The 57671-nt window shown below is 40.9% G+C and carries 49 protein-coding genes and 4 tRNA genes (2 of these 53 cut by a window edge); 28 read left to right on the top strand and 25 right to left on the bottom strand.

Annotated features, from left to right (window positions below):
• The 4 genes from sucD to thiD all read right to left on the bottom strand — a co-directional run.
• A protein-coding gene (sucD, locus tag Bovatus_RS04080) for a succinate--CoA ligase subunit alpha (protein WP_004295868.1) crosses the window boundary here: on the bottom strand, window positions 1–417 show its 5' end (the start). 444 nt of this gene lie to the left of the window's left edge; only the first 417 of its 861 coding nucleotides appear in the window; its start codon is at window positions 415–417; the stop codon falls past the left edge of the window.
• A 33-nt stretch (window positions 418–450) separates the two neighbouring features.
• The gene (gene sucC, locus Bovatus_RS04075) at window positions 451–1581 is read right to left on the bottom strand and encodes an ADP-forming succinate--CoA ligase subunit beta (RefSeq protein ID WP_004295869.1); all 1131 of its coding nucleotides are present in this window, start codon (window positions 1579–1581) and stop codon (window positions 451–453) included.
• Window positions 1582–1780: 199 nt separating this feature from the next.
• Window positions 1781–2668: an ACP S-malonyltransferase gene (fabD, locus tag Bovatus_RS04070; protein WP_004295871.1), complete on the bottom strand. Its 888-nt coding sequence runs from the start codon at window positions 2666–2668 to the stop codon at window positions 1781–1783.
• Between the two features lie 50 nt (window positions 2669–2718).
• Complete coding sequence (gene thiD / locus Bovatus_RS04065) at window positions 2719–3555, bottom strand: bifunctional hydroxymethylpyrimidine kinase/phosphomethylpyrimidine kinase (protein WP_004295872.1); 837 nt, start codon at window positions 3553–3555, stop codon at window positions 2719–2721.
• A 340-nt stretch (window positions 3556–3895) separates the two neighbouring features.
• Between thiD and Bovatus_RS04060 the strand changes: the two genes are divergently transcribed.
• The 4 genes from Bovatus_RS04060 to xylE all read left to right on the top strand — a co-directional run bounded on the left by Bovatus_RS04060 (window position 3896) and on the right by xylE (window position 9213).
• Window positions 3896–4627 (top strand): NUDIX hydrolase, encoded by a 732-nt coding sequence (locus tag Bovatus_RS04060; protein ID WP_004295874.1) that lies wholly within the window; start codon window positions 3896–3898, stop codon window positions 4625–4627.
• Between the two features lie 111 nt (window positions 4628–4738).
• Window positions 4739–6262: a xylulokinase gene (locus tag Bovatus_RS04055; protein WP_004295875.1), complete on the top strand. Its 1524-nt coding sequence runs from the start codon at window positions 4739–4741 to the stop codon at window positions 6260–6262.
• A gap of 41 nt (window positions 6263–6303) precedes the next feature.
• Window positions 6304–7620, top strand: coding sequence for a xylose isomerase (gene xylA, locus Bovatus_RS04050; RefSeq protein WP_004295876.1), 1317 nt, complete (start codon window positions 6304–6306; stop codon window positions 7618–7620).
• A 138-nt stretch (window positions 7621–7758) separates the two neighbouring features.
• Window positions 7759–9213 carry a D-xylose transporter XylE gene (gene xylE, locus Bovatus_RS04045; RefSeq protein WP_004295877.1) on the top strand — a complete coding sequence of 485 codons (1455 nt, stop codon included), beginning with the start codon at window positions 7759–7761 and terminating at the stop codon, window positions 9211–9213.
• Window positions 9214–10285: 1072 nt separating this feature from the next.
• Here xylE and Bovatus_RS04040 read toward each other — a convergent pair.
• Window positions 10286–10762, bottom strand: a complete 477-nt coding sequence (locus Bovatus_RS04040) for a hypothetical protein (protein WP_004295879.1) — start codon at window positions 10760–10762, stop codon at window positions 10286–10288.
• 401 nt (window positions 10763–11163) lie between these two features.
• Between Bovatus_RS04040 and Bovatus_RS04035 the strand changes: the two genes are divergently transcribed.
• The gene (locus Bovatus_RS04035) at window positions 11164–12702 is read left to right on the top strand and encodes a carbon-nitrogen hydrolase family protein (protein ID WP_004295880.1); all 1539 of its coding nucleotides are present in this window, start codon (window positions 11164–11166) and stop codon (window positions 12700–12702) included.
• 98 nt (window positions 12703–12800) lie between these two features.
• On the opposite strand, the gene Bovatus_RS04030 is transcribed toward Bovatus_RS04035, so the two are convergent.
• Window positions 12801–13850, bottom strand: a complete 1050-nt coding sequence (locus Bovatus_RS04030; protein WP_004295881.1) for a DUF2776 domain-containing protein — start codon at window positions 13848–13850, stop codon at window positions 12801–12803.
• Between the two features lie 210 nt (window positions 13851–14060).
• Here Bovatus_RS04030 and ileS point away from each other — a divergent pair, with 210 nt between their 5' ends.
• From ileS to Bovatus_RS04005, 5 genes are all read left to right on the top strand, one after another.
• Entirely contained in the window at window positions 14061–17549 is a 3489-nt protein-coding gene (gene ileS, locus Bovatus_RS04025; RefSeq protein ID WP_004295882.1) for an isoleucine--tRNA ligase, read from the top strand.
• A 35-nt stretch (window positions 17550–17584) separates the two neighbouring features.
• Window positions 17585–17965, top strand: a complete 381-nt coding sequence (locus tag Bovatus_RS04020) for a TraR/DksA family transcriptional regulator (protein ID WP_004295883.1) — start codon at window positions 17585–17587, stop codon at window positions 17963–17965.
• 97 nt (window positions 17966–18062) lie between these two features.
• A complete protein-coding gene (locus Bovatus_RS04015) occupies window positions 18063–18719 on the top strand; it encodes a lipoprotein signal peptidase (RefSeq protein WP_004295884.1) in 657 nt (218 codons plus the stop codon).
• The gene (locus tag Bovatus_RS04010) at window positions 18709–19785 is read left to right on the top strand and encodes a DUF4296 domain-containing protein (protein ID WP_004295885.1); all 1077 of its coding nucleotides are present in this window, start codon (window positions 18709–18711) and stop codon (window positions 19783–19785) included. Before Bovatus_RS04015 ends, Bovatus_RS04010 begins: the two co-directional genes overlap by 11 nt.
• Before the next feature lie 5 nt (window positions 19786–19790).
• On the top strand, window positions 19791–20183 hold the full coding sequence (locus Bovatus_RS04005; protein ID WP_004295886.1) for a hypothetical protein: 393 nt from the start codon (window positions 19791–19793) through the stop codon (window positions 20181–20183).
• Here Bovatus_RS04005 and Bovatus_RS04000 read toward each other — a convergent pair.
• Window positions 20134–20898, bottom strand: coding sequence for a TrmH family RNA methyltransferase (locus Bovatus_RS04000; protein ID WP_004295887.1), 765 nt, complete (start codon window positions 20896–20898; stop codon window positions 20134–20136). The genes Bovatus_RS04005 and Bovatus_RS04000 overlap by 50 nt on opposite strands.
• A gap of 142 nt (window positions 20899–21040) precedes the next feature.
• On the opposite strand from Bovatus_RS04000, the gene tamL reads away from it, so the two are divergent.
• Entirely contained in the window at window positions 21041–23350 is a 2310-nt protein-coding gene (gene tamL / locus Bovatus_RS03995) for a translocation and assembly module lipoprotein TamL (protein WP_004295889.1), read from the top strand.
• Here tamL and Bovatus_RS03990 read toward each other — a convergent pair.
• The 4 genes from Bovatus_RS03990 to Bovatus_RS03975 all read right to left on the bottom strand — a co-directional run bounded on the left by Bovatus_RS03990 (window position 23304) and on the right by Bovatus_RS03975 (window position 25469).
• Window positions 23304–23756: a hypothetical protein gene (locus tag Bovatus_RS03990; RefSeq protein ID WP_004295890.1), complete on the bottom strand. Its 453-nt coding sequence runs from the start codon at window positions 23754–23756 to the stop codon at window positions 23304–23306. The genes tamL and Bovatus_RS03990 overlap by 47 nt on opposite strands.
• A gap of 93 nt (window positions 23757–23849) precedes the next feature.
• Complete coding sequence (locus Bovatus_RS03985; RefSeq protein ID WP_004295891.1) at window positions 23850–24401, bottom strand: DUF3332 domain-containing protein; 552 nt, start codon at window positions 24399–24401, stop codon at window positions 23850–23852.
• A 93-nt stretch (window positions 24402–24494) separates the two neighbouring features.
• Entirely contained in the window at window positions 24495–24944 is a 450-nt protein-coding gene (locus tag Bovatus_RS03980) for a DoxX family protein (protein ID WP_004295892.1), read from the bottom strand.
• A gap of 90 nt (window positions 24945–25034) precedes the next feature.
• Complete coding sequence (locus Bovatus_RS03975) at window positions 25035–25469, bottom strand: copper resistance protein NlpE (protein WP_004295893.1); 435 nt, start codon at window positions 25467–25469, stop codon at window positions 25035–25037.
• 144 nt (window positions 25470–25613) lie between these two features.
• On the opposite strand from Bovatus_RS03975, the gene Bovatus_RS03970 reads away from it, so the two are divergent.
• On the top strand, window positions 25614–25862 hold the full coding sequence (locus Bovatus_RS03970; RefSeq protein ID WP_004295894.1) for a DUF6965 family protein: 249 nt from the start codon (window positions 25614–25616) through the stop codon (window positions 25860–25862).
• A 112-nt stretch (window positions 25863–25974) separates the two neighbouring features.
• Here Bovatus_RS03970 and Bovatus_RS03965 read toward each other — a convergent pair whose 3' ends face one another.
• Window positions 25975–26397 (bottom strand): BT0820 family HAD-type phosphatase, encoded by a 423-nt coding sequence (locus Bovatus_RS03965; protein WP_004295895.1) that lies wholly within the window; start codon window positions 26395–26397, stop codon window positions 25975–25977.
• Between the two features lie 96 nt (window positions 26398–26493).
• On the opposite strand from Bovatus_RS03965, the gene Bovatus_RS03960 reads away from it, so the two are divergent.
• The 4 genes from Bovatus_RS03960 (at window position 26494) to Bovatus_RS03945 (ending at window position 29034) form a co-directional block, all read left to right on the top strand.
• A complete protein-coding gene (locus Bovatus_RS03960; RefSeq protein WP_004295896.1) occupies window positions 26494–27882 on the top strand; it encodes a peptide MFS transporter in 1389 nt (462 codons plus the stop codon).
• A gap of 82 nt (window positions 27883–27964) precedes the next feature.
• Entirely contained in the window at window positions 27965–28768 is an 804-nt protein-coding gene (locus tag Bovatus_RS03955; RefSeq protein WP_004295897.1) for an MBL fold metallo-hydrolase, read from the top strand.
• Window positions 28769–28856: 88 nt separating this feature from the next.
• A tRNA-Lys gene (locus Bovatus_RS03950) sits at window positions 28857–28929 on the top strand.
• A 32-nt stretch (window positions 28930–28961) separates the two neighbouring features.
• A tRNA-Lys gene (locus Bovatus_RS03945) sits at window positions 28962–29034 on the top strand.
• Between the two features lie 152 nt (window positions 29035–29186).
• Here Bovatus_RS03945 and uxaC read toward each other — a convergent pair.
• Window positions 29187–30593 (bottom strand): glucuronate isomerase, encoded by a 1407-nt coding sequence (gene uxaC / locus Bovatus_RS03940; protein WP_004295898.1) that lies wholly within the window; start codon window positions 30591–30593, stop codon window positions 29187–29189.
• Window positions 30594–30791: 198 nt separating this feature from the next.
• On the opposite strand from uxaC, the gene Bovatus_RS03935 reads away from it, so the two are divergent.
• Window positions 30792–31859 carry a LacI family DNA-binding transcriptional regulator gene (locus Bovatus_RS03935; protein WP_004295899.1) on the top strand — a complete coding sequence of 356 codons (1068 nt, stop codon included), beginning with the start codon at window positions 30792–30794 and terminating at the stop codon, window positions 31857–31859.
• 26 nt (window positions 31860–31885) lie between these two features.
• Window positions 31886–33325 carry a tagaturonate reductase gene (locus Bovatus_RS03930; RefSeq protein WP_004295900.1) on the top strand — a complete coding sequence of 480 codons (1440 nt, stop codon included), beginning with the start codon at window positions 31886–31888 and terminating at the stop codon, window positions 33323–33325.
• Window positions 33326–33399: 74 nt separating this feature from the next.
• Here Bovatus_RS03930 and Bovatus_RS03925 read toward each other — a convergent pair whose 3' ends face one another.
• Complete coding sequence (locus Bovatus_RS03925; RefSeq protein WP_004295901.1) at window positions 33400–33933, bottom strand: FHA domain-containing protein; 534 nt, start codon at window positions 33931–33933, stop codon at window positions 33400–33402.
• A gap of 18 nt (window positions 33934–33951) precedes the next feature.
• Window positions 33952–35037, bottom strand: a complete 1086-nt coding sequence (locus Bovatus_RS03920; RefSeq protein WP_004295902.1) for an HU domain-containing protein — start codon at window positions 35035–35037, stop codon at window positions 33952–33954.
• A gap of 90 nt (window positions 35038–35127) precedes the next feature.
• Here Bovatus_RS03920 and rfbC point away from each other — a divergent pair, with 90 nt between their 5' ends.
• The 3 genes from rfbC to Bovatus_RS03905 are packed head-to-tail and all read left to right on the top strand — an operon-like array spanning window position 35128 to window position 37850.
• Window positions 35128–35676, top strand: a complete 549-nt coding sequence (rfbC, locus tag Bovatus_RS03915; RefSeq protein ID WP_004295903.1) for a dTDP-4-dehydrorhamnose 3,5-epimerase — start codon at window positions 35128–35130, stop codon at window positions 35674–35676.
• 26 nt (window positions 35677–35702) lie between these two features.
• The gene (locus Bovatus_RS03910; RefSeq protein ID WP_004295904.1) at window positions 35703–37016 is read left to right on the top strand and encodes a UDP-glucose dehydrogenase family protein; all 1314 of its coding nucleotides are present in this window, start codon (window positions 35703–35705) and stop codon (window positions 37014–37016) included.
• A gap of 36 nt (window positions 37017–37052) precedes the next feature.
• Window positions 37053–37850: a DUF4738 domain-containing protein gene (locus Bovatus_RS03905; protein ID WP_004295905.1), complete on the top strand. Its 798-nt coding sequence runs from the start codon at window positions 37053–37055 to the stop codon at window positions 37848–37850.
• Window positions 37851–37901: 51 nt separating this feature from the next.
• Here Bovatus_RS03905 and Bovatus_RS03900 read toward each other — a convergent pair whose 3' ends face one another.
• Window positions 37902–39170, bottom strand: a complete 1269-nt coding sequence (locus Bovatus_RS03900) for a DEAD/DEAH box helicase (RefSeq protein WP_004295906.1) — start codon at window positions 39168–39170, stop codon at window positions 37902–37904.
• 46 nt (window positions 39171–39216) lie between these two features.
• Window positions 39217–40446 carry a phosphoserine phosphatase SerB gene (gene serB, locus Bovatus_RS03895; RefSeq protein WP_004295907.1) on the bottom strand — a complete coding sequence of 410 codons (1230 nt, stop codon included), beginning with the start codon at window positions 40444–40446 and terminating at the stop codon, window positions 39217–39219.
• Between the two features lie 266 nt (window positions 40447–40712).
• On the opposite strand from serB, the gene Bovatus_RS03890 reads away from it, so the two are divergent.
• Window positions 40713–41216, top strand: coding sequence for a thioredoxin-like domain-containing protein (locus Bovatus_RS03890; protein WP_004295908.1), 504 nt, complete (start codon window positions 40713–40715; stop codon window positions 41214–41216).
• 232 nt (window positions 41217–41448) lie between these two features.
• On the opposite strand, the gene Bovatus_RS03885 is transcribed toward Bovatus_RS03890, so the two are convergent.
• Genes Bovatus_RS03885 through lon form a run of 3 tightly spaced genes read right to left on the bottom strand, consistent with a single transcriptional unit; the run spans window position 41449 to window position 46142 of the window.
• A complete protein-coding gene (locus Bovatus_RS03885; RefSeq protein WP_004295909.1) occupies window positions 41449–42546 on the bottom strand; it encodes an LptF/LptG family permease in 1098 nt (365 codons plus the stop codon).
• 3 nt (window positions 42547–42549) lie between these two features.
• Window positions 42550–43680 (bottom strand): tRNA guanosine(34) transglycosylase Tgt, encoded by a 1131-nt coding sequence (gene tgt / locus Bovatus_RS03880; protein ID WP_004295910.1) that lies wholly within the window; start codon window positions 43678–43680, stop codon window positions 42550–42552.
• Window positions 43677–46142 carry an endopeptidase La gene (lon, locus tag Bovatus_RS03875; protein ID WP_004295911.1) on the bottom strand — a complete coding sequence of 822 codons (2466 nt, stop codon included), beginning with the start codon at window positions 46140–46142 and terminating at the stop codon, window positions 43677–43679. The genes tgt and lon overlap by 4 nt, the downstream gene beginning before the upstream one ends.
• Before the next feature lie 215 nt (window positions 46143–46357).
• On the opposite strand from lon, the gene Bovatus_RS03870 reads away from it, so the two are divergent.
• The gene (locus tag Bovatus_RS03870) at window positions 46358–47068 is read left to right on the top strand and encodes a tRNA1(Val) (adenine(37)-N6)-methyltransferase (RefSeq protein ID WP_004295912.1); all 711 of its coding nucleotides are present in this window, start codon (window positions 46358–46360) and stop codon (window positions 47066–47068) included.
• Window positions 47069–47350: 282 nt separating this feature from the next.
• Here Bovatus_RS03870 and Bovatus_RS03865 read toward each other — a convergent pair whose 3' ends face one another.
• The 3 genes from Bovatus_RS03865 to Bovatus_RS03850 all read right to left on the bottom strand — a co-directional run bounded on the left by Bovatus_RS03865 (window position 47351) and on the right by Bovatus_RS03850 (window position 48581).
• Window positions 47351–47860: a hypothetical protein gene (locus Bovatus_RS03865; protein WP_004295913.1), complete on the bottom strand. Its 510-nt coding sequence runs from the start codon at window positions 47858–47860 to the stop codon at window positions 47351–47353.
• A gap of 536 nt (window positions 47861–48396) precedes the next feature.
• Window positions 48397–48471: transfer RNA gene (locus tag Bovatus_RS03855), tRNA-Pro, on the bottom strand.
• A gap of 35 nt (window positions 48472–48506) precedes the next feature.
• A tRNA-Pro gene (locus Bovatus_RS03850) sits at window positions 48507–48581 on the bottom strand.
• A gap of 734 nt (window positions 48582–49315) precedes the next feature.
• On the opposite strand from Bovatus_RS03850, the gene Bovatus_RS03845 reads away from it, so the two are divergent.
• Window positions 49316–49510 (top strand): hypothetical protein, encoded by a 195-nt coding sequence (locus Bovatus_RS03845; RefSeq protein ID WP_004303066.1) that lies wholly within the window; start codon window positions 49316–49318, stop codon window positions 49508–49510.
• Window positions 49511–49573: 63 nt separating this feature from the next.
• Here the strand turns inward: Bovatus_RS03845 and Bovatus_RS03840 are convergent, their stop codons facing one another.
• Together Bovatus_RS03840 and Bovatus_RS03835 are read right to left on the bottom strand one after the other, a co-directional pair.
• On the bottom strand, window positions 49574–50845 hold the full coding sequence (locus Bovatus_RS03840) for a sensor histidine kinase (RefSeq protein ID WP_004295918.1): 1272 nt from the start codon (window positions 50843–50845) through the stop codon (window positions 49574–49576).
• Window positions 50842–52218: a sigma-54-dependent transcriptional regulator gene (locus Bovatus_RS03835; protein ID WP_004318225.1), complete on the bottom strand. Its 1377-nt coding sequence runs from the start codon at window positions 52216–52218 to the stop codon at window positions 50842–50844. Before Bovatus_RS03835 ends, Bovatus_RS03840 begins: the two co-directional genes overlap by 4 nt.
• Window positions 52219–52409: 191 nt before the next feature.
• On the opposite strand from Bovatus_RS03835, the gene Bovatus_RS03830 reads away from it, so the two are divergent.
• The 4 genes from Bovatus_RS03830 to Bovatus_RS03815 all read left to right on the top strand — a co-directional run.
• Complete coding sequence (locus tag Bovatus_RS03830; protein ID WP_004318226.1) at window positions 52410–53882, top strand: TolC family protein; 1473 nt, start codon at window positions 52410–52412, stop codon at window positions 53880–53882.
• Between the two features lie 75 nt (window positions 53883–53957).
• Window positions 53958–55208: an efflux RND transporter periplasmic adaptor subunit gene (locus Bovatus_RS03825; protein ID WP_004295921.1), complete on the top strand. Its 1251-nt coding sequence runs from the start codon at window positions 53958–53960 to the stop codon at window positions 55206–55208.
• Window positions 55209–55233: 25 nt separating this feature from the next.
• A complete protein-coding gene (locus tag Bovatus_RS03820) occupies window positions 55234–57612 on the top strand; it encodes an ABC transporter permease (RefSeq protein WP_004295922.1) in 2379 nt (792 codons plus the stop codon).
• A 12-nt stretch (window positions 57613–57624) separates the two neighbouring features.
• Window positions 57625–57671 carry the 5' end (the start) of an ABC transporter permease gene (locus Bovatus_RS03815; RefSeq protein ID WP_004295923.1) on the top strand. Its footprint extends 2350 nt past the window's final position, so 47 of the gene's 2397 nt are visible here — the first part of the coding sequence; its start codon is at window positions 57625–57627; its stop codon lies beyond the right edge, outside the window.

Raw genomic sequence — 57671 nt, 5'->3', positions numbered from 1 at the left:
CGGTAAAATGCCTACCATGCTTTTTCCCGGAGAGATCAGTCCCGGACAGTTGGGGCCGATCAGCATAGCACCTTTTTGTTCGACAAACTGGTGCGCCTTAATTACATCCAGCGTGGGGATTCCTTCCGCAATACAGACAATTAACCGGATGCCCGCATCTGCTGCCTCCATAATGGCATCTGCCGCAAAACGTGCCGGAACAAAAATGATAGAAGTATTGGCTTTCGTTTGTTCAACCGCGTCATACATAGTATTGAATACGGGGATGCCGTCTACATCTGTTCCTCCTTTGCCCGGAGAAGTTCCTCCAACAACATGGGTTCCGTATTCTTTCATCTTCTTGGCGTGGAAAAGCCCGTCTCTCCCGGTGATTCCCTGTACAATCAGGCGGGTGGATTTATCTATTAATATGCTCATAATTGCTTTATTTATTAATGATTTGGGTACTTATTATGCTTTCAGAGCCATAAGAGCAGCTTCTTTCATCGTTGTGGCTATTTGGAAACGGCTGTAATTCCGTAACAGTTCCCGTCCGATATGCTCATTAGTGCCTGTAAGCCGTACGATAACAGGTATATTACTGTTTATCTGCTCGAATGCCTGAAGAAGCCCCATTGCTACATCATCACAGCGGGTGATTCCTCCAAAAATATTAATCAGGACCACTTTCACTTTTTCATCCTGCAATAAAAGTTTCATGGCTTCAATTACCTTGACAGGATTGGAACTACCACCAATGTCGAGAAAATTGGCTGGCTGACCTCCATAAAGTTTAATCATGTCCATAGTAGCCATAGCGAGTCCGGCACCATTTACCATACAACCGATGTTACCATCCATGTGGACATAACTGAATCCTTTATCTTTAGCGTCTGCTTCTATTCTTTCTTCCTCCGTCGGATCAAATAAAGCATGTACCTCCGGATGGCGATAGAGCGCATTGTCATCAAAAACAATCTTTGCGTCAATAGCCATCAACGTACCTTTCTTGGTTAGTGCCAGCGGATTTACTTCCACTAATGATGCATCATTTTCCATGAAGATCTTATAAAGTTCCTGAAGGATGGCCGCCATTTTACCCGCCTGCTCCATTTGAGGAAAGAGGGAGAAAGCAAAACGCCTTGCCAGATAGTCGGGAAGACCAATAAATGGATTGATTGAATATCGGATGATTTTCTCCGGTGTTTGACGGGCTACTTCTTCGATATCCATACCGCCGGATGCACTCATCATCAGAACGACAGAACGTGTATTTCGGTCGATGGTGTAACTGACATAATATTCGGCAGCAATATCTACCGCCTCACTAACCAGTACTTGATTGACCGGAAGTCCTTTAATACTCATTCCGAGAATATTTTTAGCTTCCTGATAAGCATCTTCCGTATTGTTTACCAGTTTCACTCCTCCGGCTTTTCCCCGGCCTCCGGTTAATACCTGTGCTTTTATAACCACCCTGTCTGTTCCCATCCTCCGGTAAGCGGCTATGACACCTGCGGCTGTACGGCATAAAGTGTGCCTCTCGACAGGTATTCCGTACTTGGAGAAAATCTCTTTCGCTTGATATTCATGTATTTTCATGGCTCATAAATTTGAGTAAATGATTCCTGTAATAAAAACAATAGCAAGATACGGAAAGTTTGCCGGAAAAGAAAAGTAATGGGGTGTTATACAACATGTTAATCCGTATGCTATGAATAGGCTTAATATAAAAAAGCGTGTTGGCAATAGTTACCAACACGCTTCATATATTTAAAGATAAAGTCTTTCTTACGGATGCTTATGCAATACCGTGAGCGTTGACAGTACCGTCAATTTTCTTAATCAGTCCTTGAAGTACTGCACCCGGGCCACATTCTGTAAAATCAGTAGCACCGTCGGCAACCATATTCTTAACAGACTGTGTCCAGCGTACGGAAGCAGTCAGCTGGGCAACCAGGTTCTTTTTGATTTCTGCAGGATCAGTGTGAGGAAGTGCGTCTACATTCTGATATACCGGACATTTAGGAGTATGAATTTCCGTAGCCTTGATAGCAGCTTCCAATTCAACTTTGGCAGGGTCCATCAATGGAGAATGGAAAGCACCACCCACTTTCAGCGGAAGAGCACGTTTGGCTCCGGCAGCTTTCATCAGTTCGCAAGCCTTTTCGATACCCGGTACAGAGCCGGAGATAACGATTTGTCCCGGACAGTTGTAGTTGGCCGGTACGCAAACTTCACCTTCTGCATTTACTGCTGCACAGATTTCTTCTACTTTTTCATCCGGCAATGCGATAATAGCAGCCATGGTGGAAGGAGTAGCTTCGCAAGCTTTCTGCATAGCCATTGCACGTGCATACACAAGCTTCAATCCATCTTCAAAACTCAATGCACCGGCAGCAACCAATGCAGAGAACTCACCAAGTGAGTGGCCGGCAGTCATTTCCGGTTTGAAGTCATCACCCATGCAAAGAGCAGAGATAACAGAGTGAAGGAATACGGCAGGCTGAGTAACCTTTGTCTGACGAAGATCTTCGTCTGTGCCGTCGAACATGATATCTGTAATGCGATATCCGAGGATATCATTTGCTTTTTCAAACAATTCTTTTGCTAAAGCTGAGTTTTCATACAGGTCTTTACCCATTCCTACAAATTGAGCGCCTTGACCGGGAAATACAAATGCTTTCATATTTTTATTATTTAATTGATTTTTAATTGCGGGTGCAAAGTTACGTATTTTTATGATACAACCGCACAAAATGTACACATTTGTGCAACGGAGTCCGGAAAATGCCATAAAGGGCCGTTGCCGTGTCCGACATTCAATTCTTTTCCTGCGATAATAGCTTGAGTGATATACGTTTTAGCGTGCTGGATGGATTCTCGCATGGGGTATCCTTTGGCCAGATAAGTAGCAATGGCAGAGGAGAGGGTACACCCGGTTCCATGCAGGTTATGGCTTTCTATCTTTTTCTCCTCATATATATGATAGATAGATTCGGACGTGTGCAAAAGGTCGCACATATTGTCTCCCTCCAGATGTCCGCCTTTTAACAAGATGCTAGTGTGATAATCGTCCGTCAGCATTTTGGCGGCTGCCTGCATGTCTTGAATGTTGTGAATACTTTTACCTGTAAGCACCTTCGCTTCGTCGATGTTGGGGGTGATTAATGTCACAAGCGGCAAAAGTTCTTTTTTTATTTCTTCTATAGCTTCATCTGTCATGAGTTTCTTTCCGCTGGTAGACACCATTACCGGATCGTAGACGACGTATGCAGGTGAATATTTTTGTAAACAGTCGGAAATCACACGAACAATTTGAATATCATTTACCATTCCTATTTTGATGGCAACCGGTTGCAGGTCGTCCATCACTGCTTCTATTTGTCCACGAACAATGTCAGGGGCGATAGATTGTACGGCACGTACTCCCAGTGTGTTTTGTATGGTGATGGCAGTAATAGCCGATGCCGCATAGCCACCTAAAGCGGAGATTGTTTTTATGTCTGCTTGAATACCTGCGCCTCCCGAACAATCGGAGCCGGCAATGGATAAAATGACTGGATGACGTTCCATTTTAGTTTTTTTAATATTTACCCGACAAAGATAGAATAAAAAACGATAAGGTACAAAATGGCATATCGTTTAAAATACAATAAGTACCTTTACCGCTATCTGCTGGAAATGATATGAAAAGTACTGATAATAAAGCGTCCATCTAGTTTTTGTACTTTATACAATTACTCACTCGCGGAAATACTAAAATACATATTGTAATTCGTAAGATAACACTAACTATTCATATTGTAGAATGTATGATATGTATTTATATGAAAAACAATGTTTTATAGCATGTTTCTTATTTTGTTTTGATGGTTTGTAGCCTCTATATTTGCATCGTCTTAAAGAAATGTATATGCAAAATTTACAGAAAAATACACCTTTAGCAAACAATCATATATCAGTAGACTGTGTAGTGATTGGTTTTGACGGAGAACAACTGAAAGTGTTGCTTGTAAAACGTGCAGGTGAGGATAATGGAGAAGTATATCATGATATGAAACTTCCCGGAAGTCTTATCTATATGGATGAAGCCTTGGATGAAGCTGCACAACGAGTTTTGTATGAACTGACAGGACTTAAAAATGTGAATCTGATGCAGTTTAAAGCATTTGGTTCTAAAAACAGAACGAGTAATCCGAAAGATGTACGTTGGTTGGAAAGAGCTATGCAGTCAAAAGTGGAGCGTATTGTTACCATTGCATATTTGTCGATGGTGAAGATAGATCGTACGTTGGATAAGAATCTGGACGATCACCAGGCTTGCTGGGTCGCTTTGAAAGACGTGAAAACACTGGCTTTCGACCATAATCTGATTATAAAGGAGGCAATGACTTATATTCGTCAGTTCGTAGAATTTAATCCTTCCATGTTGTTCGAACTGCTTCCGCGTAAATTTACAGCCGCACAATTAAGGACTCTTTTTGAATTAGTATATGACAAAGCCGTGGACGTGCGTAACTTCCATAAAAAAATAGCAATGATGGAATATGTAGTTCCTTTGGAAGAAAAACAACAAGGAGTGGCTCACCGTGCTGCCCGTTATTATAAATTTGATAAGAAGATATATAATAAGGTAAGGAGGTAAATCCTGTTCAAGTATTAAGTATCAAGTATTAGGCGTTGAATGTTAAAGCATTAATTGTCGGACATTGAGCGTAAATCGTAAATAGTAAATCGTTTAATCGTAAATAAAATTATGTTTCTATTAGGTTATGACATAGGTAGCTCGTCTGTAAAAGCGAGTTTGGTAAATGCGGAGACTGGTAAATGTGTATCCTCGGCATTTTTTCCGAAAACAGAAGCGAATATTATTGCAGTGAATCCCGGATGGGCGGAACAAGATCCTGAAAGTTGGTGGGAAAACTTAAAGTTGTCCACGCAGGCTATTATGACCGAATCCGGAGTGAGTGCCGCTGAAATTAAAGCCATCGGTATCTCTTATCAGATGCACGGATTGGTTTGTGTTGATAAGAATCAGCATGTATTGCGTCCTGCTATCATCTGGTGTGACTCTCGTGCGGTGCCATACGGTCAGAAAGCGTTTGAGACAATCGGGGAGGAGAGATGTCTTTCTCATTTGTTGAACTCACCGGGGAATTTTACTGCTTCCAAGTTGGCGTGGATTAAAGAAAACGAACCGGCCATCTATGAGCAGATTGATAAGATAATGCTGCCGGGCGATTATATTGCCATGAAGTTGAGTGGAGAAATCTGTACAACTGTTTCCGGGCTTTCGGAAGGTATGTTCTGGGATTTCAAGAACAATCGGGTGGCTGATTTCTTAATGGATTATTACGGATTTGATTCTTCTTTGATTGCAGATATTAAACCGACTTTTGCTGAACAAGGACGTGTAAATGCAATAGCTGCCAAAGAGCTTGGACTGAAAGAAGGAACACCGATTACCTATCGTGCAGGCGACCAGCCTAACAATGCCCTTTCTTTGAATGTGTTTAATCCGGGAGAGATTGCTTCTACGGCAGGAACATCGGGAGTGGTTTATGGCGTGAATGGTGAAGTGAACTATGATCCGCAGTCACGCGTCAATACCTTTGCGCATGTCAATCATACCATAGATCAGACACGTTTGGGAGTATTGCTTTGCATCAACGGAACGGGTATTCTCAATTCATGGGTAAAACGCAACATTGCTCCCGAAGGAATATCTTATAATGAAATGAATGTGTTGGCTTCCAAAGCTCCTATCGGCAGTGCGGGAATCAGTATTCTGCCCTTTGGTAACGGTGCCGAACGTATGCTGAACAATAAGGAAATCGGTTGCAGCATACGTGGACTGGACTTCAATGCACATGGCAAACACCACATTATCCGTGCCGCTCAAGAAGGTATTGTATTCTCTTTTAAATATGGCATTGATATCATGGAGCAAATGGGAATTCCTGTGAAGATGATCCATGCCGGACACGCTAATATGTTCTTGAGTTCTATCTTCCGCGATACTTTGGCGGGAGTCACAGGAGCTACTATCGAGCTTTACGATACGGATGGTTCCGTAGGCGCTGCGAAAGGTGCGGGCATCGGTGCAGGTATCTATAAGGATAACAATGAGGCATTTGCTACGCTTGACAAACTGGATGTGATTGAACCTAATGTGGCAAAACGCCAAGAATATGCTGACGCGTATGCAAAATGGAAATACCGTCTTGAAAAGTCGATGACCGGTAACATACCGGCTCCGGTTCTGTCTTCAGATAAATAATTAACAATTTAAATAATAACCATTTTAAAAATAAAAGAATTATGGCAACAAAAGAATTTTTCCCGGGAATTGAAAAGATTAAGTTCGAAGGTAAAGATAGTAAGAATCCGATGGCATTCCGTTACTACGATGCTGAAAAGGTTATCAACGGCAAGAAGATGAAAGATTGGTTGAGATTCGCTATGGCATGGTGGCATACTTTGTGTGCTGAAGGTGGCGACCAATTCGGTGGCGGAACAAAACAATTCCCTTGGAATAGTAATGCTGACGCTATACAAGCTGCAAAAGATAAAATGGACGCAGGTTTCGAATTCATGCAGAAAATGGGTATCGAATACTACTGTTTCCACGATGTAGACTTGGTTTCTGAAGGTGCAAGCATCGAAGAATACGAAGCTAACTTGAAAGCAATCGTAGCATACGCAAAACAGAAACAAGCTGAAACTGGCATCAAACTGTTGTGGGGTACTGCCAACGTATTTGGCCATGCACGTTATATGAACGGTGCTGCTACTAACCCTGATTTTGACGTAGTAGCTCGTGCTGCTGTTCAGATCAAGAATGCAATCGATGCAACTATTGAACTGGGTGGTCAGAACTATGTATTCTGGGGTGGCCGTGAAGGCTATATGTCTCTTCTGAATACAGATCAGAAACGTGAAAAAGAACACCTGGCAAAAATGCTGACCATCGCTCGTGATTATGCTCGTGCCCGTGGTTTCAAAGGTACTTTCCTGATTGAACCGAAACCGATGGAACCGACAAAACATCAGTATGATGTAGATACAGAAACAGTAATCGGATTCCTGAAAGCTCATGGCTTGGATAAAGATTTCAAAGTGAACATTGAAGTAAACCACGCAACTTTGGCAGGTCACACTTTCGAACACGAATTGGCAGTAGCAGTAGACAACGGCATGTTGGGTTCTATCGACGCTAACCGTGGTGATTATCAGAATGGTTGGGATACAGACCAATTCCCGATTGACAACTACGAATTGACACAAGCTATGATGCAAATAATCCGCAACGGCGGCTTGGGTAACGGTGGAACAAACTTCGACGCTAAAACTCGTCGTAACTCTACTGACCTGGAAGATATCTTCATCGCTCACATCGCAGGTATGGATGCTATGGCTCGTGCATTGGAAAGTGCAGCTGCTTTGCTGAACGAATCTCCCTATAAGAAAATGTTGGCTGACCGTTACGCTTCATTCGACGGTGGTAAAGGTAAAGAATTTGAAGATGGCAAGTTGACTTTGGAAGATGTAGTTGCTTATGCTAAAGCAAACGGTGAACCGAAGCAGACTAGCGGTAAACAAGAGCTTTATGAAGCAATTCTGAATATGTATTGCTAATTAACCCCACCACAGATTACACGGATCGTCACAGATTAATTTTCTTCTCTCTTATTTTGAATTTTATCTGTGTCAATCTGTGAAATCTGTGGTGATATAAATCCAACTACTACAACACTACTTTATCTACTTATAACCATGATTAATACAACGAACGAAGGTAGTAAACTCTACCTATATTCGATAACCTCTGTCGCCATTTTGGGAGGACTGCTTTTCGGATACGATACAGCAGTTATTTCCGGTGCGGAGAAAGGCTTGGAGGCTTTTTTCCTTTCGGCCTCTGATTTTCAATACAATAAAGTAATGCATGGAATCACATCTTCCAGTGCATTAATTGGCTGTGTACTGGGTGGTGCGATCTCCGGTATATTTGCTTCCCGTTTGGGACGTCGTAATTCTCTAAGGCTTGCTGCCGTACTCTTTTTCCTTTCAGCATTAGGTTCCTATTATCCGGAAGTCTTATTCTTCGAATATGGAAAGCCGAACATGGATTTGCTGATTGCTTTTAATTTGTATCGTGTTTTGGGCGGTATCGGTGTTGGACTGGCTTCTGCAGTCTGTCCGATGTATATTGCTGAAATTGCTCCTTCTAATATTCGTGGAACGCTTGTATCGTGTAACCAGTTTGCTATCATCTTCGGTATGTTGGTAGTATACTTCGTGAATTTCCTGATTATGGGCGACCATCAAAATCCTATTATTTTGAAAGATGCAGCCGGTGTACTGTCTGTTAGTGCTGAATCTGATATGTGGACTGTTTATGAAGGATGGCGTTACATGTTCGGTTCGGAAGCTTTCCCTGCCGCTTTCTTCGGCCTGTTGTTGTTCTTTGTTCCCAAGACTCCTCGTTATCTTGTATTGATACAGCAAGATGAAAAGGCTTATTCGATCCTTGAAAAGATCAATGGTAAGACAAAAGCACAGGAAATTCTTAATGATATTAAAGCTACTGCTCATGAAAAGACAGAGAAAATCTTTACTTATGGAGTGGCAGTAATTGTGATCGGTATTTTACTTTCTGTATTCCAACAGGCTATCGGTATTAATGCGGTACTTTATTATGCTCCTCGTATTTTCGAAAATGCAGGTGCAGAAGGAGGTGGCATGATGCAAACAGTTATTATGGGTATTGTAAACATTGTCTTTACATTGGTTGCAATCTTCACTGTAGACCGCTTCGGACGTAAACCGCTGTTGATAATCGGTTCTATCGGTATGGCTGTAGGAGCCTTTGCAGTAGCAATGTGTGATAGCATGGCAATAAAGGGTATTCTACCGGTACTTTCAGTGATTGTGTATGCAGCATTCTTTATGATGTCTTGGGGACCGATTTGCTGGGTGTTGATCTCGGAAATATTCCCGAACACCATTCGTGGTAAAGCAGTGGCAATCGCTGTGGCTTTCCAATGGATATTCAATTACATTGTATCTTCTACTTTCCCAGCACTGTACGACTTCAGCCCGATGTTTGCATATAGTTTATATGGAATAATCTGTGTGGCTGCTGCCATCTTCGTTTGGCGTTGGGTACCTGAAACGAAAGGTAAGACACTGGAAGATATGAGCAAACTTTGGAAGAAAAATAAATAAATTAGGTTAGTGTAATTTCATCATGTCATTATGACTTCGATTTCTTGGCATGGTTCTATTAAGATTATGACATCGTACCAATGGTATGGTGTCATAATTGTTTTTATTTGAAACTTTTGGGAACTACTATAAAGTTGAAAAAACATGAAAACATCTGCCACCTGCAACGAAAAGCGTGTAATACACTAGTTGATAAATAGTTGGAGCGTTGCAGATACTGTTGCAGATAGGTTGCAGATCAAAGTATCTGCCACACAGTATAAACCTTACATAAGCCAATTCTCCAGGAGGGCAAAAGTTTATTGTATACATTAACTTCCCGTTTCCAGGCGGGGAACTGTCGTTCCCGGAATTAGAAATTACAGTTTCCACGGCAGGAAACGAGAGTTTCTAAGGCGGGACACTACAGTTTCTACGTAAGGATACTATCGTTTCCCCGTAGAGACACCACCATTTCTCCATAGAGTCACCCCAATTATCCCATAGCTTTGCATAAAGGAATCAAGGCTTTTTCTTTGATTATATAACGTGTTGCAGATACTTTATCTGCAACCTATCTGCCGCAGGTATCTGCCACGTTACAACTATCTATTAACTAGTGAATTACACGCGTTTCGTTGCAGGTGGCAGATGTTTTTATGTTTTTCAACTTTATAGTAGGAAAAACTTTCATTCATTTCAGTACAGTTCTTAATTAAATGGGAATTTAGCGGTTAAATGAGAATTTATCGGTTAAATGGGAATTTTGCAGTTAGGCTGAAAGCCTTACAATTATATATTTATTGGGGTGCCCTGAAAGGGCTTAATTATATAGCGTAGGGCAACGCCCTACGAAAAAAACACACCAGCCACAAGCCCTGAAAGGGCGGAACCATATACAATTATGCCCTTTCAGGGCGCAAATTCAGATTGTCGCTTTTACGTAGGGCGTTGCCCTACGCTATATAATTAAACCCTTTCAGGGCACTCCGCAAAATTATCATTTAACTCATTTATATTCTGAAAAGAATTAAAACCGTCAAGAAACGAACTACTTTTAGCGTCAGTTCGATGCAATATCTATCTGTATGACTTAACGGTCAGATACATTCTCCAAAGTTTCGGAAGGTTTGCCGCCCAAGAGCTTTTCCAAGTCACGTAATTGACGTTGATAATCCTGCAACATCTGACTGACAAAACCACGATAGCAAGAAGCTGATATCAGGAAGTTCGACCATTTCGCCCATTCTTCAAAAATCTTTTGACACTCTGTGCGAGGTGAGTTTTGTAAAGAAAAGAAATGCAGGCAAGCCTTTTGCATCTCCGGCATCCCATTTTCCCATGAACGGTCGAGGTTGGTTAACGCTTTAATAAAATGTTTGATTTTGTGGTGTAACGCTCCCAAACGTTGTAATTCCGAACGATCGACTGATACAGTAGGGCATAGTCGTCGTGATTGGGTTAAATAAAACTGTTTTAGGTTTTCTTTTTCTTCCAGATTAGGAAAATTAGCTTCCTGCCGATTGCTTTGAACGGTTTTTACAGGTGCATTGTTTTGTTCTTCATGCATGATACAACGGTTTTAAGATAGGCGGGAATAAAAAAACGGTTCCGCCTTTCCCGTTGCATAACACTCCACAGAAGCTGGGGACGCATTAACGTTCCCCACGGGGGTACGAAACCGCGTATCTACGGCAGCAACAGGCATAAAAATGCCTGCTACTGGAGTTGAAGCAGGTTCACTGCTTCTGTGGGTATAAAATGTTATGCGTTGCAAATGTACGATAATTTTCGGAAGTCGCAAATTAAACGGCGCAAGAATTTGTATGAAAATTATGTGATGTTAAAGCACTGTAGCCATTTCTGAAGCATGTATTAAAATTAAGTATAATGCATTTTTAATTTTGCAATGACAATGTATAAAGATAAACAGTACCTTTGCACAGTCTTTATATAAAAACACGTATTGTTATGGAACAACATCCGATAAAAATTAATAAAGTGCAGATACGTAATCTGCAAATAGAAGATTATGTACAACTATCCCAATCGTTTACCCGTGTTTATTCTGACGGTAGCGATGTGTTTTGGACTCGTGAGCAGATTCAGAAGTTGATTAAAATCTTTCCGGAAGGTCAGATCGTCACAGTCGTTGACGATAAAATAGTTGGTTGTGCTCTTTCTATTATTGTTGATTATGATAAAGTAAAGAACGACCATACGTATGCACAGGTTACGGGTAAGGAAACATTCAATACACATAATCCCAAAGGAAATATCCTGTATGGCATTGAAGTATTTATCCACCCGGGCTATCGTGGTTTGCGTCTCGCACGTCGTATGTATGAATATCGTAAGGAGCTTTGCGAAACATTGAATCTGAAAGCGATTATGTTTGGCGGACGTATCCCGAATTATCATAAATATGCTGACAAAATGCGTCCGAAAGAATATATCGAACGGGTACGTCAACGCGAGATTTATGATCCGGTACTTACTTTCCAGTTGTCGAATGATTTTCACGTTCGTAAGGTAATGACTAATTATCTGCCAAATGATGAAGAATCAAAACATTATGCTTGTTTGCTGCAATGGGATAATATCTATTATCAGCCACCTACACAAGAATATATCAGTCCCAAAACTACGGTTCGCGTAGGACTGGTGCAATGGCAGATGCGTAGTTATAAAACGTTGGATGACCTGTTCGAACAAGTAGAATTCTTTGTGGACGCAGTCTCCGATTATAAAAGTGATTTTGTTCTTTTCCCGGAATATTTCAATGCTCCTTTGATGTCGAAGTATAACGATAAGGGAGAATCGCAGGCTATTCGCGGATTGGCAAAGTATACGGATGAAATTCGGGAACGGTTTATGAATCTGGCTATTAGCTATAATATTAACATTATAACCGGGAGTATGCCATACGTAAAAGAGGACGGATTGCTTTATAATGTAGGTTTCCTTTGCCGACGGGATGGAACCTACGAAATGTATGAAAAATTACACGTCACTCCCGATGAAATAAAAAGCTGGGGACTTAATGGTGGTAAACTTCTGAATACTTTTGACACGGACTGTGCAAAGATTGGAGTTTTGATCTGCTATGATGTCGAGTTCCCCGAACTTTCCCGCCTGATGGCAGATCAGGGAATGCAGATATTATTTGTTCCTTTCCTGACAGATACCCAGAATGCCTACTCCCGTGTTCGTGTCTGTGCGCAGGCACGCGCCATCGAGAATGAATGTTTTGTAGTCATTGCCGGAAGTGTCGGAAATCTTCCCCGTGTGCACAATATGGATATTCAATATGCCCAATCGGGTGTGTTTACCCCATGCGACTTTGCTTTTCCAACAGACGGAAAGAGGGCGGAGGCAACTCCTAACACCGAAATGATTTTGGTATCGGATGTTGATCTGGATTTGCTGAACGAGTTGCATACTTATGGTAGTGTACGCAACTTGAAAGACCGCAGGAATGACCTGTATGAGGTGAGATACAAGAAATAAAAAGAGTGACGCTATGCTGTCCGGATAGCGTCACTATATGCCTTGGATAGCGTCACTATCCGGGGCATATAGTGACGCCCTTTTGATAGAATACTTTTTTATTTGGAAGACGTGCCACTCTCCAATATACTAACGATAGAAAACAGCGTAAAGCAAATAGCTCCGAGACCTACCAAAACACGTGCCGGAATGAAATAATCAGCATGTATAGTGGCAAGCTCGAATACAAAAGCCGCCAGAAACAGACAAGTTAATGCCGTTAATACCGGAATCATAGGAATACGGTTGGCTAATTTGAATTCTTGCCTCCATATCTTAGCCAGCAGGATTACTTTGCTGGAAATACTGTAACATACCAACCCCAATCCGAGCATAATATATCCGGTGGTACCGTTTGCACTTCCGGAATCTGCCAAAATCACGAATAATCCCCATACAAAAGAGATAGATCCCATTAATAAAACCAGTTTCGGCCATTTATTCCGTTCTTTTTCTGAATAATCATTACGTATCTGGCGTGCTATGGTAGCTACCAACGCAATCAAACTGGTACAAATACATGCCAGACCGACCATTACATGCCCCGCCACAAAATAAGCAGGATGAGAATGACTGTTGCCTAATAATACAAATGCCCATATCCATGCGATCAGCGAAACGATGATGGCAACAATGACCAATGCCCGTCTCTGATTAAGGGAAAAAGCTCCTTCCGGAACTTCATTACTTGTCGCTTTTGAATTTCTCGGAATTAAAGAGAATCGGGTAGAAGAGGTGGCGGCGGTAGCTACACAAGTGGTAATAAATCCAACGCCGGTGATAACGTGTCCTGCAACAAATGCAGAGGTGGAAGTGGCATTACTGAAAATGCAGATACCTCCAATAATAGTAATGATGGCTGCCAGATAGCCTATAATCGGCAAAACATATTTGGCCGATTTATTATAAGTATGTATGATTTGCCGGATGATAGTGGCAGCCGTGCAAAACAGTGCAATGCATATCATACCGAGTGAAAACACAACAGGACCGGCCACAACACGACTCCCGTCATCTCCATAACCATAAATAAACGCTCCGTATCCGAAGCAAAAAATAGCCATCGCCAAAGGGATTGCTCTGAATAAAATGCTAATACCGTAATTCATAAGTTAAAGTGCTTTTAGGTTTCCCACTAAAACAAGGAGATACCTGTTTTGTTTAGGCTGTAGGCGGTTTATAATTGTTAACTTCACACGAATCCGATTAAAAGTCCTAGCTTTTTGCTCAACTAAACAAATGTTTTTGTAAATTTGCACCCTTAAAAATGGGGATACCCCTCAAATTGTAAATTGTAAATAGTAAAATCGTAGACAGCTATGGGTAAGAGATTTACTGAATATTCGCAGTTTGACCTTTCGCAGGTGAACAAAGATGTGCTGAAGAAATGGGACGAGAACCAGGTTTTCGCCAAGAGTATGACAGAACGTGATGGCTGTCCTTCGTTCGTGTTTTTCGAAGGACCTCCCTCGGCTAATGGTATGCCGGGTATTCACCATGTAATGGCTCGTACCATTAAGGACATTTTCTGTCGCTACAAAACGATGAAGGGTTATCAGGTGAAGCGTAAAGCCGGATGGGATACGCACGGACTGCCTGTGGAACTAAGTGTAGAAAAGGCATTAGGTATCACAAAAGAAGATATTGGTAAGAAAATCTCTGTTGCCGACTACAATGCGGCTTGTCGGAAAGACGTGATGAAATATACCAAGGAGTGGGAAGACCTGACTCATCGGATGGGATATTGGGTGGATATGAAGCACCCTTATATCACGTATGATAATCGCTATATTGAAACATTATGGTGGCTATTGAAGCAACTGCATAAAAAAGGATTGTTGTATAAAGGATATACGATCCAACCGTATTCACCGGCTGCAGGAACAGGATTGAGCTCACATGAGTTGAATCAACCGGGCTGTTATCGGGACGTAAAAGATACAACAGCCGTTGCCCAATTTAAAATGAAGAATCCTAAACCGGAAATGACGGAATGGGGAACTCCTTATTTTATCGCCTGGACAACTACTCCATGGACATTGCCTTCAAATACGGCTCTTTGTGTGGGACCCAAAATTGACTATGTGGCTGTACAGTCTTACAACGCTTATACCGGAGAACCTATCACGGTTGTTCTGGCAAAAGCTTTATTGAATGTACACTTCAATGCAAAAGCTGCTGATCTGAAATTGGAGGACTACAAAGCTGGAGATAAACTTGTACCATTTAAAGTGATTGCCGAATATAAAGGTACTGATCTTGTCGGTATGGAATATGAGCAGTTGATTCCTTGGGTGAAACCGGTTGAGGTATCCGAAGATGGCAACTGGAAGCCTAGTGATAAGGCTTTCCGTGTAATACCGGGTGATTATGTTACTACAGAAGATGGTACAGGTATTGTTCACATTGCACCTACATTTGGTGCAGACGATGCGAATGTGGCACGTGCTGCAGGAATCCCGTCACTTTTCATGATTAATAAGAAAGGCGAAACTCGTCCGATGGTGGATCTGACTGGTAAATTCTATCTGTTGGATGAACTGGATGAGAATTTCGTAAAAGAATGTGTTGATGTAGATAAATATAAAGAATATCAGGGTGCATGGGTGAAAAATGCTTATGATCCTCAATTTATGGTGGATGGCAAATACGATGAGAAAGCTGCGCAGGCTGCCGAATCGTTGGATATTGTCATTGCCATGATGATGAAAGCAGACAACAAGGCTTTCAAGATAGAAAAGCATGTCCACAACTATCCGCACTGCTGGCGTACAGACAAACCGGTGCTTTATTATCCGTTGGATAGCTGGTTTATCCGTTCTACCGCTTGCAAGGAGCGAATGATGGAATTGAATAAAACCATCAACTGGAAACCGGAATCTACCGGAACCGGCCGTTTCGGCAAGTGGCTGGAAAATCTGAATGACTGGAACCTTAGCCGTTCTCGTTATTGGGGGACTCCATTACCTATCTGGCGTACAGAAGATAATACGGATGAGATATGCATCGAATCTGTAGAAGAACTTTATAATGAAATCGAGAAATCGGTAGCTGCCGGATTTATGAAATCCAATCCATACAAGGATAAAGGTTTCGTGCCGGGTCAATATTCGGAAGAAAATTATGATAAGATTGATCTTCACCGTCCTTATGTAGACGACGTCATATTGGTATCGAAAGACGGCAAACCGATGAAGCGTGAATCAGACTTGATTGATGTATGGTTCGATTCGGGTGCTATGCCATACGCGCAGATCCATTATCCGTTCGAAAATAAAGAACTGTTGGATAACCGTCAGGTATATCCGGCTGACTTTATCGCGGAAGGAGTAGACCAGACACGTGGTTGGTTCTTTACCTTGCATGCTATCGCTACGATGGTATTTGACAGTGTGTCCTATAAAGCTGTTATTTCTAACGGTCTGGTGCTCGATAAGAACGGTAACAAGATGTCTAAACGTTTGAATAACGCTGTCGATCCGTTTACTACAATTGAAAAGTATGGTTCCGACCCGTTGCGTTGGTACATGATTACCAATTCTTCTCCGTGGGATAACCTGAAATTTGACGTTGAAGGAGTGGAAGAGGTTCGCCGTAAATTCTTCGGTACCTTATATAATACGTATTCATTCTTTGCGCTTTATGCGAATGTAGACGGATTTGAGTATAAAGAAGCGGATGTACCGATGGCAGAACGTCCGGAGATCGACCGTTGGATCTTGTCTGTATTGAATACATTAATAAAGGAGGTAGATACATGCTATAATGAATATGAACCGACAAAGGCAGGACGTTTGATTTCTGATTTTGTGAATGATAATTTGTCCAACTGGTATGTTCGCCTGAATCGTAAACGTTTCTGGGGTGGTGAATTTACACAGGATAAATTGTCTGCTTATCAGACATTGTACACTTGTCTCGAAACAGTTGCCAAACTGATGGCTCCTGTATCTCCGTTCTATGCAGACCGCCTGTATACTGACTTGATTACAGCAACAGGACGCGACAATGTAGTTTCTGTCCATCTTGCCGAATTCCCGAAATATCAGGAAGAAATGATAGACAAGGAACTGGAAGCCCGCATGCAAATGGCACAGGATGTTACATCTATGGTGTTGGCATTGCGCCGCAAGGTGAATATCAAGGTACGCCAACCGCTGCAATGTATCATGGTTCCGGTGGTAGATGAAGAGCAGAAAGCTCATATCGAAGCTGTGAAGAACCTGATTATGAATGAAGTGAACGTAAAAGAAGTCAGATTCGTTGATGGTGCAGCCGGTGTATTGGTGAAAAAAGTGAAATGTGACTTTAAAAAGCTAGGCCCGAAATTTGGCAAGCAAATGAAAGCAGTAGCTGCTGCTGTTGCAGAAATGTCACAGGAAGCCATCGGTGAATTGGAGAAAAACGGAAAGTATACATTAAACCTGGATGGTGCGGAGGCTGTTATTGAAGCATCAGATGTCGAGATCTTTAGTGAAGATATTCCGGGATGGCTGGTTGCCAATGAAGGCAAACTGACAGTAGCGCTTGAAGTGACCATTACCGAAGAACTGCGTCGCGAGGGTATTGCCCGTGAACTGGTGAACCGTATTCAGAATATACGTAAGTCAAGCGGTTTCGAGATTACAGACAAAATAAAAATAACTATCTCGAAAAATACGCAAACAGATGATGCGGTAAATGAATATAATACTTATATTTGTAACCAGGTTTTAGGCACATCTCTTGAACTTGTAGATGAAGTGAAAGACGGAACAATGCTGGAGTTTGACGACTTCTCATTGTTTGTGAACGTGATAAAAGACTAATACTATATTGATTAACCTTTTAAAATTGTAAAGTTATGGCAGAAAAGACTAGATATTCGGATGCGGAACTCGAGGAATTCCGTGCCATTATTATGGAGAAACTGGAATTGGCACAACGTGACTATGAACAGTTGAAGAAAAGTTTGATGGGACTGGACGGTAATGATACCGACGATACATCTCCTACGTATAAAGTATTGGAAGAAGGAGCTAATACGCTCTCCAAGGAAGAAACGACCCGACTGGCACAACGTCAGCTGAAGTTTATCCAAGGATTACAAGCTGCTTTGGTACGTATTGAGAATAAAACGTACGGCATTTGCCGTGAAACCGGAAAGTTGATTCCGGCAGAACGTCTGCGTGCTGTTCCTCATGCTACATTAAGCATTGAAGCAAAGAACAGTGGTAAAAAATAACAGATAGCAAGTAGGCTACAGGTAACGAGCTACAAGTAGCTGCGCAAAGTTTACGCACGGCACTTGTAGCTCGTTATGTTTAACTTATAATAAACACATGAAGAAACTATTCACGAAGGGGAGAATTGCCCTTCTCGTTATCTTTTCCGTATTGATTATTGACCAGATCATCAAGGTCTGGATTAAAACTCACATGTACTGGCACGAAAGTATACGTGTGACCGATTGGTTTTATATCTATTTCACCGAAAACAACGGGATGGCTTTCGGTATGGAAATCTTCGGCAAGTTATTCCTGACAACATTCCGCATTGTTGCGGTAGCATTGATAGGGTGGTATCTCTATAAAATCATAAAGAAAGGGTTCAAAACAGGTTATATCGTCTGTGTGGCTCTTATTCTGACCGGTGCTTTGGGGAATATCATAGATAGCGTGTTCTATGGAGTTATTTTCAATGAAAGCACTCATTCGCAGATTGCCAGTTTCATGCCCGAAGGTGGTGGATATTCTACCTGGTTTTACGGAAAAGTGGTGGATATGTTTTACTTTCCGATTATAGATACAAACTGGCCTACATGGATGCCGTTTGTGGGTGGAGAGCATTTTATATTCTTTAGTCCGATCTTTAATTTTGCGGATGCCGCTATCAGTTGCGGTATCATTGCCTTGTTACTCTTTTATAGTAAATATTTGAATGAGTCTTATCATTCGCTGGATAAAGATAAAAAGGAAGCTACGGATCATGAAAAATAGATTTCGGTTTCATCTGTGTCTCATCTGCATGTTCGTTTTTGCGGTAGCCGGGTGTAAAGTGAAAAGACCCAGTGATGTAATCTCGGAATCGAAGATGGAGAATTTGCTGTATGATTATCATGTGGCAAAGTCTATGGGAGATAATTTGCCTTATAGTGAGAACTATAAGAAAGCATTGTATATCAACGCCGTTTTCAAGAAATACGGGACTACACAAGCTGCATTTGACTCATCCATGGTTTGGTATACCCGTAACACAGAGATTTTATCGAAAATTTATGATAAGGTGAAAAAACGCTTGAAAGACGAACAGGAACTTGTTGGCGACCTGATAGCCAAGCGTGATAAGAAACCGAAAATGACTAAGCAGGGTGATAGCATCGATGTCTGGCCGTGGCAGCGTATGGTACGTTTGACCGGTGAAATGATGGATAATCAATATGTATTTACTTTGCCGACCGACTCTAACTACAAAGACCGGGATACACTGGTATGGGAAGTGCGGTATCGTTTCCTGGAGCCGATGCTTGCCGACTCTTTAAGAGGTGTCACTATGGCTATGCAGGTGATTTATGAGAAAGATACGATCAATCATTGGAAAACGGTGACTGAACCGGGTGTGCAACAAATTCGTTTGTTTGCAGACACATTAGGTTCGATGAAAGAAATAAAAGGGTTCATTTATTATCCGATGGATAGCCAGGAAAAAGGCGGGGCAGTATTGGCCGACCGCTTCATGATGACTCGTTATCATTGTACGGATACGCTCGCATTTGCCGTACGCGATTCTTTGAATAAGATAGAAGCATTGAAAGCGGATTCTTTGAAGAAGATAGCTACTAAAGAAAATGCCGACTCTTTACATAAGGTCATAGACAAGAATAAAGATGACATTCAGCGTCTGACACCGGAAGAGATGAACCGTCGTCGTACGGGAACTCATCGTGAGAAGAAGCCGGAGCAGATTCAGGTGGAACAGCATATCCAAAAGGAACGGATAGAGCAAAGAAAAGAACGCCAGATGAATCAACGCAGGCAGCAACAACAAAGACGTTCAAACAACTGATTGTAATGAAACGCTTTGCTTCTCATTATTTGCTGATACCTGCCGTCGGATATATGAAGCAGCAGGTAGTGGAGATCACTGACGAAGGAGTTGTCCGAGGTGTGTTCCCATTGACCGAAGAGATTGAATCGGTTGAATGGATGCCGGGAGTGATTGTGCTGCTTTCTGAAAGTCAGATGGAAGAAATAAAAAACACTGGGATGATTTTAAAAAACATCCCAGTGTTTCAAATTAATCTTCCCAGTGCCAGTGTTTCGCATCAATCTTCCCAATGTTTTAATGAGTATCTGCAGGAAGCAGAAAAGAAGGGGGAAGCTTTATTTCCTTATTTATTTTATCCTTTTGATTTTACTTCCATGCAGCCTGTCGACGGAACTCGGCACAGATTACTGCGGTAGCAATGGCTACATTCAGAGACTCGGATGTCTCTTGGCCTGCCGGATAATTGGGGATATATAATTTTCTATTGATTAATGTGGCTACCTCTTTCCCTATGCCATTCCCTTCATTTCCCATTACGATCAATCCATTGGCAGACAATGGTTGTTCATACATGTTTTTTCCATCCAGGAACGTACCGAACACAGGAGTATCTCCGAGCGACCGGATAAAATCGGGGAGGGAAGTATAATGTACTTTCACCCGTGCAATTCCACCCATAGTGGCTTGTATGGTCTTAGGGTTATATACATCTACCGTATTCTGCGAGCAGATAATATGTTCGATGCCAAACCAGTCGGCCAAACGGATAATGGTACCTAGATTTCCGGGATCCTGCACATCGTCCAATGCAAGGCAAAGTGATGAACGAACTGCCTCCGGATCCAAAGTATATTGTGGTTGTTCGAAAATAGCAAGTACTTGTTGGGGAGTTTTCAATAAACTGGCCCGTGAAAGATCTTCCTGTGAAACTTCTACCAGTTCATTTGCGTCAATACCCGGATGCTCCTGAAACCAGGAGGGAGTGGCTGCTAAAAAACGACAGGGAAAATGTCCGAGTAAATCACCTACCAATTTAGGACCTTCAGCCAGAAATACCCGCTCTTCTTTACGTATTTTCTTCAGTTCCAGCGAGTGGATATACTTTATTTTGTTTTTACTTAATGATGCCATAGATTTGATATTCTTTTGCAAAGCTATAAAGATATTTCCAATCTATCCTTACTTTCCTCTCTTTTTCTTAAATTATTTTCCCCGTCGGAAAATATAATTTATCTTTGTAAGCGCATTTTTCATACTATCGATGTAAAACCGTATGAGGAGAAATTTTCTTTATTTGCTTGCTTCTGCTGCTGTCTTGTCACTTGCTTCGTGTACTACCACTAAGTTTGTGCCGGATGGATCTTATTTGCTGGATGAAGTCAAAATTCGTACGGACCAAAAAAATATACGGCCTTCTTCCTTGCGCATGTATGTTCGCCAAAATCCTAATGCCAAGTGGTTCAGTCTGATAAAGACCCAACTTTATGTATATAATCTGTCGGGGCGTGATTCGACCAAATGGGGAAACAAATTTTTAAGAAGGATAGGGGATGCTCCTGTAATATATAGCGAGGACGAAGCGAAACGCTCTGAAGAAGAGATCACTAAGGCTGTGCACAATATGGGATATATGGCGGCAACCGTGAAGCGTTCGACTAAAATAAAAAAGAAAAAGATTAAGCTGTATTATGATGTAACGACCGGCAAACCCTACGTTGTTCAATCTATCAAATATGATATTTATGATCCTAAAATAGCCTCTCTTCTCAAACAGGATTCTGCCAGAAGCTTGTTGAAGGAAGGAATGTATTTGGATGTGAATGTATTGGATGCGGACAGACAACGTATCACGAATAAGTTGCTTCGGAATGGCTATTATAAATTTAATAAGGATTATATCGGATATACGGCCGATACGGTTCGTAATACTTATAATGTAGATCTGACTCAACATTTGCAGATGTATAAAGCGCATGCGAGTGATTCGGCAAGGGCACATCAGCAATATTGGATCAATAAGATTAATTTTATTACGGATTATGACGTTTTGCAGTCTTCTGCCTTGAGCAGTGTGGATATTAATGATTCGGTTCATTATAAGGGATATCCGATTTACTATAAGGATAAGCTCTATTTACGTCCTAAAGTGCTTACGGATAACCTCCGGTTTGCTTCCGGCGATTTGTTTAATGAGCGTGATGTGCAGCAAACTTATTCCAGTTTCGGGCGTTTGTCTGCATTGAAATATACGAATATCCGTTTTATCGAGACTCAAGTTGGAGATTCAACAATGCTCGATTGTTACGTGATGTTGACTAAGAGCAAGCATAAATCGGTATCCTTTGAGGTAGAGGGAACCAATTCTGCCGGTGACTTGGGAGCGGCAGCTTCCGTTTCTTTCCAGAATAGGAATCTCTTTCGCGGGTCGGAAACGTTTATGATAAAATTCCGTGGAGCGTATGAGGTTATTTCCGGGCTTCAGGCAGGCTATTCAAATAATAACTATACGGAGTATGGAGTGGAAACGAGTATCAACTTTCCTAATTTCCTGTTCCCATTCATTTCCTCTGATTTTAAACGGAAAATCAGGGCTACAACAGAGTTTGGTTTACAGTATAATTATCAGTTGCGACCGGAGTTCTTGCGTACGATGGCTTCTGCTAACTGGAGTTACAAGTGGACACAACGTCAGAAGATACAACACCGTATTGATTTGATAAATATTGCTTTCCTTTATTTGCCCCGTATCTCTGAAAGGTTTAAAGAAGACTATATAAATAAAGGACAGAACCATATATTCCAGTATAATTATCAGGATCGACTGATTATAAATATGGGATATAGCTATAATTATAATAGCGTGGGAGGATCGATTATCAATAATACGATTGCTTCTAATTCATACTCCATCCGTTTTAATTTCGAATCGGCGGGAAATGTAATGTATGCTCTGTCAAAGGCTGCAAACATTCGGAAGAACAGTAATGGTGAATACGCTATTCTGGGAATTCCTTATGCTCAATATCTGAAAGGGGAGTTTGATTTTGCTAAGAATATCAGAATCGATTATCGTAACTCTTTTGCGTTTCATGCTGGTGTGGGAATAGCTGTACCTTATGGAAATGCGAAGACTATTCCGTTTGAGAAACAATATTTCTCTGGTGGAGCCAATAGTGTCCGCGGATGGAGTGTTCGCGATTTGGGACCGGGCTCTTTTGCAGGAAATGGGAATTTGCTCGATCAATCCGGAGATATTAAACTGGATGCCAGTATTGAATACCGAAGCAAGTTATTCTGGAAGTTTCAGGGGGCGGTATTTATTGATGCTGGTAATATCTGGACCATCCGGAGTTATGCCAATCAACCGGGAGGGGTTTTCAAGTTTGATAGGTTTTATAAGCAAATAGCAGTGGCCTACGGATTAGGTCTCCGCCTGGATTTGGATTTCTTTATTTTGCGTTTTGACGGAGGTATGAAAGCTGTCAATCCTGCCTATGAAACGAGGAAAGAGCATTTCCCCATCATTCATCCTAAATTCAGTCGTGACTTTGCTTTCCATTTTGCTGTGGGATATCCTTTCTAATCAGCCATTTATTATTTACTCTTACTAATTCGAGCGTATCTTGCAGGGAACTTACGTATTCCATTTTTCCTCCGATGGGATGAATGACGAATGCATTTTTGATTTGGCAGACAACCGACGCTTCTTCTAAATTAGCATCTATCTCACTTGAAATAACAGAAACTTTTGCAGCGCCTCGTGTCTTAAGTTGCTCCAGATGGGGTTGCCCGACATTAGATGCTAAGAAACTAAGATAAGATTGAGAAGAAGGCGTGCTCCATTCTTTGGCGACCGGATAATTGAAATTATAAAAGGCTTCACAAAAATCTATGGCTGTCTGTTCTATTTGAGTTTGAGGAGTCTGTTGCTGACAAGATAGACAGGTGAAGATTAGAACAGAATAGATAAGTGTATGTAGTTTATTCATAGTACAAAAGATTCTTGATAGAAGAAGATAAGATTGAAAAAGGAGATGAAACTCCTATATGATGTTTCATCTCCTTCGTATTTGTTTTTATTTTTAGCGGGCGGCAAACATAAAATTGCTCATTGTAGCCTGGCGTGCTGCCAGCATGCCTTGAGCATCCAGCGTTACATTCATCTTTTCGCCATTTGGCAAGAACAAATCAGCAGTGCCATCATTGTTCATTTTTACTAATTCAGCGCTTTCACCGTTTGCAACGACATTCCATGTGTTGGCTTCTTTGTTGTAGATCAGGTCCATTGAAGCAGTTTCGCCCTCTTTAGTAATGGAATATCCATTCTCAAGAGTTTTCACCATGTAGTTGCCGTTTTCTCCTTTTACTTTCTTTACGTCACCTACATTAGCCATCGGATTGGAGCCACTCCAGAATTCGATTGAGTTGATAACTAAAGCATCAGCCAGGTAAGCTACACCATAAACCGGAACAATGTTGAAAGCAAGGAATACGAGTTCGTTTACAAACTTGTTTCCAACTGATTGATTCCAGGAAGACAGGCGGTTGAATAAACCAAATGATCCTACACAAGAACTGAATAATAAGCTACCACTAAGTACTACTGCGACTAAAGTCAGTTTTCCTCTTTTCATGTTAAAATGTTTTTGATTAATAAAAAATATTGATAATTTCTCTCTTATGTGTATGCAAATATAATATTTTTTAATTAATCGGGGCTGTTATTTCTAATTTTTGTATACTCTTGACTTCCGCCGTGACAATTCGTTTCCTATGATATGGTCTATTGAAAATTTACCGGGACCGGCAATATACATCAATATAAATACAACTAAATAGATGAAAGCTAGCTCTTTAACCGCAAATACGTCATTAGCATGAACAACAAAGAAGGCTACTATCATTGTGAAAATCATCGGGATCATTGCCAAGCGATACAGGAATCCGATGATAAATGCCATCGAACATACGAGTTCGCCAAAAATTGCTAATCCGAGAGATAGGGGACTTCCTATTCCAAGCGGATCAGGAAATACTGCTGACATCTCCTGGAAGTTACTCCATTTCTGGATACCGTGGTTCATTAATAATATACCGAAGATGATCCGGACAGCCAATAGCAACAAAGATACTTTCGTTGTATTCGATTTTGTGGGAAATAAAAAACTATAAATCATAAGTTGTTCTATTTTTAAGTTTATATCTATTTATATAAACATAAAAAATATTGAATTTGTTCTCTATTGATAGCAAAATTTGTTTGGACCTTATTCCTTATTTAAAACATAATGGTCTGCAAGTTCTCCGGTTATTTCTTGTTTATCCATTGTTAGTTTGCGTAAATGATTTTCTTCTACTTTATAATAAGAAAGTTCTCCGCCTTCTTCATTAAGAGTCAATAGGTTGTCTTTTAAAGTATATGTACCTTTTTCGTCAAATGAGCTGTCTCTATCGATATATACGGAATGGAGGCTGAATGTTTTGTCCGGATTTAATGTCAGGGTTGTTTCAATACCCGGACAATCGGCAGCGGGGAAAACTCCTTTATAAGTTCCTTCGTAATCAAGTGAATTTTCCGCATTATGGATATCGGTTACTTCGATTGAAGTACTGTCTGCACCGGCACTCTTGTTTGTTTTCGCGCTATTGTTGCATGCTGCCAAAAGAGCACATGAACATACTAAAATGAAAATTTTCTTCATAATTATTGTTTCTATTAGTTAGTCTAATTGAGTATATTGGACGTAAAGGTATAAATTTAAAATGGAATCTTTATAGTAAAAAGAAACGAACAACTTTATTTATGAATAAATAAACTTTGTATCTTTGCGGAAAATTCTAAAGATATGGCACAACATACTTATGACAATGAAGCTGTTCAGGAATTATTGAACTGGGCAAAAAAGATGATTGAGACAAAGAATTATCCAACAGAAAGATATCAGGTCAATAAATGTACTACCATTATTGATGGTAAATCGTATTTGGAATCTTTGATTGCAATGATTTCCAGAAACTGGGAGAATCCGACTTTTCATCCCACTATTGAGCAATTATGGGAGTTTAGGGAAAAGTGGGAAAATAAAGAAGCGTAGCAAATTGCGATTCAATGTTGAATGATAAATCATTTATGAATATAGAAATGCACTCTAATCATGTCAGATAAGAGTGCATTTCTATTTTATTAGTTTGATATTTATCAGCTTCCTAAAAAGGCAGCCATCTTTTCTTCTTTTTCAGGGATGTTTTTTCTTCTTCTCCGTTTTGGCTATAGATATCTGCAAACGTCTTTTTCTCTTTAATCATTTCGTAAATGACTCCCCAGTCTGGTAAACCACCCAGATTTCGATCGTCAATGAACATGTCGGCTTTCAACTTTCGAGAGAATCCCTGATGGCCTTTCTGCTCTTCAGGATAATCCTTATTAACGGCATAAAATTCTAAACCTCTGGCTTTACACCATTCGACAGCTTCGTCCAGAAGTGCTCCTTCACGCACACTCCACAGTATTAAACGATGCTTTTCTTGTTGCAATAACTTCAATGTGTCAACAGCGAATGGAATCTCTTCACCAATGCGTGGATAACGATGTTCTACAATCGTTCCGTCAAAATCAACAGCTATAATCATAGTTTTTAATTACCTAATTTGGAACAAAGATACGGACAGTAAGCCAAAAAAACGTATCTTTGTCTCAAATTAACATTTTAATAAAAATATAAATACATGAACAATTCCCCTCAGCGTGCTGCTAAAGGCTTTACGAGAGCATTTTGGGTCAGCAACACAGTCGAACTGTTTGAGCGTATGGCATATTATGCCGTTTTTATCGTTCTCACTATTTATCTATCTTCCATTTTAGGTTTTAATGATTTCGAAGCAAGTATGATTTCCGGGCTTTTTTCCGGTGGATTGTATCTGCTTCCTATTTTTTCCGGTGCTTATGCTGACAAGATCGGTTTCCGGAAATCAATGATTATAGCATTTTCCTTATTATCCATCGGATATTTAGGGTTGGGTGTACTGCCCACTTTACTGGAAGCTGCCGGTTTGGTTAGTTATGGTGCCACTACTCAATTTAATGGTTTGCCTGATAGCTATACCCGGTGGATCATCGTGCCGGTTTTGTTTGTACTTATGGTGGGAGGTTCTTTCATTAAGTCCATTATCTCCGCTTCTGTGGCTAAAGAAACAACGGAAGCAACCCGTGCCCGTGGTTATTCCATATTTTATATGATGGTAAATGTGGGTGCTTTCACCGGTAAAACGATTATCGATCCTTTGCGTAATGTCATTGGTGAACAAGCGTATATCTATATTAATTATTTCTCCGGTGCGATGACAATAGTTGCTTTACTTGCTGTTATTCTTCTTTATAAATCGACGCATACGGCAGGTGAAGGAAAAAGTCTCCATGAGATTGGACAGGGATTTATGCGAATCATCACAAACTGGCGTTTATTGATTCTTATTTTGATTGTTACAGGTTTCTGGATGGTGCAACAGCAGCTTTATGCCACTATGCCTAAATATGTGATTCGTATGGCTGGAGAGACGGCAAAACCGGGTTGGATTGCCAACGTGAATCCGTTTGTGGTGGTTTGCTGCGTTAGTTTTATCACCCGTTTGATGGCCAAACGCAGTGCGATTACTTCGATGAATGTGGGAATGTTTTTGATTCCTATTTCGGCATTACTGATGGCATGTGGAAATTTGTTGGGTAATGATCTTATTACAGGTATGAGCAATATTACTCTGATGATGATTGCGGGTATAGTTGTGCAGGCGCTTGCCGAATGTTTCATTTCACCGCGTTATCTGGAATATTTCTCTTTACAGGCTCCGAAAGGAGAAGAAGGAATGTATTTAGGATTCAGTCATTTACATTCATTCCTTTCTTCTATTTTCGGTTTTGGTCTGGCGGGAATTTTGCTCACTAAATATTGTCCGGATCCGGCTTTGTTCGAGACGCGGGAAGCATGGGAGGCAGCTAGTGGAAATGCCCATTATATATGGTATTACTTTGCTGCTATAGGCCTGATTGCCGCTGTAGCGCTACTATTATTTGCAAAAATCACCGAATCCATCGACAAAAAGAAGGAGGCTTCTCGGTAATTCTCTGCTTTTTTATGTATATTTGCCGTCACTTTGCTGTAAAAGTTGACGGCATTTTGCATTTTAATAAAGAGGATAAAACATGAAAGTAAAATTTATAAGCCTGGCGAGTGGCAGTAGCGGGAACTGTTATTATCTGGGCACTGAAACCTATGGGATACTGATAGATGCCGGAATCGGCATACGTACTATCAAAAAATCACTGAAAGATTATAATATCTTGATGGATAGTATTCGTGCGGTATTTATAACGCACGATCATGCTGACCATATTAAAGCAGTGGGTAATCTGGGAGAAAAAATGAATATTCCTGTTTATACAACCGCACGTATTCATGCTGGAATTAATCGTAGCTATTGTATGACGGAGAAACTTAGCTCGTCAGTTCGTTATCTGGAAAAGCAAGAGCCTATGACGCTGGAAGATTTTCACATCGAATCTTTTGAAGTGCCACACGATGGAACGGACAATGTGGGGTATTGCATTGAAATTGATGGCAAAGTCTTTTCTTTCTTAACCGACCTTGGAGAGATTACTCCTACAGCTGCTCATTATATCAGTAAAGCCCATTATCTGATACTTGAAGCCAACTACGATGAGGAAATGCTCAAAATGGGGCCTTATCCTCAATATCTGAAAGAACGGATTGCAAGTAAAACCGGACACATGAGTAACTCTGATACTGCAGAGTTTCTGGCGGAAAATATTACTGAACATTTGCGATATATCTGGTTATGCCATTTAAGTAAAGACAATAATCACCCGGAGCTGGCTTATAAAACGGTGGAATGGAAATTAAAGAACAAAGGTGTTATTGTAGGCAAAGATGTGCAACTACTTGCTTTAAAGCGAAATACGCCTTCCGAGCTTTATGTGTTCGAATAAAGACGAAAAAAGATAGTAAAAAAGCTGCATGATTGTTTGGTCAAATAAAATAAAAGACCTACTTTTGCAACCGCAAACGAGGAATTAAGCACTCTTAGCTCAGTTGGTAGAGCAACTGACTCTTAATCAGTGGGTCCAGGGTTCGAATCCCTGAGGGTGTACAAATTCGACGTTGCAATAAAAATAAAATGTTGCACTCTTAGCTCAGCTGGTAGAGCAATTGACTCTTAATCAATGGGTCCAGGGTTCGAGTCCCTGAGGGTGTACAAAGATTATTAAAAGGAGAACTTAAAAGGTTCTCCTTTTTTGTTAAGAGCTTTTTGGGGTGTTACTGTTCAGCTGTAGGAATAAAAAATACCGCTACTCAAAGCTATATTCGACTTTGGTAGCGGTTTTTTTATAGTGTAACTACTATCTATTAGAACTTGAAGAAGTTCTTGGCATTGTTGTAGCTGATATCTTCAATCATTTGGTTTACACGCTCCATTTCAGATACCGGAATTTCTCCGTTTTCTACGTCACGTCCTACCAGGTTACACAATGTACGGCGGAAATATTCATGACGCGGGTAGGATAGGAATGAACGAGAGTCGGTCAACATACCTACGAAGCGGCTCAAAAGACCGAGTACTGACAAAGCATTCATTTGTTTTTCCATACCATCCTTTTGATCGAGGAACCACCATCCGGAACCAAATTGGATTTTTCCCGGGATAGAACCATCCTGGAAGTTACCCAGCATTGTTGCAATTACTTCGTTGGCGCATGGGTTCAAGTTGTAGAGGATTGTTTTAGTCAATTTGCCATTAGTGTTCAGGCGATCAAGGAATTTAGCCATTGCTTTGGCGGTTGTAAATTCACCGATAGAATCGAAACCTGTATCAGCACCCAGTAATTTAAACATCTTCGTGTTATTGTTACGAATAGCGCCGTAATGGAATTGTTGAGTCCATCCTTTTTCCCAGTCCATTTCACCGAAGATCACAAGCATTGCCGATTTGAATTTCAGAATTTCTTCCTTGGTCAATTCTGCGCCACCATATACCTTATTAAAGATGGCTTTGATTTCAGCATCTGTATAATCTTCTGCGTAGAATTCTTCAATACCATGGTCAGACAGACGGCAGCCTTGTTCTGCGAAGAAGTCATGACGTTTGCGTAAAGCAGCGATCATATCATCAAAGTTGGAGATGATAACACCACTTACCTCTGCCAGTTTTTCTACATAACTGCGGAAATCTGCAGGGACTTCTACAGCCATAGCCTTATCAGGACGCCATGTTGGTAACATCTTGATTTCAAATCCGCTTTCGCGTGTTTTGATATGATATTCCAATGAATCGATAGGATCATCCGTTGTGCAAACGGCTTCTACATGATAACGACGCATCATTCCACGAGCTGAATATTCGGGTTGAGACAGTTTCTCGTTACATTCATCGTAAATTTCACGTGCGGTTTGTGGATTCAATATTTTATTGATACCAAATGCCGTTTTCAGTTCAAGGTGAGTCCAGTGGTACAATGGGTTGCGGAAAGTGTAAGGTACTGTTTCCGCCCATTTTTCAAATTTTTCCCAGTCTGTGGTATCTTTTCCCGTACAGAAACGTTCGTCTACACCGTTTGTACGCATTGCACGCCATTTGTAGTGGTCACCGCCCAACCAGATTTCAGTCAGTGATTTAAACTTGTAGTCGTCAGCTACCATTTGAGGGATAAGGTGACAGTGATAGTCGATGATCGGCATTTTAGCCGCATGCTCGTGATACAACTTTTGCGCAGTTTCTGTTTGCAGCAAGAAGTTTTCGTCCATGAAGTTCTTCATTATTACTGTGTTTTAAGTATATAAAATTATTACTTTCTATATTTATACCTATATAGTATTGATTTTAAAGCTAATAGGCGTAAATCTTGTTTTAGTTTTATTAACCGTTATCGAACACAAAAATAGAAAATTTACTTGGAGTAACAAAATAATTCGTATATTTGCAGCGATTATTTATAATATTTAAGTTTTAGCACTATGGAGGACCAGAACTATACCATTAAAGACATTGCCCGTATGGCCGGTGTTTCCGCCGGAACGGTTGACAGGGTGTTGCACAATCGCGGTGACGTGTCTCCCAAAAGCAAAGCCAAAGTACAAAAGGTGTTGGATGAGATTCATTATCAGCCCAATGTGTTTGCTATCGGTTTGGCTGCTAAAAAGAAATATTCTTTCCTCTGTTTGATACCTTATTATATAGAGCATGATTATTGGCATTCGGTAGTAGGGGGGATTGAGCGTGTCCGGCAAGAATTACGTCCTTTTAATGTGAGTATAGATTATTTGTGCTATCACCATGGGGATGAGAAGAGTTATCAGGAAGCCTGCCTTTCTATAAAAGAAAAGAATGTGGATGCGGTATTGATTTCTCCGAATTTTCGGGAAGAGACACTGGCGCTGACAGCCTATTTACAGGAAAATAAGATTGCTTATGCTTTTGTCGATTTCAATATGGAAGAAGCGAAAGCGTTGACGTATATCGGGCAGGATTCATATAAGAGCGGATATATCGCAGCGAAAATATTGATGCGCAATTATTCGGCAGGAGAAGGCCAGGAGTTGGTTTTGTTTTTAAGTAACAATAAAGATAATCCGGCTGAAATACAGATGCAACGCCGTTTGGATGGTTTTATGAGTTACATTGCCGAAGAATATAATAACTTGGTAATCCATGAGGTAGTACTTAATAAATCCGATCAGGAAAGTAACCAACAGACATTGGATGAGTTTTTTCAGGCGCATCCGAAGGCTTTACTGGGAGTTGTATTTAATTCCAGAGTGTATCAGTTGGGAGAGTATCTTCGTCATGCGGGACGTAGCATGAAAGGACTGATAGGATATGACCTTCTGAAAGCAAACGTAGATTTATTAAAATCCGGTGATGTGCATTATTTAATCGGGCAACGTCCGGGTTTGCAAGGATATTGTGGGGTGAAGGCTTTGTGCGATCATGTCGTGTTTAAGAAGTCTGTTGAACCTGTAAAATACATGCCTATTGATATCCTGATAAAGGAAAACATTGATTTTTATTTTGAATTTGTATAATATCAACTTTATAAATTACAACTAACATGAAAGCATTAAACAAAGAAACTGCTCCTAAAACACAACGTCCGGAGCGTATTATCCAATTTGGCGAAGGTAACTTTTTGCGTGCATTTGTAGATTGGATTATTTATAACATGAACCAGAAAGCTGATTTCAACAGCAGTGTAGTAGTGGTTCAACCGATTGATAAAGGTATGGTCGATATGCTGAATGCACAGGATGATCTTTATCATGTAAACCTTCAAGGATTGGATAAAGGAGAGGCTGTTAACAGCTTGACAATGATTGATGTAATCAGCCGCGCTTTAAACCCATATACTCAAAATGACGAGTTTATGAAGTTGGCAGAGCAACCTGAAATGCGTTTTGTTATTTCAAACACTACAGAGGCTGGTATTGCTTTTGATCCGGCTTGTAAACTTGAGGATGCTCCTGCTTCATCTTATCCGGGTAAGCTGACTCAATTACTCTATCATCGTTTTAAAACATTCAATGGTGATAAGACAAAAGGTTTGATTATTTTCCCTTGCGAGCTTATTTTCCTGAATGGTCATAAGTTGAAAGAAACAATTTATCAATATATTGAATTGTGGAACCTGGGTAATGAGTTTAAAACTTGGTTTGAAGAAGCTTGTGGTGTATATGCAACATTGGTAGACCGTATTGTTCCGGGATTCCCGCGCAAGGATATTGCTGCTATCAAAGAAAAACTGCAATATGATGATAATCTGGTTGTTCAGGCTGAAGTTTTCCATTTGTGGGTTATTGAAGCTCCGCAGGAAGTTGCAAAAGAGTTCCCGGCTGACAAGGCAGGCTTGAATGTATTGTTTGTACCGTCAGAGGCTCCTTATCACGAACGTAAGGTTACTTTGTTGAATGGCCCGCATACTGTTCTTTCTCCGGTTGCCTATCTCTCGGGAGTGAATATTGTACGTGATGCTTGCCAGCACGAAGTGATTGGCAAATATATCCACAAGGTAATGTTTGACGAACTGATGGAAACTTTGAACTTGCCGAAGGATGAGTTGGAGAAATTTGCAAATGATGTATTGGAACGCTTCAACAATCCGTTCGTGGATCATGCAGTAACCAGCATCATGCTGAATTCTTTCCCTAAATACGAAACTCGTGATTTGCCGGGATTGAAGACTTATCTGGAACGTAAAGGTGAACTTCCTAAAGGACTGGTACTTGGTTTAGCCGCTATCATTACTTATTATAAAGGTGGTGTACGTGCTGATGGTGCTGAAATTGTTCCGAATGATGCTCCTGAAATCATGAACCTGCTGAAAGAACTTTGGGCAACAGGTTGCACAAAGAAAGTTGCCGAAGGTGTTCTGGCTGCAGATTTTATCTGGGGAGAAGATTTGAATAAGATCCCGGGATTGACAGAAGCCGTAAAAGCTGATTTGGATTCTATCCAGGAAAAAGGAATGCTTGAGACCGTTAAAGGTATTCTGTAATTAGAAGACTAAATAAAAAATAGCGCCACTGTTCTCTGAACAAGTGGCGCTATTTTTTATTATCAAGTTATTTATTATTCTTGTTCAGCCGTATGCAAAATAAATGTAGTAGCTCCAATTGTCACAATAGCGCCATCTTCAATACGTACACGGTCTTTATCTCCCAGAATTTCATTCATAAGGAAAGTACCTGTGAGACTAGGAGCATCTCGTAATGTGTAGACTAGCTTTCCTTGCTTATTACGCTTTATATTGATGATGCAATGGCGTCGATCCATGCTCATATCACCACTTTCAATGGGAGTATTAATGTTTGTTCCTACACAACGGCGGCCTATGACATTGTCACCTTCCTGCAAGGGAAGTAACTGTTTAAAACCAAATACATTTTCGATAACAGTGATATATCCGAACTCTTCTTTATGAGATTCAGCTTCTTCTTCCAGGTTTTCTTCCTTTCTAAGAGCCTTAACTTTACTTTTTCCTAACCGGATACTGAATTGCTTGCCACAATGTTCGCATTCAAATACCAGTGATTGGCCTTCACTATACTTGGTTTCATCAAAATAAAGATAATTCTCACATTTAGGACAAAGAACTCGTTTCATGCTTTTTAAAAGGGATTTTTATTTAGCCAGTAACCAGGCATTCTTATAAGTTTCGTTTTTTCTTAGCTCAAGTAATTGCTTGGTCGCTTCATCACGGTTGTTAAATGAACTGATACTGACACGTACTTTACCATCAGTGTTCAGAGCTTTTGCATCTGCAAATCCTTTTGATTTTAATTGGTTCGCAATAACTTCTGCATCTTTCAGGCTGATTCCTCCTGCCACAATGATATGAAAAGGATGATTTGCACTTTCTTGAGATTTCACCGCAGGAGCAGGAGTCGCTGTTTCCTGTTTTACCACTTTCACTTCTCTTACTGCGATCGGTTTGGAAGTCTTGGCTTTATCCGTTGTATGCTTTTTAGCAGATGAAGTTTTGGTTGAAGCAGAAGAAGCAGAAAGCTTCTTTGCTTGTTGCGCAACATCGTTCTTAACATAAACAGGAGTTACTGCAACCGATTGCTTTTCTATTTGCTCAAAAAGCTCGCTGGGCAATAACTGTGCATAATTGTTCTTTTGAACGTCGGTATTCTCTACCGGAGTTGAAAAGGCAAAGAACAGTACGATGGCAGCAATCATTGCTGCAGCATTGCGGAGATACGCGCGGTTGATACTAATTTCAAAAGTCTTCTTTTCCTTTTCCTGATAAGTCGGTACCAATACTTTTTCTTTCTGCTGCAGAGCCGAAAGTTCATGTATTTTAAAAGAGTCGAGACCATACAATGAAGGAGTTGTTATCTTATAATCATAAGGAACGAACTCGTAGTTACCATAAATGTTATAATGAATCTCGCCTATATTATCCAGATGGGCTTTCCCTTCCTCATGAAGGAGACCGATAAATTCGTTTACTTCTTTTTCTACTATACGGCTGGCGTCAGCAAAACTTGTGTCGTATGCTGACATATAAGATTGCACCAGTACGCCGTCATTCAGTTTTAATTGAGGATTAAAACCGATTATACGGGTAGGAGGTAAAAATATATTTTCTTCCTTTACGCGGGTTGCGGGCGAATAATGTGCTACAAAACCACCAAATCCCGGAACAATGACGCAGTCGTTTTCCAGTAGTAAAGTCTCTATATGTTGTGCCAATTCAATCATGTCTGCAAAATTAAGAGATAAATTGAATATATCCCAGAAAACTTCGAAAAATTCACTACTTTTGCATCGTTTTATTTATCACTATCAATAATGAACTATATACAGACAGAAATAGACGGAGTATGGCTGATCGAGCCTAGAGTTTTCTCCGATGAACGGGGCTATTTTATGGAAGCCTATAAGAAAGAAGAGTTTGAAGCCAATATTGGTCCCGTAAACTTTATACAGGACAACGAGTCGAAATCATCTTTTGGTGTATTGCGTGGATTGCACTATCAAAAAGGAGAACATAGTCAGGCGAAACTGGTTCGTGTTCTTAAAGGAGAAGTGCTCGACGTTGCCGTTGATTTGCGTAAATCATCGCCTACGTTTGGAAAGCATGTTTGTGTATTGCTTAGTGAAGAAAACAAGAGACAATTTTTTATTCCCCGTGGTTTTGCTCATGGCTTTGCTGTCTTGAGTGAAGAAGCTGTTTTTACATATAAGGTAGATAACAAGTATGCTCCGCAGGCAGAAGCCTCTATTTTATATAATGACGAAGCATTGGGGATCGACTGGCCGTTGGCAGAGTCGCAAATGTTATTATCTGCGAAAGACAGAGAGGGAACTGCTTTCAAGGACGCCGTTTATTTTGAATGAATTTCTAAACAAACAATAGATTAAGTATGAAAATTGCAATCGTGGGAACAGGGTATGTGGGTCTGGTGTCAGGCACATGTTTTGCCGAAATTGGCGTGAATGTAACGTGCGTAGACACGAACAAAGAGAAAATCGAATCTTTGCAAAAGGGGAACATTCCAATTTATGAAAATGGATTGGAAGAGATGGTACTCCGTAATATGAAAGCAAAGCGATTGAAGTTTACTACCTCATTGGAAAGTTGTCTGGATGAAGTGGAAGTTATATTCAGTGCAGTTGGAACTCCTCCGGATGAAGATGGCAGCGCTGATTTGAAATACGTATTGGAGGTGGCCCGTACCATTGGTCGCAATATGAAACAGTATAAATTGGTAGTTACCAAAAGTACCGTTCCGGTAGGCACTGCCAGTAAGGTTCGTGCGGTTATTCAGGAAGAACTGGATAAGAGAGGCGTGACGGTTGATTTTGATGTGGCTTCTAATCCGGAATTCCTTAAAGAAGGAAATGCTATCAGTGACTTTATGAGCCCGGACCGCGTGGTAGTGGGAGTGGAGTCGGCACGTGCGGAGAAATTGATGTCCAAACTATATAAACCATTCTTATTGAATAATTTCCGTGTGATTTTCATGGATATTCCGTCTGCGGAAATGACTAAATATGCGGCAAATTCGATGCTGGCAACCCGTATAAGCTTTATGAATGATATTGCAAACTTGTGCGAGATTGTTGGTGCGGATGTGAATATGGTGCGTAGTGGGATAGGTTCGGATACTCGTATCGGACGTAAGTTTCTGTACCCGGGTATCGGATATGGTGGTTCCTGCTTCCCCAAAGATGTGAAGGCATTGATTAAAACAGCAGAACAGAATGGTTATACCATGCGGGTACTTACGGCTGTGGAAGAAGTGAATGAGAACCAAAAAAGCGTCTTGTTCGAAAAGTTAATGAAACAGTTTAATGGTGATTTGCAGGGTAAGACTGTTGCTTTGTGGGGATTGGCATTTAAACCGGAAACGGATGATATGCGTGAGGCTCCGGCATTAGTCCTGATCGATAAATTGCTGAAAGCAGGTTGTAAAGTACGCGCATACGATCCGGCTGCCGTGCAAGAATGTAAGCGCAGGATTGGTGATACTATCTATTATGCTTGCGATATGTATGATGCCGTACTGGATGCTGATGTGTTGATGTTGGTTACCGAATGGAAAGAATTCCGTCTGCCTTCATGGGCCGTTATCAAGAAAACGATGTCCCGGCAGATTGTGTTGGACGGACGTAATATATATGATAAAAAAGAGATGGAAGAACTCGGATTTATTTATCACTGTATTGGTAAATAAAAAAATAAGAGTATCTTTATATAAAAACTAAAATAGATGATGAAAAATGTGGCTGTATCGTTAATGGCAATCTTTTTCGCGGCATGTAGCGGCAATAAGAGTCCCCATTCTCTTCAACAAGAGAAAGAGGATCTTAGTGCAAAAGGACTACTGCAGGGAATTTGGCTGGACGATGAAACGGAGAGCCCGTTGATGCGTGTAGAAGGAGATACTATCTACTATGCAGATGTACAAAGTACTCCCATTGCATTTAAAATAATACGGGATACTCTTTATACTTATGGAAATGATACTACTTATTACAAGATTGATAAGCAGGCAGAACATATATTCTGGTTTCATTCCATAACGGATGATGTAATTAAGTTGCATAAATCCGAAGATGCCAATGATTCAATCTATTTTGTCCGTCAGGAATTAGTCATTCCGGCATATACGGAAGTAACCAAACGCGATAGTGTAGTGACCTATAATGGCACTCGCTATCGCGCATACGTATATATTAATCCTTCTAAAATGAGAGTCATCAAGACGACTTATTCCGAAGACGGGATTAGCATGGATAATGTATACTATGATAATGTGATGCACATTTGTGTGTATGAAGGTAAAAAGAGCCTGTTTGCCAGCGATGTTACCAAACAGATGTTTGACAAAGTACTTCCTGTCGATTTTCTGGAGCAATCCATCCTGTCAGATACAAAGTTTATGAAAGTAGACCGGAACGGTTTTCATTATCAAGCTGTCCTGGCCATTCCGGAAACTTCCATATATAGCATTGTAAATATGGAAGTAAGTTTTAAAGGAGATTTGACTATCACTTCATCCAAATAAAAAAGCACCATACATTCAGATCGTATAGTGCCGGATTAAAAAAGCCTTGCTTTAATTTTGTCTGGGGGGAGACGGACGGTTATTTCTCTTTCCTCCGTTATTATTATTCCTTTTTCCCCGGAAATCTTTTCTTTTGTAGTTGCCACCCTTGCCCTTGCTAAAAGAACGCGGTTTGTATTCCGGAGCTTCTCCCAATTCTTCAGGAATAGGAATTTTATAAATCTCTTTTTCCAGAAAGTTCTCAATACTTTTGAAGTTACTTTGTTCTTTCTCGCTGATGAACGTAAGTGCTACACCATCATTGTTGGCACGTGCTGTACGTCCGATACGGTGTACATAGTCTTCGCTGTCGTGAGGCACGTCGAAGTTGATAACCAGGCGGATATCATCGATATCTATACCACGTGCAACGATGTCCGTAGCTACCAATATATTGATTCGTCCGGCTTTAAACTCATGCATAACAGTTTCCCGTTGAGCCTGTTCCAGATCCGAATGCATTTCCCCTACGTTCAGTTTCATGGATTTCAAAGCCTTGGCTACTTCCTTGACCTTGATTTTAGAAGATGCAAAGACAATCACACGTTCCGGAACTTCATCCATAAAAAGACTGCGTATGATTCCCAGCTTTTGATTTTCGTAGCAAACGTATGCTGCCTGAATAATCTTTTCTGCAGGTTTGGAAACTGCGAGCTTTATCTCTGACGGATTATTTAAGATTGTGTTTGCCAATTGCTGAATCTTTGCAGGCATTGTTGCAGAAAACATGATTGTCTGTCGTTCCTTCGGCAGATATTTCGCAATTTGCATGATATCTTCATAGAATCCCATGTCGAGCATCCGGTCTGCTTCATCCAGAATAAAATAAGAAACCTTGGAAAGATCTACATATCCAAGGCTTAAATGGGCGATCAGACGTCCGGGAGTAGCAATAACAACATCAGCTCCTAAAGTGAGTCCTTTTTTCTGTTGTTCGAACAATATTCCATCATTTCCACCGTATACGGCAACACTCGATACCGGCATGAAATAGGAAAACCCTTCCATTTGCTGGTCGATCTGTTGGGCCAATTCCCGGGTAGGAGACATGATGACACAATTAATCGCATCTTCCGGATGTTTACCTTCAGATAATTTATTCAATACAGGCAGTAGAAACGCGGCCGTTTTACCTGTTCCTGTCTGTGCTACTGCGATCAAATCTTTACCCTCAAGTATGATTGGAATTGCCTGCTCCTGTATAGGCGTACATTCGTCAAATCGCATGGCATCAAGCGCCTCAAGCACATTTGCATTTAATTGTAGTTCGGAAAACTTCATTCTTTTATTTAATTTGTCAGCAAAGATAATCTATTTTTTGGTCTAATTACATATTCAAGTAAGAATCTTTGAATCCGAGGAAATAGAGCACTCCATCCAGTCCGATGGTGTTGATCGATTGCTTGGCATTTGCCACCACTTTAGGCTTTGCGTGGAAAGCAATTCCCAGTCCGGCAACCCCTAGCATAGGGAGGTCGTTAGCTCCGTCTCCTACGGCGATGGTCTGTGCAATATCCACCTTTTCCACTTGTGCAATGAGGCGGAGCAGTTCGGCTTTCCGTTTTCCGTCTACTACATCTCCCAGGTAACGTCCGGTCAGTTTGCCGTCAATAATTTCCAGTTCGTTGGCATAGACGTAATCTATACCGTATTTCTTTTGCAGGTATTGACCGAAATAAGTGAATCCTCCCGAAAGGATGGCGATTTTGTAACCGTACTTCTTCAATACATACATCAGCCGTTCTACGCCCTCTGTGATAGGCAAACTCTCGGCTATTTCCTGCATGACCGATTCGTCCAGCCCTTTCAATAGTGCTACACGGCGGGTAAAGCTCTCTGTAAAGTCTATTTCTCCACGCATGGCGCTTTCTGTGATGGCCTTTACTTCGTCGCCTACACCGGCACGGATAGCCAGTTCGTCAATCACCTCTGTTTCGATTAATGTAGAGTCCATATCAAAACAGATCAGACGGCGCATACGACGGTACATATTATCCTGTTGGAAAGAAAAGTCCATTTCCAGTTCGCTGGCCAACTTCATCAGCTTCTCCTGCATCGCAATGCGATCTTTCGGAGTACCTCTCACTGAAAATTCGATGCAAGCCCTGGTGCGTGCATCTGCCTGACATTCATCCAACGGGATACGACCTGTCAGACGTTTGATAGCATCAATATTCATGCCCTGCTCGGCCAATATGCTTGTAGCGGCAGAAATCTGTCGGGCGGAAAGCTTGCGTCCCAGAACCGTCAGGATATAACGGTTTTTCCCTTGCATACCTACCCAGTTTTCATATTGCTCGGTGGTGATAGGTTCAAACCGGATGGTCACTCCCAGAGAAGAAGCCTTGAACAACAGTTCCTTCATAATGAATCCGGAATGTCTTTCTTCACTCTTGAACAGGATACCCAGCGATAATGTATTATGAATATCTGCCTGGCCGATATCAAGAATCGTGGCATCATATTTGGCAAGGATTTCGGTCACGGAAGCAGTCAGTCCCGGGCGATCTTCGCCGGTAACTCGAATCAGAATCAATTCAGTATTTGATGGTTGCATAAAAAATAGACTTTAACGCTGCAAAAGTAGAGAAAAAAGTTCGTTTTTATGCTAAATAACATAAAAAGTTATACCCCAAAAGTAAGATTTTTGCTTATTTGCTTGGAAGTTAATTTAATATTTACTTACCTTTGCACCCGGTTTCAAAAATAAAGGCTCTGATAATCAGCGGATTCCTCTTCGCCTGATGCCTGAAAAGACAACGTTTCGGGAAGAAACCACTGTTTAAGGACAGTCCCGGATAGTATTAACTAAAACCGAATTACATGAAGCATGTAAAATGGATTTTTGTTGTATTACTGATTTGTTCCTTGACCGCTTTCGTTGAGAAAGACAAACCTACCGGAGGTTTGAGTGAGGGTGACGTAGCCCCTGATTTTAAAATCGAATCTACGTCAAACGGGCAACCCGCCTTTAAATTGGGAAATTTGAAAGGTAAATATGTGTTGCTAAGTTTTTGGGCAAGTTATGACGCGCAGTCCCGGATGCAAAATGTAAGTTTGAGCAATGCGCTTCGTTCTTCTCATAATGTGGAAATGGTTTCTATTTCATTTGACGAATATCAGTCAATATTTAAGGAAACCGTTCGTAAGGATCAAATAGTTACGCCCACTTGTTTCGTGGAAACAGAAGGCGAGGATTCCGGTTTATTTAAGAAGTACCGTTTAAACCGGGGATTTACTAACTATTTATTGGATGGAAATGGTGTAATTATAGCCAAAAACATCTCTGCTGCAGATCTTTCTGCTTATGTAAAAGAAGTCGGTTAACGATTTTAAGAATGTAAGGAGAAAGAGGGATTTTCCAAATCACCGTCAGGTGAAAATAATGGAGAATAGACAAAAGAGGAAATGGATACAACAAAAAAGTTCCGCCTACACTTGCATTAGCAAGAATAGGCGGAACTTCTACTTTTATACTCTTCGTTTATCCGGTGCATCCAAAACCTTAGGGCAATCTATGGATAGAATCCGTGAAGACTGCGGAAGGCTTGCCTACCTTTTATTTAGGTGCCTTCTGGTACAAGAAGAATGCGATACCCGCATAAAGGATATTAGGAATCCAGACTGCAACGGCAGGCGGCACATTTCCGTTCACGGCAAAGGTGGAAGTAATCGTCTGGAACAGGATATAAGAGAAACTTAATCCTAATCCGATACCCAGATGAAGCCCCATACCGCCTTTCGTTTTTCGGGACGAAAGCGATACACCGATGATAGTAAGGATGAAAGAGGCGAACGACATAGCGATTCGTTTGTGATATTCAATCTCAAACTCCTTGATGTTGGCAAATCCTCTTCGTTTCTGTTTGGCGATATAATCGCTTAACTCGGGACTGGTCAGCATTTCCTGCTGGTTTTTCATGATAAGAAAGTCAGAAGGTTCCATGTTGATGATAGAGTCTATCCGGTCTCCCTTAGTGATCTTTTCCTTTAAACCATCCAGTTCGCGTACCATATAATCGTGGATCGTCCATTTATGAACGGTGGTGGTATCGTAGGTAATCCGTCGTGCAGTCAAATGTGAAACCAGCTTTTTATCCACAAATTTGTCCAATGAAAAGCGGTTACCGGTTTTCATTGCGTTGTTATAGTTGTCGATATATGCAATCACTCCGCTATCCACTTCCAGCTGCACATTGCTTACCGAGTTTTGTTTCTTTGGTTTGATATACCGGTCTTCAAAATTCAGACGCGTAACACTTCCTTTCGGAATCACATACGAACTTAGTGTGAAAGTGACGAGGGCGATGATAGCGGCAGAAATCATGTAAGGGCGCATCATCCTCTTAAAGCTCATACCGGTGGAGAACATCGCAATAATTTCGGAGTTTTCTGCCAGTTTGGAGGTAAAGAAAATAACAGCAATGAATACGAACAACGGACTGAACAGATTGGAGAAATAGGGGATAAAGTTCATGTAGTATTCAAAGATAATTTTATCCCATGGAGCTTCATGCTCCATTAGTTTGTCCATCTTTTCGTTGAAGTCAAATACCACTGCAATAGAAATGATTAGTGCAATAGCAAATACGTATGTCCCCAAGAACTTCTTGATGATATACCAGTCCAGCCGTTTTATAAATCGATTGCTTTTCATTTCTTATAATCTAGTTGATACTCTTTTGACCATCATCGGTTTCCAGGTCGAGAAATCTCCGGCGATAATGTGCTTTCTTGCTTCCCCTGCCAGCCACAGATAGAATGCCAGATTATGTATGGAAGCGATTTGCATAGCCAGTAGCTCTTGCGCATGGAAAAGATGGCGCAAATAAGCCTTGCTGTATAATGTATCCACGCAAGAGGCTCCGTCGGCTTCGATAGGAGAGAAGTCCGTTTCCCATTTCTTGTTCCGCATATTGATAATGCCATCTTTGGTGAACAACATGCCATTTCGTCCGTTTCTTGTAGGCATAACGCAGTCGAACATATCCACGCCGCGTTCTATTCCTTCAAGAATGTTGACAGGAGTTCCGACACCCATAAGGTAACGGGGTTTGTCTTTGGGGAGTATTTCATTGACAATCTCGATCATTTCGTACATCTTGTCTACCGGTTCGCCTACCGCCAAACCACCGATGGCATTCCCGTCAGCACCTTTGGACGCTACAAACTCTGCAGATTGCTTGCGCAGGTCGGGATAAACACATCCCTGCACGATGGGGAAGAGAGACTGATTATAACCGTATTTAGGTTCTGTCTCGTTAAAACGTTGTATACAACGGTCGAGCCATCTGTGGGTTAATCCTAATGACTTTTTGGCATACTCGTAATCCGAGTCGCCCGGAGGACATTCGTCAAAAGCCATCATAATATCCGCACCGATGGTACGTTCTATGTCCATCACCTTCTCCGGAGTGAAGATGTGCTTGCTTCCGTCGATATGCGAACGAAATTCGGCTCCTTCTTCACGCAGTTTTCTGATTCCGGCTAATGAAAATACCTGAAAACCACCGCTGTCAGTCAGCATGGGGCGGTCGAAACCGTTGAAACGGTGCAGCCCGCCTGCTTTCTCGATCACATCCAGTCCCGGACGCAAATAGAGGTGATAGGTATTACCCAGAATAATCTGTGCCTGGATATCTTCTTTCAATTCGGTCAGATGTACTCCCTTCACAGTGCCCAGTGTGCCCACCGGCATGAAGATAGGTGTTTGTATCTGCCCGTGGTCTGTTGTTATCAGACCGGCACGGGCATTACTTTTAGTGTCTGTATATTGTAACTCAAATGTCATTCCTGGCTGGGTTTCTTAACAGATAAATCAATAGGATCCGCTACTTTCTCGTTAGTCAATGCAATAGCGAATACCTCTTTTATATCGTTTACATAGTGGAAAGTCAGTCCTTTCAAATAAATATCTTGAATTTCATCTATGTTCTTTTTGTTCTCGGCACTCATGATGATTTCCTTGATTCCGGCACGTTTGGCTGCCAATATCTTCTCCTTGATGCCACCCACAGGAAGCACTTTGCCGCGAAGAGTGATTTCTCCCGTCATGGCAATGTTGGCTTTCACTTTTCTTTGAGTCAGGGCAGAAGCCAGTGAAGTGGCCATCGTGATACCTGCTGACGGACCATCTTTCGGAATAGCCCCTTCAGGAACGTGGATATGGATATTCCAGTTATCAAAAATCTCTTCATTCAGACTAAGGACAGAAGCATGCGCCTTGATATATTCAAGTGCCAGCATAGCAGATTCTTTCATCACATCTCCCAGGTTACCGGTCAATGTAAGACGTCCGCCCTTGCCCCGGCTTAAACTGGTTTCTACAAATAAGATTTCGCCTCCGACAGCTGTCCATGCCAATCCGGTGACTACACCTGCGTAATCATTTCCCTGATACTTGTCGCGTGTATATTCCGGTGCTCCAAGGAAATCATACAAATCTGTCGGTTTGATTTCCGTCTTGGCGAAATAACCGTCCGTAGCATATTGACGGGCTGATTTGCGAAGAATCTTACCGATCTTCTTTTCCAGCTCACGAACACCGCTTTCACGGGTATATGACTCGATTATGGCTTCCAGTGTATCTTTGGGAAGTTTAATATCTGTCTTTTTAAGTCCGTTGGCTTCCAATTCTTTGGGGAGCAGATGCTTGCGGGCAATCTCTACTTTTTCTTCTGTGATATATCCGCTTACCTCAATCAATTCCATACGGTCGAGCAACGGGCCGGGGATTGTATTCAGGTTATTGGCTGTTGCAATAAACAATACCTTGGAGAGGTCATAGTCTACATCCAGGAAGTTATCATGGAAAGATGTATTCTGTTCCGGGTCGAGCACTTCCAGTAATGCAGAAGAAGGGTCCCCCTGACGGTCAGCACTGACCTTGTCTATTTCATCCAAGATGAAAACAGGATTAGAAGCACCGGCTTTTATCAAGCTCTTGATGATTCGTCCCGGCATAGCGCCAATATAAGTCTTACGATGACCGCGAATCTCTGCTTCGTCATGCACACCGCCTAAAGACATACGTACATATTTCCGTTTGAGCGCAGATGCGATGGATTTTCCAAGAGATGTTTTACCCACTCCCGGAGGGCCATACAAACAGATAATCGGTGATTTCATATCACCTTTCAGCTTCAATACGGCTAGATGTTCTAAAATACGTTCTTTTACTTTCTCCAGTCCGTAATGATCTTTGTTCAACGTCTTTTCTGCGTTTTTAAGGTTCAGATTGTCAGTTGTATAAGTACCCCATGGGAGATTGAGCATCGTTTGCAGATAGTTGAGCTGTACGCTGTAATCCGGAGATTGCGGATGAGTGCGTTCCAGTTTGGCAAGTTCTTTCATGAACGTGTCTCTGACTTCTAAATTCCAGCGCATTCTTTCTGCCTTCTGGCGCATTTCCTCTATTTCCTGCTCCTGACCGCCGCCACCCAGTTCATCCTGGATGGTCTTGATCTGCTGTTGCAGGAAGTATTCGCGTTGTTGCTGGTCGATATCTTCGCGGGCACGCATTTGGATGGATGCCTTGATTTCTGCCAACTGCACTTCACGGTTCAGAATTTCCAGTAAGTGATAAGTGCGTTCACGCAATGAGTTGATGCTCAACAAGTCCATCTTCTCATCTTTCTTGAACGGCAGGTTTGAGCAGATGAAATTGACCAGGAACATTGAGTTGTTGATATTTTTAATAGCAAACGACGAATCCTGATGCATCACATCTGATGATTTGATGTATCTCATTGTCAAGTCCTTGCAAGTTTCCACCAGGGCTTGAAACTCTTTATCATCTTTGCCAGGGACATCTTCCTCCAAAAGTTCTATTTCACCTTTCAGGTACGGATGAGTTTCGATGATGCTAGTCAGACTTAAACGTTTCATTCCCTGAAGAATGACAGTTGTTGTCTGATCGGGCATTTCCAATATCCGCACAATTCGTCCTACGGTACCGATATTGTGTAAATCTTCCAGTTTCGGATCTTCTGTATGTGCCGATCTCTGGCATACTACTGCAATATCTTTATGTTTCTTGTCAGCATCTCGTACGAGTTTCAGTGAAGACTTACGGCCTACCGTGATCGGCAGGAATACTCCAGGAAACAATACCATATTACGTAAGGGGAGTACCGGAAGAATTTCACCAGATTTCACATTTACATCAAATGCTTGTTCATCGTTCCCATCATAGTCTGTGATTAGCGAGAAGCTGTTATCGCCTCCATCTTCCAATAAATATCTTTCTTTCATCTTTTCGTTTTAATTTAGTTTATGCCATACTGATATGCATAAATCGTTTGCAAAGTTAATTGATTCTCTCTAATAATAAAGCACTGCGTAGAATAAAAACACAAAAACAATGCCAAAATATCGGCTTGTAAAGGGAGTATTCCATAATTATTATTTATTTTTGGCGATTTGCAATAAAATAATAGTATAAAACGGCTTTAAGATAAACGGATAAAATGTCGAATCCTTATTTTCAATTTAAGCAATTTACGGTATGGCATGATAAATGTGCCATGAAAGTCGGTACGGATGGGGTGCTTCTGGGAGCTTGGACTTCCGTTGAAAGTGCGCACCGGATTTTGGACATTGGGACGGGAACAGGGTTGGTAGCTTTAATGTTGGCGCAACGCAGTTTGCCGGATGCAAATATTGTAGCGTTGGAAATAGATGAAGCGGCTGTCGGGCAAGCCAGGGAAAATGTTATTCGTTCGCCCTGGAAGGAGCGGGTAGAGGTGGTGCAGGCTGATTTTAGGAAATACAGGTCTTCGGATAAATTCGACGTAATTGTTTCTAATCCTCCTTATTTTGTCGATTCGCTGGAATGTCCGGATCGTCAGAGAACCGCGGCGCGTCACAATAATTCTTTGAGCTATGAAGATTTGTTGGAAGGAGTAAGCGGATTATTGACAGAAAACGGATTTTTTACAGTGGTGATTCCGGCAGATGTAGCTGAACGGGTAAAAAAGATAGCTTCTATAAAGAAATTATATGCAGTCCGTCAACTGAATGTAATCACTAAACCCGGCGGTATTCCGAAACGTGTTTTGATTACTTTTTCTTTTTCCAATCAAGAGTGCATTGTAGAAGAACTATTGACAGAACTGGCTCGTCATCAATATAGTGAGGAATATATGACGCTAACCCGGGATTATTATTTGAACATGTAAAAGGGTGACGCTATCCGGTAAAGATAGTGACGGTATATGCTTGCGATAGTGACGGTATCGCTGTCATATACCGTCACTATTTCAAAGCTAGTTCAAAAACGCTATTTTGAGATCTTCGTTCTATTCCTTTCTAACTCATAATTCAAAAGAGTAATTTCTAGCTTTTGAACACTATTTTCTAGCAGTACTTTCTGAAGTTGCTCTTGAAGTGAAATTATTATTTTGTCTTTTGATAGTCTTAAATTCAATAAGCTGCTACAATAACTATACTACTCTTTTAAATTATTTGTTTTGTATATGCTTTATTTTAAATTCTTTCAGTGACTTTTCTATCTTTTGATAAAGGTCTGTTGTTTTTGTTGAGTATGTAGATAAAGAGCCCCTAGGCTCATCTGCGAATCTGAATAATTCATCTGTATCTGCATATATTGATACTAACTCATTATAAGCATCTTTACAACTGGAAGGATAATCATTTAGTTGTGGCATTATAGCCTCGATTGAATCTCTCTTTTGTTTTAGTCTCTTATAGGTATCTGTTGTGATAATAAACTCCTGATGCTTCGCTAAGGCTTCATTGAAATCAGTGCAATATTCTCCATTGTATTCATGATCGTAAATTACTTTTCTCCAAGTATCACAATAATGAAGAGTTATTGCTTCACTTAAATCAGCTTCTTTCTCAATCATAGAAGCGGTATTAGAGAGTTTTGCTATATACTCCTTTTCTGAATTACATGAAACCAAAACTATGGCTAGTATCGCACTCAAATAAAAAAACTTTTTCATCATATCGTTATTTTTGTTACACAATCAATTTATTAGAATCCTGTTTGTAATACTGTATTAGAGTATTACAAGATTGATATTTTATATTCAAAAAAACATTTATTTTATTACTTGAAGAATATCCAATGATACGCTTATTTGATTCTTCTGGAATTCTAAAATTCAGAAAGGGACTTTGTGAATGCGAATATAGTGAAATGAAAATAACAACGAGCATCAGCAGAGTTTTCTTCATGTGTTTAAGTATTTTGTTTGTTATCGTTTTCTCTATAAACAATGTTTGTATTTCCGCTATAAAGTTAACGCAAAACATTGATAACGCCAAAATAAAAGGGTAGTAAAGTTAACAAAATAGATTTTTACTCTAAATTAAATAAGAAAATGAGGATAATGCTAGAAACCTGTTCAAAGATAGTTCAAAGAATTGCCCTTTTTATTTGCCCCCAAACGGGGATAATTACACTTATCCTATATATAATAAAAAAGCCAATACTAATTGTACTGGCTTTATTTTGTGAATCTTGACTTGATTTTCTTCGTCGGGGTAGCGGGATTCGAACCCACGACCCCCTGCTCCCAAAGCAGGTGCGCTAACCGGACTGCGCTACACCCCGAAAAACTTTTAACTTAATAACCCTCTTTTTTGTAGTCGGGGTAGCGGGATTCGAACCCACGACCCCCTGCTCCCAAAGCAGGTGCGCTAACCGGACTGCGCTACACCCCGCTACTTTTTTGAAGGGTTGTTCTTTTCAAAAGCGGTGCAAAGATAGGGAGTATTTTTTAATTAACAATAGCTAAACGAATGTTTTTTACCTATTATTTCTCAATACCTTGAATCTCATCACTTTGCGACCGCACTTTTTTTTCTTGTCAGAGATTAGAAGTATCATCGGACATCGTAATTCATCTTTTCATCTCCTCTTTCACCTTTTCTCTGTCTCTTCGATGAATAGGGAGTTTGCGGGTGAAGGGCAACAACTTCACCACCTCTTCACCTGTAAGCGATTAGGTTTCAAAAATAGTTTCAATCCTTGAAACACTTCGTTTCTCGGTGTGAAACACTTTGTTTCATTAGGAGAAACACTTTGTTTCAAGGCGTGAAACTTTTAGTTTCAAATGGGGTTGAAACTAATAACGAAATAGCTTGACTAATCTTGCTCAATGATGTAATCAGGGTAAGCGGCTATTTGATTTTGTTCACGATGAAAAGAAGGTGAAAGAACGGCTCTTCACCTGCAAACTCCCTGTTAATCGGTGATACAGAGGAAGAGTGAAGGGGATGGAAGAATTGTGCCTATTATAGAGAAAGAATATTAAATTGTTCATAACTGTACCGGAGTGAACAAGCTCATAATGGTATATTGGGGGTGGTTGCCCCGTACATAAATTATCTGTGAGTATGAACTATCTTTCGATGTTTGCTGTTTTATAAATAAGAATTTTAAAATGAAAAGCCTTATGAAAACAAGAAAACAAAAAGAAACAGGTGAAAAAGAAGTGCACTTGTTAGAGCAAAAAGGATATGAAAGAATGGTGAATGAGATTGTCCCCGTTCAACAAGCGGAAGCATATCGCAAGCCAACTAATAAAGCGGTCAAAGAGGCGGTTAAGGAGTTAAATCCCGATACAAATAGTCTGGGTAGTAGAGGATAAGTAATTCCTCTACTACCCAGACTAATCATCGTATTAAAGGATTCGGGAGGCTTTCGGTGGTTCTCATTTAGGGAAAGTAAGAATAAAACAGCTTCCTTTCCCTATTTCTGATTTTACGTTAATACTTCCGTCATGCAAAGTCATGATCTGTTTGCACAGGCTCAATCCGATGCCCGAACCGGATGTTTTGGTGGTGAAGAAAGGAACGAAAATCTTGTCCAAAACATCTGTTAGAATTCCCTCGCCATTATCAGATATTGTTAATGTCGGGTTGTCTTTAGAGAAAAACTTTATCTGTATCTCTTTATCTATTTTTCGCTCGCATGTTTCGCGGGCGTTTTTTAACAAGTTGATAAGCACTTGCTCTATCTGTGCCCGGTCTACATATAAAAATAAATCAGATGCAGGCATTTCGAAATGAATATACTCTTCCGGGAATAATTTCTTTAAGTCCATAAACAATTCTGCAACAGATACTTTAGTACGGACAGGTATCGGAATTCGTGTCAGTCGCCGGTAATTCTCCACAAATCCTAGTAATCCCTTACTTCTTCTGTGAATAGTCTGCATAGCTTGCAACATAGCAGAATACTCCTTTTCTCCGAGTGATTCGGGGATTCCCCTTTCACTTAACGTTTCCGAAAGAGAAATAATAGGAGTGATGGAGTTCATGATTTCGTGTGTTAATACACGAATCAGCTTTTGCCAGGCCTCCATTTCATTACGTTCCAGTACAGAATGAATATTCTTCAGACTGATTAACCGCTGTTTCTTCCCCTGTGTAGCAAATGTGGTGCAGGAAATAGCCATTTCCAGAACGATACCATTCTGCTCGATGCGGATCATGGACATATCATTGCTGATAGAAGCCTCCTGAAGTACGTCCGGTAGTTGTGATATTTGCCCCAGATGGGCCACTGCAGCCTGATTCATCCATTCAATGTGCCCGGAAGCATCGGTTACGAGTACGACAGTATCTACTTTATTTAATAAACTCTCGTAATACTGATGCTTGACTTCCTCTGCCAATAACTTTCCCCGAAAGTCCTTCAATGCATTAGAAAGCTCCTGTGCCCACTCATCCATCATCTTATTTTTGAAAGGCGGATGAAGATTCTGCGTCATATCGTTGTAGCGAAGTCCATCCGTCAATCGTCGTAACAAGGTGATTTGCTTGAACTGTATTCGGTAGAGATGCATACCGGCACCTATCAAAAAGAGAATACAGACGGTAGTGCTGAACCATAACTGTCTTTGATACAGCAGACAACTGCCGATAGAAAGCAGAAAAATAATTAAGATGTGCAATGCTACTTTGAACTCAAATCGTTTCATAAGCCTAATTTTTCAAGTTTGCGATACAATGCAAAACGGGTAATCCCTAAATATTCGGCAGCACGGGAGATGTTTCCGTCGCTGATCCGGAGCGCTTTCTCAATGGCCTGCCGTTCCAGTTGTTCGAGATTCAGTACCATTTCTTCGTCCTTTTTCTGTTTAGGTGTCGCATGAAAAAGGAAGTTTTCAGGTTTTAGCATGGAGCCGTCTCCCAAGATTACAGCACGTTCTATCGTATGTTGAAGTTCTCTCACATTTCCAGGCCATGCATATTTCAGCAGTTTGTTTTTGGCTTCCCGTGTCAGTCCGTGCATTTCTTTTTTATATTTGCGGGCATAATGGTTCAGAAAGTGTTCGGCAAGCAGGATGATGTCATTGCCGCGTTCACGGAGTGGAGGTATATGTATTTCAATCGTGTTGATACGATATAATAAGTCCTGACGGAAATTCCCGTCTTCCACCATCTGACGGATATCAGCATTGGTGGCACATATTAAACGGACGTCGATGGGAATGGTTTGCGTACTTCCCAAACGACTGATTTGCCTTTTTTCGATAGCAGTCAGTAATTTAGACTGCATAGGAAGTGAAAGATTGCCAATTTCATCCAAAAACAAAGTCCCGTTGGTCGCCACTTCCATTCGTCCCGCTTTTGATTTCTTGGCATCGGTGAAAGCGCCTTTTTCGAAACCGAACAGTTCACTCTCAAACAATTGTTCGGGTATACTTCCCAGGTCAATCGTGACAAAAGGTTTGCCGTATCGTGGAGAACAACGATATAATAGTCGGGCAATCACATCCTTTCCCGTACCGTTTTCTCCGAGAATCAGTATATTGGCATCCGTATTACTTAGTTTATTTATCGTGGCAAACACTTCCTGCATGGCCGGTGACTCTCCAATAATATCATTTTCCGAAGCATTTTGCCCGCTAAGAATTTCTACTTGCTCTTTCAGCATGTTGACTTCCTGCTGTGACTGACGCAGTCGCATACCCGAAGTAAGCGTAGCCAGCAATTTATCCTTTTCCCAAGGCTTGGGAATAAAATCGGTAGCACCGGCTTTGATGGCCCGGACGGCCTTGTCCGTATCCGCATAGGCAGTCATAAAAATAACAATAGCTTGTGGGTCAAGCTGCAATATCTGCTTCAGACTTTCAAATCCCTCTTGTCCGCTGATGGCATCCCGGCTGAAATTCATGTCCAATAAGATAAGATCGGGATGAAAGGTGGTCATGAAATGCTCGATCCGATCGGGGGTAGTAGCCACCTTTATTTTCTCCGTATACGGTTCCAGTAGGAGGTTGAGGGCAAAGAGCACGTCCTCGTTATCATCTACTATGAGTATCTTTCCTAATTTGTTGACTTCTTCCATATCTTCTATCCATTTAAACTCCGGGAGCAAAGATATGGATAAATCTCATGTGTTGTGTGTGCGATTGCGCACTAATTTTGTGCGTATATGCACACTGAATGAATGAAAGGAATATTACTATATTATTGAATGATAACTGTTTATCTGAATGGCACATCTTTTGAATGATAAATAACAAATATAACCAACGAATGAATCTGAAATTAATCTTCATATCTCTCGGACTATTGTTGACAGAACTATTGACTGCTCAAGATCAAACCACAGAGCTGTCATTGAAGCAAGTCATAGAGATTGCCCGTATGGAATCTCCCGATGCACAGACGGCACGCCACAGTTTCCGTTCTGCGTATTGGAACTATAAATATTATCGTGCCAATTATCTGCCGTCTTTAAGCCTGACATCCGATCCGAATCTGAACCGTGCCATTAACAAGATAACGATGGGAGACGGTTCGGTAAAGTTTGTCGAACAAAATCTATTGAATACAGATTTAACCCTGAATCTTTCACAGAACTTATCCTGGACCGGTGGCTCTTTCTTTCTCGAAACCTCCGCTCAACGCATGGATCTGTTCAGCGAACATAAATACTCATGGCAGACTTCCCCCATAATGATCGGTTATCGCCAGTCTCTTTTTGGCTACAATAGTTTGAAATGGGATAGACGGATAGAGCCCGTGCGCTATCAGGAGGCAAAGAAAAGCTACGTAGAGACGCTTGAACTCGTATCAGCCAATGCGATTAATAAATTCTTTGCCTTGGCCACCGCCCAGAGCGATTACGATATTGCTTCCTTTAATTACGCCAATGCCGATACACTTTACCGTTATGCGCAAGGCCGCTATAACATAGGTACCATCACAGAAAATGAAATGCTGCAACTGGAACTTAACCGTTTGACGGAAGAGACAAACCGCATGAATGCCCTTATTGAAATGGATAATTGTATGCAGGAACTCCGTTCCTATCTTGGTATTCACGAAGATCGGGAATTACGTGTCCTTGTCAGTCCTCAAATTCCGGATTTCAGTGTGAACCTGAATGAAGCACTGGCACTGGCTTACGAAAACAGTCCGGATATACAGACGATGGAAAGGCGGAAACTGGAAAGTGAGAGTGCTGTGGCGAAAGCCCGCGCCAATGCCGGCCTGAAAGCAGATATCTATCTCCGTTTCGGATTGACGCAGACTGCTGACAAACTGCCCGACGCTTATCGAAATTTGTTGGACCAGCAATACGTAAGTATCGGCATTTCTCTTCCTATCCTAGACTGGGGACGTGGAAAAGGACAGGTGCGAGTAGCCCGTTCCAATCGTGATCTGGTTTACACACAAGTCGAACAGAGCCGGACGGACTTTGAACTGAACGTTCGTAAACTCGTCAAACAATTCAATCTGCAAACGCAACGTGTCCGGATCGCTGCCCGCACGGATGAGACAGCCCAACGAAGAAGTGAAGTGGCCCGCAAACTCTATCTATTAGGTAAATCTACCATTCTTGACTTGAATGCTTCCATTTCAGAGAAAGATAGTGCCCGCCGTAACTATATTTCGGCTTTATATAATTATTGGAGTTTATATTATACACTCCGTAGCATGACACTATATGATTTTGAGCGAAATACGATACTGACAGAAGACTACCATCTTCTGATTGAATAGAGAACAACGAAAAGTCAGTAAAGAATAGTGATGGAACCCTAATTAATAGAAACTTGTAAAACACCAGATAATCTCATGGATATAAAATTAGAAAAGAAACCGTGGTACATTCGTTACAGATACTATCTGATAGGAGGGCTTTTATTTGCCGCCTTTTTGATTTATGTGATTACTTTGTCTTTAGGTCCCAGAAAACTACGGATAGATGCCGAAAATATACAGATTGCAGAAGTGAAAGAGTCTGATTTCATGGAATATGTAGATGTGGAAGGGCTCATTCAGCCTATACTGACCATCAAGATCAATACTCGTGAAACTGGAAGCGTGGAAAGGATTGTCGGTGAAGAGGGAAGTTTGCTTCAGCAGGGAGACACCATTCTTATTCTTTCCAATCCCGATTTGCTCCGCAATATTGAAGACCAGCGTGACGAATGGGAAAAGCAAATGATTACCTATCAGGAGCAGGAGATTGAAATGGAACAAAAAAGTCTGAACTTGAAACAGCAAGCCCTGACAAATAGCTACGAATTGGAACGCCTGAAAAAAAGCATCGCTCTCGACCGCGAAGAATTTCAGATGGGAGTGAAGAGTAAGGCGCAGTTGCAGGTAGCTGAAGATGAATATTGTTACAAACAGAAAAACGCAGCCCTGCAACAAGAGAGCTTGCGACATGATTCTGCTGTCACGATGATACGTAAGGAATTGATTCGTAACGACCGGGAGCGGGAACGGAAAAAGTACGAACGTACTCGCGAACGACTGAATAGCTTGGTGGTCACAGCTCCACTGAAAGGTCAGCTTAGTTTCGTAAAGGTCACTCCGGGGCAGCAGGTTTCCTCCGGTGAAAGCATTGCTGAAATAAAAGTGCTCGATCAATACAAAATCCATACTTCACTTAGCGAATATTATATCGACCGGATCACCACCGGACTACCGGCTACCGTGAACTATCAAGGAAACAAATATCCGCTGAAAATAACAAAAGTGGTTCCCGAAGTGAAAGATCGTATGTTTGATATTGATCTTATTTTTACCGGAGATATGCCCGATAATGTAAGAGTCGGCAAGAGCTTCCGGGTACAGATTGAATTGGGACAGCCGGAGCAAGCGCTCATTATTCCGCGAGGCAACTTCTATCAGTTTACAGGCGGACAATGGATTTATAAAGTAAATGCATCAAAGACAAAAGCAGTTCGCGTGCCATTGAATATTGGTCGACAGAATCCGCAACAATATGAAATAGTAGAAGGTTTACAGCCGGGAGATTGGGTTATTACCACCGGATATGATACCTTTGGCGATGCGGAAGAATTGATCTTGAAATGAATGAAAAATAACAAATAGATAAAACATGAAAACATTGTACTATGCGATACGCTTTTTGTTGCGTACAAAATCATATACTATTATTAATTTGCTCGGGTTAGCCTTTAGTTTAGCTTGTTGCATTATTTTGCTTCGTTATATTCATCGTGAGCTTACAGTAGACACACATTGCATTGATCGTAATCAAGTGTATGGTGTACAGACAACGTTTGAAGGAAATCGGGTATTAAGTGTGGCTGAAATAGGGAGCCGGGATAGTGTTTACATTGATAATAGTGGCATAGTGACGCGTTCACGCATCGTGTTGCTCGAAAATGATTATTTGACCTATCAGTCAAATCGTATTCCTGTTCAAGCTATGGCAGCAGATAGTGCTTATTTTGAACTTTTCCCTTACCGTGTGTTACAAGGTTCAGTGTCCTTGGAAGATCCGGCGTCAGTTTTGTTAATGGAGGGTTTTGCTAAAAAACTTTTCGGCAAAGAAAATCCTATTGGCAAGATTCTCACTTATTCGAATGGAAAGGAGATTAGGGTGACAGGCATATTAGAGGAACCAATTAATAAGCGGATGTTTAATTTTGACTTGGTCCTCTCTTCAAAACTATCATCATTATGGGAGCGTATGCCTTTGGATTTTATCCGTTTCACTTCAGAAACGGAAGTAATGAAAGCCAATAAGGCCGGGAGTTATCCCCGGTTTATCAATCAGGATGCTCGTAGCGGGGATAGTCGGAAATACACTTTCTCTCTAGTTCCTATAAGTGATATGTATTGGGATCGGGCTTTAATTGGTCGATCCGGACCAGATATGCTAGTTAGCGGAAACCGTTCCCAACTATTTATTTTAGGAGGAATTTGCCTGTTGATATTACTTGCAGGTGTGATGAATTTCATCAATCTTTATCTGGTATTGATGGTGAAACGAGGTAAGGTGTATAGCTTGCGGAAAGTTTTTGGAGCTGATAGAAAAGCGTTGTTTAAGCAAATATTCATAGAAAACTTTTTATTGATCGCTGCTTCCATGATAGTAGCCTGGCTCATTGTAGAGGTGACAAATATTCCTGTATCATCTATGTTTGGCAGTCAGCTGATGTATACTGCATTTGATGGGATATTATCATTCTCTATTTTGTTGTTTTTGCCTCTGTTAGTATCTATTTATGCGTTTGTGCAGTGCCAACGTTCTTTGTTGGCTGTTTCAATCCGGAAGGTAGGTACAGATAACCATTCGGTTCGTTCACGTATGATCTTTCTTTTTCTGCAATATATGATTACTTTCCTGTTAGTGGTATTATCAATCTATTTCAGCAAGCAACTGAATTTTATGTTACATACCGATCCTGGTTTTCGTGTAGAGTCTGTAATTCAAGCAAACTTGATATATGAATCACGAGATTTCGCAGTTTACACTATGGAGACTATCAAACAACGGCAAGAGAGGATTACTGAAATAGACCAACTCATGAAGAGTTGTCCGGATATTCAGTATTGGACGACGGGACATTCATCTATTTTGGGAGACTATTATTCTACAAACTTTCAAAGTGTAAAAGGAGAAACAGTTGCGTTGTTGCAATCTTATGTTACTCCTGATTTCTTTAAAGTTTTCAATCTTGCGTTTGTGGATGGAAGTCTGCCGGAAATGGATGAAGACTCAAGAAATAGAGTGGCCGTTGTAAATCGTGCGGCATTGAAAGCCTTAGGATATACGCAATGTGAGGGAGCTATGCTGGTTGATGAAATGATGAAAAGAAACGTCCCGGATTTTCCGGCTCAACCTATTGTTGCTGTAATAGACGATTATTATGACGGACATATTAGTACAGGTGTCCATCCGATGGTCTTTATGGTTGGTAGTCAATTAGACGGTGATTTATATCAGATATATTGCCACTCCGGCAAAGAACAGGCAGTTATTGACTATTTGAAAAGCATTCAAAAGAAAGTGTATGGTACAGAGGATTTTAAATATTCTTTGTTGAAGGACGATGTGGCTGAACTTTATAAAAATGATCGCCAGATAGCTTCTGTTTATGCTCTTTTCGCTTGTATAGCTATTGTAATAGTTTGTCTTGGCTTGTTTGGTATTTCATTATTTGACATTAGGCAGCGTTCCCATGAGGTTGCAATTCGCAAAGTGAATGGAGCATCACTGAAAGATTTATATCTTTTACTAGGACGCAAGTATCTTGTCATATTAGGTGGGGCTTTTGCAGTAGCTCTTCCATTATCCTGGTATCTGATATATGAATACACAAAGGATTTTGTAGTGAAAGCTCCTATAGGTATAGGAATCTTTTTGATAGCTTTGTTATTGGTTGGTGGTATTTCTTTAGGGACTCTATTCTGGCAAATAAACAAGATTGCGCATATTGATCCTGCTAAAATTATAAAAACTGAATGAATCTAAGATATTATGATAAAACACTATTTCAAAGTAGCATTTAGAAACTTGTGGAAGTA

The organism is Bacteroides ovatus (assembly GCF_001314995.1).
GTDB lineage: Bacteria > Bacteroidota > Bacteroidia > Bacteroidales > Bacteroidaceae > Bacteroides > Bacteroides ovatus.
This window is presented reverse-complemented; position numbering and strand designations above follow the sequence as displayed.

What these genes read in the sequence shown, in the direction of transcription:
- sucC (WP_004295869.1), bottom strand. Translation starts at nt 1,581, where the DNA reads ATGAAAATACATGAATATCAAGCGAAAGAGATTTTCTCCAAGTACGGA.
- fabD (WP_004295871.1), bottom strand. Translation starts at nt 2,668, where the DNA reads ATGAAAGCATTTGTATTTCCCGGTCAAGGCGCTCAATTTGTAGGAATG.
- thiD (WP_004295872.1), bottom strand. Translation starts at nt 3,555, where the DNA reads ATGGAACGTCATCCAGTCATTTTATCCATTGCCGGCTCCGATTGTTCG.
- Bovatus_RS04060 (WP_004295874.1), top strand. Translation starts at nt 3,896, where the DNA reads ATGCAAAATTTACAGAAAAATACACCTTTAGCAAACAATCATATATCA.
- Bovatus_RS04055 (WP_004295875.1), top strand. Translation starts at nt 4,739, where the DNA reads ATGTTTCTATTAGGTTATGACATAGGTAGCTCGTCTGTAAAAGCGAGT.
- xylA (WP_004295876.1), top strand. Translation starts at nt 6,304, where the DNA reads ATGGCAACAAAAGAATTTTTCCCGGGAATTGAAAAGATTAAGTTCGAA.
- xylE (WP_004295877.1), top strand. Translation starts at nt 7,759, where the DNA reads ATGATTAATACAACGAACGAAGGTAGTAAACTCTACCTATATTCGATA.
- Bovatus_RS04040 (WP_004295879.1), bottom strand. Translation starts at nt 10,762, where the DNA reads ATGCATGAAGAACAAAACAATGCACCTGTAAAAACCGTTCAAAGCAAT.
- Bovatus_RS04035 (WP_004295880.1), top strand. Translation starts at nt 11,164, where the DNA reads ATGGAACAACATCCGATAAAAATTAATAAAGTGCAGATACGTAATCTG.
- Bovatus_RS04030 (WP_004295881.1), bottom strand. Translation starts at nt 13,850, where the DNA reads ATGAATTACGGTATTAGCATTTTATTCAGAGCAATCCCTTTGGCGATG.
- ileS (WP_004295882.1), top strand. Translation starts at nt 14,061, where the DNA reads ATGGGTAAGAGATTTACTGAATATTCGCAGTTTGACCTTTCGCAGGTG.
- Bovatus_RS04020 (WP_004295883.1), top strand. Translation starts at nt 17,585, where the DNA reads ATGGCAGAAAAGACTAGATATTCGGATGCGGAACTCGAGGAATTCCGT.
- Bovatus_RS04015 (WP_004295884.1), top strand. Translation starts at nt 18,063, where the DNA reads ATGAAGAAACTATTCACGAAGGGGAGAATTGCCCTTCTCGTTATCTTT.
- Bovatus_RS04010 (WP_004295885.1), top strand. Translation starts at nt 18,709, where the DNA reads ATGAAAAATAGATTTCGGTTTCATCTGTGTCTCATCTGCATGTTCGTT.
- Bovatus_RS04005 (WP_004295886.1), top strand. Translation starts at nt 19,791, where the DNA reads ATGAAACGCTTTGCTTCTCATTATTTGCTGATACCTGCCGTCGGATAT.
- Bovatus_RS04000 (WP_004295887.1), bottom strand. Translation starts at nt 20,898, where the DNA reads ATGGCATCATTAAGTAAAAACAAAATAAAGTATATCCACTCGCTGGAA.
- tamL (WP_004295889.1), top strand. Translation starts at nt 21,041, where the DNA reads ATGAGGAGAAATTTTCTTTATTTGCTTGCTTCTGCTGCTGTCTTGTCA.
- Bovatus_RS03990 (WP_004295890.1), bottom strand. Translation starts at nt 23,756, where the DNA reads ATGAATAAACTACATACACTTATCTATTCTGTTCTAATCTTCACCTGT.
- Bovatus_RS03985 (WP_004295891.1), bottom strand. Translation starts at nt 24,401, where the DNA reads ATGAAAAGAGGAAAACTGACTTTAGTCGCAGTAGTACTTAGTGGTAGC.
- Bovatus_RS03980 (WP_004295892.1), bottom strand. Translation starts at nt 24,944, where the DNA reads ATGATTTATAGTTTTTTATTTCCCACAAAATCGAATACAACGAAAGTA.
- Bovatus_RS03975 (WP_004295893.1), bottom strand. Translation starts at nt 25,469, where the DNA reads ATGAAGAAAATTTTCATTTTAGTATGTTCATGTGCTCTTTTGGCAGCA.
- Bovatus_RS03970 (WP_004295894.1), top strand. Translation starts at nt 25,614, where the DNA reads ATGGCACAACATACTTATGACAATGAAGCTGTTCAGGAATTATTGAAC.
- Bovatus_RS03965 (WP_004295895.1), bottom strand. Translation starts at nt 26,397, where the DNA reads ATGATTATAGCTGTTGATTTTGACGGAACGATTGTAGAACATCGTTAT.
- Bovatus_RS03960 (WP_004295896.1), top strand. Translation starts at nt 26,494, where the DNA reads ATGAACAATTCCCCTCAGCGTGCTGCTAAAGGCTTTACGAGAGCATTT.
- Bovatus_RS03955 (WP_004295897.1), top strand. Translation starts at nt 27,965, where the DNA reads ATGAAAGTAAAATTTATAAGCCTGGCGAGTGGCAGTAGCGGGAACTGT.
- uxaC (WP_004295898.1), bottom strand. Translation starts at nt 30,593, where the DNA reads ATGAAGAACTTCATGGACGAAAACTTCTTGCTGCAAACAGAAACTGCG.
- Bovatus_RS03935 (WP_004295899.1), top strand. Translation starts at nt 30,792, where the DNA reads ATGGAGGACCAGAACTATACCATTAAAGACATTGCCCGTATGGCCGGT.
- Bovatus_RS03930 (WP_004295900.1), top strand. Translation starts at nt 31,886, where the DNA reads ATGAAAGCATTAAACAAAGAAACTGCTCCTAAAACACAACGTCCGGAG.
- Bovatus_RS03925 (WP_004295901.1), bottom strand. Translation starts at nt 33,933, where the DNA reads ATGAAACGAGTTCTTTGTCCTAAATGTGAGAATTATCTTTATTTTGAT.
- Bovatus_RS03920 (WP_004295902.1), bottom strand. Translation starts at nt 35,037, where the DNA reads ATGATTGAATTGGCACAACATATAGAGACTTTACTACTGGAAAACGAC.
- rfbC (WP_004295903.1), top strand. Translation starts at nt 35,128, where the DNA reads ATGAACTATATACAGACAGAAATAGACGGAGTATGGCTGATCGAGCCT.
- Bovatus_RS03910 (WP_004295904.1), top strand. Translation starts at nt 35,703, where the DNA reads ATGAAAATTGCAATCGTGGGAACAGGGTATGTGGGTCTGGTGTCAGGC.
- Bovatus_RS03905 (WP_004295905.1), top strand. Translation starts at nt 37,053, where the DNA reads ATGATGAAAAATGTGGCTGTATCGTTAATGGCAATCTTTTTCGCGGCA.
- Bovatus_RS03900 (WP_004295906.1), bottom strand. Translation starts at nt 39,170, where the DNA reads ATGAAGTTTTCCGAACTACAATTAAATGCAAATGTGCTTGAGGCGCTT.
- serB (WP_004295907.1), bottom strand. Translation starts at nt 40,446, where the DNA reads ATGCAACCATCAAATACTGAATTGATTCTGATTCGAGTTACCGGCGAA.
- Bovatus_RS03890 (WP_004295908.1), top strand. Translation starts at nt 40,713, where the DNA reads ATGAAGCATGTAAAATGGATTTTTGTTGTATTACTGATTTGTTCCTTG.
- Bovatus_RS03885 (WP_004295909.1), bottom strand. Translation starts at nt 42,546, where the DNA reads ATGAAAAGCAATCGATTTATAAAACGGCTGGACTGGTATATCATCAAG.
- tgt (WP_004295910.1), bottom strand. Translation starts at nt 43,680, where the DNA reads ATGACATTTGAGTTACAATATACAGACACTAAAAGTAATGCCCGTGCC.
- lon (WP_004295911.1), bottom strand. Translation starts at nt 46,142, where the DNA reads ATGAAAGAAAGATATTTATTGGAAGATGGAGGCGATAACAGCTTCTCG.
- Bovatus_RS03870 (WP_004295912.1), top strand. Translation starts at nt 46,358, where the DNA reads ATGTCGAATCCTTATTTTCAATTTAAGCAATTTACGGTATGGCATGAT.
- Bovatus_RS03865 (WP_004295913.1), bottom strand. Translation starts at nt 47,860, where the DNA reads ATGATGAAAAAGTTTTTTTATTTGAGTGCGATACTAGCCATAGTTTTG.
- Bovatus_RS03845 (WP_004303066.1), top strand. Translation starts at nt 49,316, where the DNA reads ATGAAAACAAGAAAACAAAAAGAAACAGGTGAAAAAGAAGTGCACTTG.
- Bovatus_RS03840 (WP_004295918.1), bottom strand. Translation starts at nt 50,845, where the DNA reads ATGAAACGATTTGAGTTCAAAGTAGCATTGCACATCTTAATTATTTTT.
- Bovatus_RS03835 (WP_004318225.1), bottom strand. Translation starts at nt 52,218, where the DNA reads ATGGAAGAAGTCAACAAATTAGGAAAGATACTCATAGTAGATGATAAC.
- Bovatus_RS03830 (WP_004318226.1), top strand. Translation starts at nt 52,410, where the DNA reads ATGAATCTGAAATTAATCTTCATATCTCTCGGACTATTGTTGACAGAA.
- Bovatus_RS03825 (WP_004295921.1), top strand. Translation starts at nt 53,958, where the DNA reads ATGGATATAAAATTAGAAAAGAAACCGTGGTACATTCGTTACAGATAC.
- Bovatus_RS03820 (WP_004295922.1), top strand. Translation starts at nt 55,234, where the DNA reads ATGAAAACATTGTACTATGCGATACGCTTTTTGTTGCGTACAAAATCA.